Consider the following 57,671-nt stretch of genomic DNA (forward strand, 5'->3'; position numbering starts at 1 on the left):
CGCCGCACCACAGCGTCAGCGCGCGCTGGCTGGACGCGGGCGACCCGCAGCAGCGCGCCGAGCTGTTTGCCGGCGTGCCGCTGCCCGGCGAGGGCGACGCCGCCCCCTTTGCCTGGGCGCACCGCGCGCTGTGCCGCCAGGGTCTGCGCCTGCGCATCGACGGCGCCCCCGGTGCCCCTTCGGGCGAGACGGTTTGGCTGCAGCTGCGCCACCAGCCGCGCGCCGCAGTCGAAGCGCCGCTGCTCGTGGTGGACGTGGCAGAAGGCGTGCGCTGCATGCTGATCGAGACGCACGAACGCGTGCCGGCGCAATGCGGGCAGAGGCTGGCGCAGAACCTGCACATCCACCTGCGCCTGGCGCCCGGCGCCACGTTGCAGCACCTGCGCGTGGCCACCCCGGGCGCGGACGATCAGGTCGCCCACCTCGTGCATGCGCAGCTGGGCCGGGGCGCGCACTACCACCAGGCGCTGGTCGCCTCAGGCAGCCAGTACCACCTGCAGCGCACGGCACTGCAGCTGCAGGGTACGCAGGCCAGCGCACGCACGGCCGGTGTGCTGTTTGCCGGCGGTGCAGCGCTCGAGCAGCAGGTCCAGACATCGCACAGCGCCGCCCACACCGCCAGCGCCGTCGAGGCCCTGGTGTTGGCCAGCGGCAAGGCCCACGCCGTCGCCAATGCCCACACCTGCATCGCACCGGGCGCGGACGGGGCCGACGCGCGCCAGCGTTTGAGCGGCATCCCGCTGGCAGGCCAGCCGCGGCTGGTGCTGCGCCCGCACCTCGAAATCCACCACGACAAGGTGCAGGCTGCGCACGGCGCCACCTGGGGCGCACTGCCCGAGGACGCCTTGTTCTATGCCCGCCAGCGCGGCCTGGACGAAGCCAGCGCGCGCGCGCTGATCATCGAAGGCATGGCCACCGCACTGCTGGAGCGCTGCTTTGATGACGCCGAAACACTGGCCACGCTGCTGGCCGACGGCCTGCTGGCACGCACCATCGCGCGCCACCTGGCCGCAGCGCAGGAGCCGCACCATGGGTGAAATGCACTTCCTGCCGGACTTGGCCACCGCCCCCGACGCCCTGGCGAGCGGGGTGCGCAGCCAGTTTCCGGTGCTGGCGCAGCGCATCCACGGCGCGGCGCTGGCTTATCTCGACAACGCTGCCACGACGCAGGTGCCGCTGCCGGTGCTGGCCGCCATGCGCAATTTCGAGGTGCACGACCGCGCCAACATCCACCGCGGCGTGCACGCGCTGAGCCAGCGCGCCACCGACGCCTTCGAGCAGGCGCGCAGCGCGCTCAAGCGCTTCGTCGGCGCGGGCGCCGGGCACGAGCTGGTCTTCACGTCGGGCACGACCGAGGCGCTGAACCTGGTGGCGCACGGGCTGTCGGCTGCAGCTGCGGGCAGCGCTTTTCTGCAGCCCGGCGACGAGATCATTGTCAGCGGCTTGGAACACCACGCCAACCTCGTGCCCTGGCAGCAGGCGGTGCGGCGCAGCGGCGCGGCCCTGCGCGTGCTGTTGCCCGACGCGCAGGGCCGGCTGCACCCCGAAGACCTGGTCCGGCTGTTGACGCCGCGCACCCGGGTGTTCGCGCTCACGGCCTGCGCCAACGCCACCGGCGAGCGGCCGCCGTTCGAGGCGCTGCTCGCGCTGGCCGCGCAGGCGGGCGCGCTCACCGTGCTCGACGCGGCGCAGGCGATGGCGCACGCCGTGCCCAATCTGTCGGCGCTGGCTTGCGACTTCATGGCCTTTTCGGGCCACAAGATGCACGGCCCCATGGGCACGGGCGCCCTGGTCGGCCGCCTGGCAGCGCTGGAGCGCCTGGCACCGCTGCGCTACGGCGGCGACATGGTCGACTGGGTGAGCTACACCGATGCCGGTTTTGCCGCACTGCCCAGCCGGCTCGAGGGCGGCACGCCCCATGTCGCGGGCGCCGTGGGCATGGCGGCCGCGGCCGCCTTCATCGACGCGGTTGGCCGCAGCGGCATCGACGCGCATGTGGCGGCGCTGCGCGCCCACGCGGCAGCGGGCCTGGCCGCAATTGACGACATCACGGTGCTGTCACCGTGGGCGGCCGAATCGGCCATCGTCTCCTTCGTGGCACGCGGCGTGCACCCGCACGACATCGGCACGCTGCTCGACGAACAAGGCATCGCGGTGCGCACCGGCCACCACTGCGCCCAGCCGCTGCTCGACCACCTGGGCCTGGGCCCGACGACGCGCGCGTCGTTCGCGCTCTACAACACGCACGATGAGGTCGAGCGCCTGGTCGCGGGCGTTGCGCGCGCGCTGGAGGTGCTGCAATGACCAACGCCGAAACCGACCTGTACCAGGACGTCGTGCTGGACCACAAGCGCGCGCCGCGCAACTTCGGCCACCTCGCCGCCCCTACCCACCGGGCGCGCGGCACGAACCCGCAGTGCGGCGACGACCTCAGCGTTGAACTGGACATTCAGGCGGGCCAGGTGCACGACATCCGCTTCAGCGGCCAGGGCTGCGCCATCTGTATTGCGTCCGCGTCGATGATGGGCGAGGCCGTCAAAGGCCGCGACGTGGAGGCCGCGCGGCAGCTGCAGCAGCATTTCCGTGCCGTGCTCACCGGCCAGACCGAGCCCGAGGAAACCCAGCTGGGCAAGCTCGTCAGCCTGGCGGGCGTGCGCCGCTACCCCAGCCGCATCAAGTGCGCTTTGCTGGGCTGGCATGCGCTCATGCACGCGCTCGCGGAGGCTCCGCAGGTCGCGACCACCGAACTGCCCCATCCCAGGAGCGACCATGATGAAACGACACCGTGAAGACGTGCAGATCCGCCGGCCGGTGCGCGTGGAGCGCGTCCCCGACGGCTCGCCGATGGAGCTGCCTGCCGGCGCCTTGGCGCAGGTCACGCAGGCCCTGGGTTCGTCCTTCACGCTGCTGGTCGATGGGCAGCTGGTGCGGCTCAAGGGGGCCGACGCCGACGCCATCGGAAAACCGCCCCCCGAGATCGCGCCGGTGCCCGACACGGTCGGCCCCGACGAGGTGAGCAGTCTGGTCTGGCAGGCCCTCAAGACCTGTTACGACCCCGAAATTCCCGTGGATATCGTCGAGCTGGGCCTGGTCTACCGGTGCGACTTTGAACCGATGGAAGACGGCCAGGTGCGCGTGCTGATCGACCTGACCCTGACAGCGCCGGGCTGCGGCATGGGCGAAACCATGGCCGACGAGGTCTGCGACAAGGTGCTGGCGGTGCCCCACGTCGGCGAGATCACGGTCCGCCTGGTGTTTGACCCGCCCTGGGACCGCTCCCGGATGTCGGAAGCGGCGCTGCTGTCGCTCGGCCTGTAGCGGCATAGTCCCGCAGCGCGACGCACGGCCTTCAGCCGTCCTTGCCGTCCAGCCGGCTGGCGGTCAGCCAGGGGGTGAAGAGGACCAGATAGATCGCGAACGCGCTCGACCAGGCCAGCGCCGCGCCCACCAGGGCGGCGGCATACCACTGCGGCGCAGCCAGCGGCACCAGCACGCGCAGCACGGCGGCAGCCATCACCAGCGCATAGGCCAGCACTTCCGCCCGGGACGCCTGCAACGGCCGGCCGGTGTGGCCGCGCGCCGTGCGCGTGACCATGCCGATGATGAGCCCACCCGTGGCCCCCACGGCGAGCGCATGCACGCCCGCCGACATGCTGACCGCCCCGATCTGGGCGCATGCCAGCATCGCAAAACCCACGGGAATCCACGCATACGACGCGTGCAGGATCCACAGGATCGGGCGGCTTAGCGCAGCCCGCGGGTGCCACTGCCACAGGCGTGCGCCGTGCAGCACTGCCGCCAGCGCAAAGGCCGCCAGCGTGGCCGGCCCGGGTGGCGCCAGCACCCACAGCGCGAGCGCCAAGCCCGTGACCGCCAGCGTTGCGCCTTCAATTGCACGGTGCACCGTGATCTTGAGCCCCGGGTTCACGCCCATGGTGAAGGCCGGCACCACGCGCCCGGCGATCACGCACTCGATCATCACGATCAGCGCGAGGCCCGCGTACAGCGCGCGCACCGGCGGCAGGTCCACGGCGCCGAGGACCGCCAAATGGAACAGCGCATTGGCCACCGACAGCAGCAGCAGAATCCCGACCAAAGGCAGGTTGCGGCGGTTGTGCGCGCGCAGCAGGATCTCCAGAAGAACAGCGGCGACCACGGGCAGCAGCGCGGCGTCGAGCATTGCGTACACCGCATAGGGCGCGGCCACTGCCGCCACCCTGGCGGCCAGCCAGAGCAATGCCAAGCCGGCCAGGGCCGCGCCGCGCGGCGTGGCCAACCCGGTCCAAGCCTTCACGGCCGTCAACAAGAAGCCAACGATCACCGCCGTGGCGAACCCGAACAGCATTTCATGGGCATGCCACAGCAGCGGCGCCACGGGCAAGTTGAGCTGGATGCCGCCGAGTAGCGCGGCCACCCAGACCGGCACCGCCACACAGGCCAGCAGCGCCGCACACAGGTAAAAAGGCCGGAACCCCAGGCGCAGCAAAGGCCATCCCCGAAGCGGGCTGTGGGGCGTTGCCTTGGCGGCAGCGGGGACGAGGGGCGGTAGGCTGGTTTTCATGGTTTGCAGCGTGCTGGGGGACCGTGGCACTTCATAAGATTCATTTTGAATGAATATTAATGCCAAGCATCCGCCAACGCAACTTGCCATCTTCTCGATCACCTGTGCCTTGGCGCGGCTGCAGCGAATGCACTGGCGTGCGCCCGCAGCTAAAGAATGAGATCTATCTATTTTTTGATAGCAGCCAGCGCTTTACCCACAAGCGCTTGCGGGCGATTTGACCTGAAATCGAGGCATTGAGCGTCCAGATCGAGTCGCACCGGCCACAAACGAAAAAACCTGCCAGCACGCTTGCTGGCAGGTTTTTGGAGCGGTGGCGCGGGCACGCCAGACCGGCGTGCTGCGGCCGCGTTCAGACCTGGGCGTTTTTGTAGTTGGCGATGCCGTCCAGGATTTCCTTGTGCGCGGCGTCAATGCCTTCCCAGCCCAGCACCTTGACCCACTTGCCTTCTTCGAGGTCCTTGTAGTGCTCGAAGAAGTGGCTCAGGGCCTTCAGGCGCGCGGGGTTCACGTCCTCGATGTTCTTCCAGGCCGAGTACATGCCCAGCACCTTGTTGGTGGGCACGGCCAGCACCTTGCCGTCGATGCCGGCCTCGTCTTCCATCTTCAGGATGCCGAGCGCGCGGCAGGGCACGACGACGCCCGGCACCAGCGGGTACGGGGTGATGACCAGCACGTCGACCGGGTCACCGTCGCCGCTGAGCGTTCGCGGGACGTAGCCGTAGTTCGACGGGTAGTACATGGCCGTGGTCATGAAGCGGTCGACGAAGATGGCGCCCGACTCCTTGTCCACTTCGTACTTGATGGGATCGGAATCCATGGGGATTTCAACGACCACGTTGAAGGATTCAGGGATGTTGTTGCCGGGGGTGACGTTGTTGAGGGACATGGTTGTCGGTCGTGTTGTTGAGGGATACCAGGGATCCCCGTCGGGATTAACCCTCATTTTACCGGCTCGCCCCTTTCAGCCCGCTTGCAGGCGCGCTATTCAAGGTAAATTGGTCCGGTTGGCCAATCGACCCAGGTGGCGGTCGAGGAAGCAACGCAGCGGAGACACGACCGGTGCGTTGTGCCTCTACCGTGCGAGACAAGAACACCTGGAGACAACGAATGGCTGCATCCACAGCGCTGACTTCCCCCCTCCTCCTGGCCCTGGCGTGCGGGCTGATTGCCGTGGCCTATGGCATCTGGGCCCGCAGCTGGATCCTCGCCAAGGACCCCGGCAACGCGCGCATGCAAGAGATCGCGGGCGCCATCCAGGCCGGCGCGGCCGCCTACCTGGCGCGCCAGTACAAGACCATCGCCATCGTCGGCGTCGTGCTGGCCATCCTGATCGGCCTTTTCCTTGATGCCAAGACGGCCGTGGGCTTCGCGATCGGCGCCGTGCTCTCGGGCGCCTGCGGCTTCATCGGCATGAATGTCTCGGTGCGCGCCAACGTGCGCACCGCGCAGGCCGCCACGCAAGGCATCGGGCCGGCGCTCGACGTGGCCTTCCGCGGCGGCGCCATCACCGGCATGCTGGTGGTGGGCCTCGGGCTGCTCGGCGTCACCGGCTTCTACTGGTTCCTGGTCGGCAGCAACCCGGTAGCCGACAAGACGCTGGCCAACCTGCTCAACCCGCTGATCGGCTTTGCCTTCGGATCGTCGCTGATTTCGATCTTCGCGCGGCTGGGCGGCGGCATCTTCACCAAGGGCGCCGACGTCGGCGCCGACCTCGTGGGCAAGGTCGAGGCCGGCATCCCCGAAGACGACCCGCGCAACCCCGCCGTGATCGCCGACAACGTCGGAGACAACGTGGGCGACTGCGCCGGCATGGCGGCCGACCTGTTCGAGACCTACGCCGTCACGCTGATCGCCACGATGGTGCTGGGTGCGCTGATGGTGACCGCCGCCCCGGTCAACGCCGTGCTGTACCCGCTAGCGCTGGGCGCCGTGTCCATCGTCGCATCAATCATCGGCTGCTTCTTCGTCAAGGCCTCACCGGGCATGAAGAACGTGATGCCGGCGCTCTACCGGGGCCTGGCCGTGGCCGGCGTGCTCTCGCTGATCGCGTTCTGGTTCGTCACGGCCTGGATCATTCCCGACAACGCGATCGCCGCCAGCGGCAGCCAGATCAAGCTGTTCGGCGCCTGCGCCACGGGCCTGGTGCTGACGGCCGCGCTGGTCTGGATCACCGAGTTCTATACCGGCACGCAGTATTCGCCGGTGCAGCACATCGCGCAGGCCTCGACCACCGGCCACGGCACCAACATCATCGCGGGACTGGGCGTGTCGATGCGCTCCACGGCCTGGCCGGTGATCTGCGTCTGCATCGCCATCCTCGTGTCGTACCAGCTCGCGGGCCTGTATGGCATCGCCGTCGCCGCCACCGCCATGCTCAGCATGGCCGGCATCGTGGTGGCGCTCGACGCCTACGGCCCCATCACCGACAACGCGGGCGGCATCGCCGAAATGGCCGACATGCCCCCCGAGGTGCGCGCCGTGACCGACCCGCTCGACGCCGTGGGCAACACCACCAAGGCCGTCACCAAGGGCTACGCCATCGGCTCGGCGGGCCTCGCGGCGCTGGTGCTGTTCGCCGACTACACGCACAAGCTCGAGAGCTATGGCCAGGCGATCAGCTTCAACCTGAGCGACCCGATGGTCATCGTCGGCCTGTTCATCGGCGGCCTGATCCCCTACCTGTTCGGCGCCATGGCCATGGAGGCCGTGGGCCGCGCGGCCGGCGCCGTGGTGGTCGAGGTGCGGCGCCAGTTCCGAGACATTGCCGGCATCATGGAAGGCACGGGCAAGCCCGAATACGGCCGCGCGGTCGACATGCTGACCAGCGCCGCCATCAAGGAAATGGTCATCCCCAGCCTGCTGCCCGTGGTGGTGCCGATCGCCGTCGGCCTGCTGCTGGGCCCGAAGGCGCTGGGCGGCCTCTTGATGGGCACCATCGTTACCGGCCTCTTCGTCGCCATCAGCATGTGCACGGGCGGCGGCGCCTGGGACAACGCGAAGAAATACATCGAAGACGGCCACCACGGCGGCAAGGGCAGCGAGGCGCACAAGGCCGCCGTCACGGGCGACACCGTGGGCGACCCCTACAAGGACACGGCCGGCCCGGCGGTGAACCCGCTGATCAAGATCATCAACATCGTGGCGCTGCTGATCGTGCCGCTGGTGGTCAAGTTCCACGGCACTTGAAAACTCAGCCCTGTCACTCCAGAGCCCGCTCCGGCGGGCTTTTTTGCGGCCGCAGCAGCGCTTGCTCGTGCACCCCGATGTCTGGGAGCGCCCTTGCGCACAAGCCAGTTCAGACCGCTCTCTTGCATCCGGTCGTGAAAATCCGGTTCGGTAGCTTTCCGTTCATGGCGCCCGAATGCAGTTCACACCCGGATTCGGCAGCTTCGTCGCATCGCGCAGGACATCGACAAAGGCATTGCATAAATTCGATCCAACTTGAACGCACTCTGCACCACTTGGAGAGGTCATTTTCTGTGATTACCCCTGTCATCATGCTCGCTCTTATGCTCGGCCCCTGGCTCGGGGCTGTTGCGCTCCATGCTGCTTTCGGCCGCAGTGTCGATGTTCGCAATGCTGCAGCCATGGGCTTGGGCCTTCTATTTGTCTTCACAGGAGTCGGACACTTTGTGCAGGCACAGCCCATGGTGCAGATGCTGCCGCCCTGGGTTCCCGAGAGACTGCTGCTTGTCCATGCATCCGGCATTCTGGAATTCGCTATCGCGCTGGGTTTTTTCGTTCCGAAGCTCAGGCGCGTGAGCGGTCTCGCGGCGGCGGCAGTGCTGGTCGTGTTCTTTCCGTTGAACATTTATGCCGCGCTGCACCACATTCCGATGGGGGGACACGCTTGGGGGCCGGTCTATCTGCTTATCCGTGCGCCGCTGCAGGCACTTATTCTGGGCTGGGTATATTGGTTCACCATCAGAATGGCGCTTCACAGCGGTTTGCCCCGCCGCTCCACGCCGTCGCTGCCCGCCGCTCCGCTTCATCGTTCAAAGCCCCGTCTCAAAAGTGCGCCATGAGCGCTTGCGACAGGGTGATCAGTAGGCTGTATATGGGGCGGTTTTTGTGTCGGTTGGCAGCTCGGTACGCAGGAGCATCGCCAGCCATCATCTTCAAGCTTGGGGGTATCCCCGTTGCGAGGAAACATGGATAAGTTGATAGGCAGTTGCAAATGTGGCCACGTTAAATTCAATGTGGCGGGCCGAGCCGTGCAAGTCGTCGCGTGCCACTGCGGCCTTTGCCGGTCCATGACCGGCGCCGCGTATTCGTCGTACGTTGTCGTGCGGGAACAGCAGTTCTCCGTAACCCAAGGCTCGGAGTCTCTGACAGCCTATGCGGTAACAGAACGAACCCGTCGCCACTTCTGCAAAAACTGCGGAACGCCGCTCTTCAATACGAATCCGGAGACTTACAAGGGACTCACGATGCTCTACCTCGGAACCGTCGTGGGCCACGAGCACCTTGCGCCGAGAATCCACATTTTTTGCGAGAACAAGCTGCCTTCGGTTCATCTCGAACAGTCAAGCCAGTGCTTCCCTGGCGCCCCGACCAGCGCCTGACCCTTGCTTCGAGCCACACGCTGCGACTCGAGGCCAACGCCTGTCTTGGCGTCGCATGTCGAGCGACCGGCCGCGAAAGCGGCAAGCAGCCGCTCGTGGCCGCGAGTGTGAAGCCCTGCAGGGCCCCGGGAGCCTACATGCGGAGACGGTCACGGGGAGATGCGCGGCGTTTGCTCGTCCGCGCACCGGGCGGCCCGCGCGATGTCTCGCAGCCACAGCCTGCGGGCCGACAGTCTGCGCCAGACGCCCGCCGCAGCGCATGGCCCGCCGAGGTGCGGTGTCACCCGCGCCGCCTCAAGCCTTCACTTCGACCACCTGTGCGAAGCCGCCGAAGATCATGCGTTTGCCGTCGAAGGGCATGGGCGGATTGCCGGGCGTGGACGGATCCATGCGCGGGTCCTCCATCATCTTCTTCATGCCTGCGTCACGCGTGGCCTTGTCCGGCCATTCGACCCACGAAAACGCCACCGTCTCGTCTGCCGTGGCCTGGACTGCGCGGCGGAAGTCGGTGACTTTGCCGTCGGGGACGTCGTCGCCCCAGCCTTCGATCACGCGGACGGCGCCGAGCTCGATGAACATCGCGTCGAAATGGCGCGCGTGCTCGATGAACTTCTGCTTGTTTGCGGTAGGAACTGCGATCACGAAACCATCGATGTATGACATGTGTTCACTCCTGTTAAGTGGACCGGTCGGTGCGCCGCCGGAGGGCCGCTCGTATCCCGTCGACGAACAACGACAAGCCGAATCGACACAGCGCGCCTGGCACGAGGGCATGCGTCCTGTGGCGGCGCTGGGGCAGCGCCGCCGCAGAATGCCGGCCGGGCGAGCCGCCGCGGCGCCCTCAGCGTAGACGGCTTGGCCTCGCATGTCACGCTGGAGCAAGCCGAGCACTGCCTTTCCCCATGCCCGAGCCGACCATGAAAGACGGCGGGCTGTACGGTCGGCGCACGGCAAACAGAACGATCGGTGCGCCGAGGTGCATGCTTCCTGGCGCATCGACGCGATGGGAGACCACCACGGAACCAACAACCACGATGGTGTCGCGCAAGCCGTGAAACAAGGGTTAGATCGTCGGCCAAAAGGCACCGTTCAAGGTGAAGGACATCTGGGCACGCCGGGTCCGGCCTCCAGATAAAGAACCGCATGCGCGAGCGCGCTCTGTTCAACCTCGGCATCAAGAGCGATGACGCACTCAAGATCTCGGAGCAAACTGAAACCTGAGAGAGCCGACGGCGGTCGTCCCTTGCGAGGTCCGCCGCTCGCAATGGCAGTTTCCCGGAAGCAAGATCAGTGTGAGGTTCCGGCCAGGAGCGGCCGGTGCTCAAAGGGAAAAGCAGTCGCTCAACGCTGGAGTTAAGCGGCGGCGTAGCCGTCCGCCTTGAACGAATTGTTAGGCCGCATCGCCCGAGATCTAGCCGTGGCGATGGAAGGCCGCTTGGACGAAGCGTAGCCCAGCAACAACCTGGTCTATACGTGCTTCCGATAACGAGCCAATGTACGAGCCCAGCCGCGCTTTGTAGATGCAGGATACTTGAGAGGCGATTACGACACTTTGCCGTTCCAAGTCGCCCTCACTAGGTTCTAGCAGCACATTGCCAGGCTCTGACGCTTTATGGAGGTTTGAACTCAGGGCGCAGACAATGACGGTGCTGATACGAGAGTGATTAAAGACGTCCTCTTGCACGACCACATGCGGATGTGGCGACCCCGGAAACGAGCCTCTCGTCTCGTCGGCGGCGATCCAGAATATGTCGCCGCGTCTGACGACGCGGAGAGGAGACTGAATCTGAAGTGCGACTTCTCTGTCCATGTGGCCTAACGTCATGTAGACCGCATACATCCGCAGGCCATATCTGGACATTGCGGTCTAAGTTGTTCGGAGAAAATTTTGGAAAGGGGCGTGCCGCAACGCCTAGCGGGCGACAGGCTGTACAAAACAACAGTACTAAATTCAGTCATGAAACCCGCTACCCCTCCTGTGTTGCGCGCCACACGGCTGCTGGATCAGATCCGTGAGCGGATTCGTTACAAACACTATAGCCTGCGCACCGAGCAAGCCTATGTGCAGTGGCACGGGTATGCGTTTGATGGAGGGCACGCGCCTGCGCATCAAAGATGTGGATTTTGATCGCAGCGTGATCGTGGTGCGGCAGGCCAAGGGGGGCAAAGACCGCGTCGTCATGCTGCCGCGTAGCTTGGCAGCCGACTTGCGGCAGCAAGCTCTTGCAGCACGGGCACAGTGGGAGCATGACCGACAAGCCCAGCGCGGTGGAGTGGAGGTGCCACATGCACTGGAAGTGAAATATCCAGGAGTGGGCCAGCGTTGGGGCTGGTTCTGGGTTTTTCCAGCCCCTGCGCTTTCGATTGACCCACGCACAGGAGTTGAACGCCGGCACCATGTGTATGAGGAGCATTTGCAGCGGGCGATGAAGAAAGCCGTAGCGCAGATCGGTATCTGCAAGCCGGTTTCCGTGCATACGTTGCGCCACAGTTTTGCCACGCACCTGCTGCAGGCAGGCACCGATATTCGTACCGTGCAAGAGTTGCTGGGGCACTCGGATGTGAGTACCACCATGATTTACACCCATGTCTTGAAGCTTGCCGTCGGTGGCACCACGAGCCCGTTGGATGCCATGGCCTCGAACTTGTCATCTCCGTGAATGGCCGCTTCAGGGCACTGACCGAGAAGGCTGCTCCGGGTCGAGACCGTCAGTTCGAAGCTTCGAGCAGCAGACATTCGACCTCCAATTGGCGGTGTGAGCCGTTGGCCCCGGGGCCGGTCACTGCGGCCGGCGGTCGGTCGGATGAGTCAATGACAGCTCCGTGCCGCGCCGTGGACAAATTCGGCACGCGAACGATGACACACGATGGATGGCCGTCATCACGCTCTGAAATATGTGAGACAGCAGTGGGTCGTCCCGCGACCGCCACAGCTTGGGGCAGGCATCTGCTCTGCCGTTGAAGCTTTTCAAGCGACCCCGTTACACGGAACGAGTGCAAAACTTGTGCGGATTTGTGGCCCGTTGGATGAGGTCGTGCTGGCGTCCTGTATACCTGCATCGCTTTGCTCCGCTGACCAGCTGGATAGCGCGGCGCACACAATGCCGTGCCATGAGCCGCCAACCCGTAACTGCATGTGATCGATCGCATTGCCATGCGAATGACATCGCGATAGTTTCTCGGTTGCCCTCCAATTCATCAGCGATCCCTTAAGAATTCCGCGATAGCGGGGGCGGCTCAATCGAAGGAGAAAATCATGGTCACTCCCGTCAGCGTTGAGAAGCTCGAAGTCAAATCGCATGGCACGCCGGACGAGCTTCGCACACCCAACAAAACCCGCGTCGAGGTGGTAAAGCTGCAGGGCTACACGATCGGGCGGTTCAACTTCGAACCCGGGTGGCGTTGGTCAGAATGCATCAAGCCCGTGGTGAAGACAGAGTATTGCCAACTCTCGCATGTGGGGCATGTCGTTTCGGGAAAGCTCACCGTTCGAATGCAGGACGGTTCCGAGAAAACGCTCAGCGCAGGAGAGTCCTACGCCATCCCGCCTGGCCACGATGCCTGGGTCGAAGGCAACGCCCCCTTTGTCGGCCTGGAGGTGCTCAGTGCCGATGTCTACGCAAAGCCTTCCCCGTAGCGCTGGCGTGTGTGTGGGACGTGTCTGGCTGCATGGCGGCCAAAACGCGCTGTCGGCCCCTGACCCATCCCGGTGCGCGAGGCTCGCGTCGGGATTGTTCGCACAGCCCGCCGATCAGCTGTTGATCTGCGCCCACAGCTTGTCCAGCCGCTTGACGCTCACCGGCTGCGGCGTGCGCAGCTCCTGCGCGAAGAAGCTCACGCGCAGTTCTTCGAGCAGCCAGCGCAGCTCCTGCATGCGCGCGTCGACCTGGCCTTTGCGCTCGGCCACGAGGCGCCAGTAGCGCTGCTCCTGCGGGCGCAGCTCGGCCAGTTTGGTGGCGTCGCGCGCCGGGTCGGCGCGGACTTTGTCCAGGCGCAGCGTGATGGCCTTGAGGTAGCGCGCGAAGTGCGCCAGCTGCGGCCAGGGCGCGGCGGTCAGGAAGTTCTTCGGCACCAGGCGCTGCAGCTGCTGCAGAGCGTCTGCCGTGGCCTCGGGCGCGCCCTTGGTGTCCTTGATCTTGCGCGCGGCCGCGGCGTACTCGGTGAGGATCGTGCCCGCCAGGCGCGCCACCTCGTTGGCGATCAGCGTCAGGCGCCCCCGGCCCTCGTCGACGCGGCGCTTGAAATCGGCCTCGCTGGTGGGCAGCGGGTCGAGCAGGAAGGCGCGGTCCATCGCGACATCAAGGATCTGGCTGCGCAGCTCTTCCTGCGTGCCCAGCGGCATGTAGGCCACGGCCATTTTCTGCAGGTCGGGAATGTTCTTTTCGAGGTACTTGAGCGCGTCCTTGATCTGCAGCGCAAACAGGCGGCGCAGACCGGCGCGGTGCTTGGCAGCGGCGACCTCGGGCTCGTCAAAGACTTCGATCGTGACGGCATCGCCCGCGTCGATCAGCGCGGGAAAGCCGATCAGCGTCTGGCCGCCTTTGCCGATCTCCATGAGCTCGGGCAGTTCGCCGAAGGTCCAGGCGGTGTAGCGCTGGCCCGCCGGCATGGCGGGCGTGGCATTTGCTTCTTTTTTAGGATCTGCTTGCGCACGGATTTGCTTGCTTTCAGGTGCTTTTGCATCTGAAACCGCCTGGCTGCCAGCGCCAGCAGCTATCTTTAATGAAGCAAGCGCCTGAAAGGCCCCGCGCGCCTTCGCGCCCCACTCGGCCTTGAGCGCGCCGAGGTTGCGGCCCTGGCCAAGCTGGCGGCCGTGCTCGTCGACGACGCGGAAGTTCATGAACAGGTGCGCGGGCACCATGTCGAGCTTGAAGTCGGCGCGCTTGACGTCGAGCGAGGTCTCGTCGCGCACCTGCTTGAGCAGCGCATCGAGCAGGCCCACGCGGCCCATGCGCTCGGGCGTGCCCAGCAGCTGCGCCAGCCGCGCGGCCGATTCGGGCAGCGGCACGAAGCGGCTGCGCGGGCGCTGGTGCAGGCTCTTGAGCAGCGCCTGGATCTTGTCCTTGAGCATGCCGGGCACGAGCCACTCGCACTGCTCCTCGTGCACCTGGTTGAGCACGAACAGCGGCACCGTCACCGTGAGGCCGTCGCGCGCGTCGCCGGGCGCATGCAGGTAGCTGGCCGCGCAATCCACGCCACCGAGCCGCACGGTGCGCGGAAAGGCGCTGGTGGTGATGCCGGCCGCCTCGTGGCGCATCAGTTCGTCGCGCGTGAGCTTGAGCAATTCGGGGCGTGCCTTGGCCTCGGCGCGGTACCAGTGCTCGAAGCCGCGCCCGTTGGTCACGTCCTGCGGCAGCTGCTGGTCGTAGAAGGCGTAGATCAGCTCCTCGTCCACCAGCACGTCCTGGCGGCGCGACTTGTGCTCGAGCGCCTCGACGTGGGCAATCAGCTTTTCGTTGGCGGCGAGAAACGGCAGGCGCTTGTGTGCTTCGGGCAGCAGATCGCCGGCCACCAGCGCCTGGCGGATGAACATCTCGCGCGCGGCCTGCGGATCGACCTTGTCGAAGCCCACGCGCCGGCCGCTGTAGACCACCAGGCCGTACAGCGTGGCGCGCTCGAAGGCGACGACCTCGGCGGCCTTCTTCTCCCAGTGCGGGTCGAGCAACTGCTTCTTGAGCAGGTGCGCGCCCACCTCTTCGAGCCAAGCCGGCTCGATGGCGGCGATGCCGCGGCCAAACAGGCGCGTGGTTTCGACTAGCTCGGCGCAGACGATCCAGCGCCCCGGCTTCTTGCGCAGGTGCGCGCCCGGGTGGCGGTGGAACTTGATGCCGCGTGCGCCCAGGTACACGTCCTCTTCCTCGGGCTTGAAGCCGATGTTGCCGAGCAGCCCGGCCAGCATCGACAGGTGCAGCTGCTCATAGCTTGCCGGCTGCGCGTTGGCCTCCCAGCCGTGCTCGGCCACCACCGTGAGCAGCTGGCTGTGCACGTCGCGCCACTCGCGCACGCGGCGCACGTTGATGAAGTTCTGGCGCAGCAGCTGCTCGTACTGGCGGTTGCTGAGCTTGTGCGTGGGCGCGGCGCCGCCCTGCGCCAGCACGGGCGCCGGCGCAGGTGCGGGGGCCGGCGCGACCAGGCGCTGCGATACCGGCAAAAACGCCTGCGATGCACTGCCCTTGCGCCGTGCCTGCGCCTGTTGCTGCTGCACGCGCGCCGACGCGAGCGTGGGCATGGTGCCGCCGCGCGCCTCCTGCAGCCATTTCCACAGCGTGAGGTAACCGCTGAACTCGCTCTTGTCGTCGTCGAACTTGGCGTGCTGCTGGTCGGCCTGCTGTTGCGCGTCCATGGGGCGGTCGCGCACGTCCTGCAGGCTCAGCGCGCTGGCAATGACCAGCACCTCGCTGAGCGCCCCGCGCGCGCGCGCCTCCAGAATCATGCGGCCCACGCGCGGGTCAAGTGGCAGCTTGGACAGCTCGCGCCCCATGGGCGTGAGTTCGTTCCTGTCGTCCACCGCGCCGAGTTCATTGAGCAGCTGGTAGCCGTCGGCAATCGCACGGCTCGATGGCGCGTCGATGAACGGGAAGTCTTCGACCACGCCGAGGTGCAGCGACTTCATGCGCAGGATCACGCCGGCGAGCGACGAGCGCAGGATTTCGGGGTCGGTGAAGCGCGGGCGGCCGGCAAAGTCGGTCTCTTCGTACAGCCGGAGGCAGATGCCGTTGGCCACGCGGCCGCAGCGCCCGGCGCGCTGGTTGGCCGCCGCCTGGCTGATCGGCTCGACCAGCAGCTGCTCAACTTTGCTGCGCAGGCTGTAGCGCTTGACGCGCGCCGTGCCGGCGTCGATCACGTAGCGGATGCCCGGCACCGTGAGCGAAGTCTCGGCCACATTGGTCGCCAGGATGATGCGCCGGCCTGTGTGGCCGTCAAAGATGCGGTCCTGCTCGGCCTGCGACAGGCGGGCAAACAGCGGCAGCACCTCTGCGTTGCGCGTCAGCGGCTGGTGCGCCAGGTGCTTGCGCAGGTGGTCGGCGGCCTCGCGGATCTCGCGCTCGCCGGGCAGGAAGACCAGGATGTCGCCGCCCGCATTGCCCTGCCAGAGCTCGTCGACGCCGTCGGCAATGGCGTCGTTCAAACCATAGTCGCGGCTTTCCTCGAACGGGCGCCAGCGCTGCTCGACCGGAAAGGTGCGACCCGAGACCTGGATGACCGGTGCCGGCCCCTTGCTGCTGGCAAAGTGCTTGGCAAAGCGGTCGGCGTCGATGGTGGCCGAGGTCACCACGATCTTCAGATCGGGCCGGCGCGGCAGGATCTGGCGCAGGTAGCCGAGCAGGAAGTCGATGTTCAGGCTACGCTCGTGCGCCTCGTCGATGATGATCGTGTCGTAGGCCTTGAGCAGCGGATCGGTCTGCGTCTCGGCCAGCAGGATGCCGTCGGTCATAAGCTTGACCGACGCGTCGCGCGAGAGCCGGTCCTGGAAGCGCACCTTGTAGCCGACCACGTCGCCGAGCGGGGTGTTGAGCTCCTCGGCAATGCGCTTGGCCACCGAGCTCGCGGCGATGCGGCGCGGCTGGGTGTGGCCGATCAGCTGGCCCTTTTCGCCCGGCCTGGCATTGCACTTGCCGCGCCCCAGGGCGAGCGCGATCTTGGGCAGCTGCGTGGTCTTGCCCGAGCCGGTCTCGCCGCAGACGATGATGACCTGGTGCTTTTGCAGCGCCTCCATGATCTCGTCGCGCCGCGCAGACACGGGCAAGGATTCGGGAAACGTGATTTTCAGCGGGGAGACGGGTGCGGGAGCAGACAAGGTGGCGACTTCGTAGAGAATCGCGAATTATCCCAGCCTCTGCTGGTTTTCACTGACCCTGCCCCACGCCCCACCCGCGCATGTCCACCGTTTTCAACTTCACCTTCGTGCCCTGGTTCCGGTCGGTTGCGCCCTACATCCACAAGTTCCGCCACCAGACCTTTGTGGTCGGGCTCACGGGCGAGGCCATTGCGGCCGGCAAGCTGCACAGCATCGCGCAGGACCTGGCCATGATCCAGGCCATGGGCGTGAAGATCGTGCTGGTGCACGGCTTTCGCCCGCAGGTCAACGAGCAGCTGCAGGCCAAGGGCCACGCCGCGCACTACTCGCACGGCATGCGCATCACCGACTCGGTGGCGCTCGACTGCGCGCAGGAGGCCGCCGGCCAGCTGCGCTACGAGATCGAGGCTGCGTTCAGCCAGGGCCTGCCGAACACGCCGATGGCGGGATCGACGGTGCGCATGATCTCGGGCAATTTCATCACCGCGCGGCCCGTCGGCATCGTTGACGGCGTGGATTTCAAGCACTCGGGCGTGGTGCGCAAGGTCGACGTGGCGAGCATCACGCATTCGCTCGACTTTGGCGCCATGGTGCTGATCTCGCCGTTTGGCTTCTCGCCCACGGGCGAAGCCTTCAACCTGGCCATGGAAGAGGTCGCGACCAGCGTGGCCATTGCGCTCAAGGCCGACAAGCTGATCTTCCTGTCCGAGGTGGCGGGCATTCGCCAGCACCCCGGGCAGCCCAACGGCGAGGACAACCCCATCGACACCGAACTGCCCCTGGCCCAGGCGCGGGAGCTGCTGGCGCGCATGCCCGCCAGCCAGCGCCCGACCGACACGGGGTTTTATCTGCAGCACTGCGTCAAGGCCTGCCAGGGCGGCGTGGAGCGCAGCCACATCATCCCGTTTGCCGTGGACGGTGCGCTGCTGCTCGAAATCTATGTGCACGACGGCATCGGCACCATGGTGGTCGATGAAAAGCTCGAAGAGCTGCGCGAGGCCACGGTCGACGATGTCGGCGGCATCCTGCAGCTGATCGAGCCCTTCGAGCGCGACGGCACGCTCGTCAAGCGCGACCGCACCGAGATCGAGCGCGACGTCGCCAGCTACACCATCATCGAGCACGACGGCGTGATCTTCGGCTGCGCTGCGCTCTACCCCTACCCCGAAGCGCGCACGGCCGAAATGGCCGCCGTCACGGTGTCGCCGCAAAGCCAGGGCACGGGCGACGGCGAAAAACTGCTCAAGCGCATCGAGCAGCGCGCGCGCAACCTGGGGCTCGACAGCATCTTCGTGCTCACCACGCGCACCATGCACTGGTTCATCAAGCGCGGCTTCGTGCAGGTCGACCCCGACTGGCTGCCCGAGGCGCGCAAGCGCAAGTACAACTGGGACCGGCGCAGCCAGGTGCTGGTGAAGAAGCTGTAGCACGCGCGGCGCGGCAAGCTGGGCTGGGCATGAAATAGGCCTCCAGCCCTTTGCCATCAAGCGCTGGCAGCTATAAAAAAGAGTCTCCCCGCCCGGGCGCCATCGCGTCCGGCGATGCCGCGCGCGCTTCTTTTCCGATTCGGGGACCGCTGCGTCCGGCTCCGACCGGCGCCGTGGCAGCGCCACCGATGGCCGTCCAGTGCCTCAGTGAAAACCACTACCAAACTGCATTGACCAGCCAAATCACAAGTGTCTACACTTAGTGCGGCACTAGTAATTCACGAAGATAAACCGGCCTGCGGCACGGCTTTTCGAAGCCGCTTGCGGCGGGACGGCACGCACCGAGGCAATGCCCCGGTTTCGCTTTTGTAAACGGCCCTTCCATGGCCACCAGACCCTCGGAGATTTCGCATGACCATCCAACGCATCCAGACCAACAACCGCATGAGCCAAGCCGTCGTGGCCAACGGCTTCATCTTCCTCGCCGGCCAGGTCGCTACCGACACCGCTTTGGACGTGGCCGGCCAGACGCGCCAGATCCTCGACAAGATCGACGCCCTGCTGGCCGAGACCGGCAGCGACAAGACCAAGATCGTCCAGGCCACCATCTGGCTGGCCGACCACAAGACCTTCGCCGACATGAACACCCTGTGGGACGCCTGGGTGCCCGCCGGCCATGCGCCGGCCCGCGCCTGCGTGGAATCGGCACTGGCCTTCCCGCCCTACACCGTTGAAATCGGTGTGGTCGCCGTCGCCTGACGCCCGCAACGTCAAGGACACCGATATGCACACCGTGGTCTTGGGCGCCGGCGTTGCGGGCGTCACCACCGCCTGGTACCTGGCAGCGCAGGGGCGCCAGGTCACCGTGATCGACCGCCAGTCGCTCGCCGCCGCCGAAACCAGCTATGCCAACGCCGGCATGGTGGCGCCCGGCCACTCGTACACTTGGGCGTCTCCCCGTGCGCCCGGCGTGCTGTGGCGCTCGCTGCGCGACAGCAGCCAAGCCCTGCGCCTGAAGCTCAACCCCGATCCGCACATGTGGGTCTGGCTGTGGAAGTTTCTGCAGAACTGCACGGCCGAGCGCTCGCGCATCAACACCGGCCGCAAGCTCGTGCTCTGCCGCTATTCACAGCAGCAGTTGCAGGCACTCACCGCCGCGCAAGACCTGCAGTACGAGCGCATCAGCCGTGGCGCCCTCTACATGTACCGCGACGAGGCCTCGTTTGCCCGTGGCCGCGCCAACATGCAGATCCTGGCCGACGGCGGCATGCAGCTCGATGCGCTCGACACCAACTCGGTGATCGCGCACGAACCGGCGCTGGCCGGCGCACGCCAGCACATTGCCGGCGCCATCTACTGCCCCAGCGACGAGAGCGGCGACGCGCGCATGTTCACGCGCCACCTGGCCCAGCGCTGCCGCGAGGCGGGCGTGAAGTTCCTGATGGACACCTCGATCGACGGCATCGACAGCGCCGGCGGGCGCATCGAGGCGGTGCGCACCAGCGCCGGCCGCATCACCGCGGACGACTATGTGCTTTCACTGGGCAGCTACTCGCCCATCGTCGCGCGGCCGCTGGGCTACAGCTTGCCGATCTACCCGGTCAAGGGCTACTCGGTGACCTTTCCGGCCGGCGAGGGCTACGAACCGCCCACGCTCGCGGGCGTGGACGAGAACAACCTCGTGGCCTGGGCGCGCTTCGGCGACCGGCTGCGCTTCACCGCCACGGCGGAGTTCAGCGGCTACGACACGCGGCACACGCCGAAAGACTTCGAGCCCATGCTGCGCGCGGCGCGCCAGCTGTTCCCCAACGGCGCCGACTACGCCCAGCCCGAGTTCTGGGCCGGCCTGCGCCCGATGACGCCCGAGAACACGCCCATCCTGGGCAAGAGCCGCCACGCCAACCTGTACTTCAACACCGGCCACGGCCACATGGGCTGGACCATGGCCTGCGGCACGGCGCAGATCGTGGCCGACCTCATGAACGGGCGCCAGCCCGCGATCGACATCACCGGAATGACACTCGCATGAACGACCTCGCCTCCCCCCCCAGCACCTTCACCGTGCTGCCCTTCACCATGGACGCGGGCGTGATGGCGCGCGCCGCCATCGGCCTGGTGGTGCTGGCCACCGACCAGACCCTGGAGCACGAGTGGCGCCAGATCATGGACCTGCCCGGTGTGGCCTTCTTTGAAGCCCGCCTGCACAACTCGCCCGACATCACACCCGCCAACCTGGCGGCGATGGAGAAAGACATCACGGCCGCCGTGCAGCTCATCGTGCCCGACGTACCGCTGCAGGTCGTGGCCTTCGGCTGCACCTCAGGCTCCATCGTGATCGGCGAGGAGCAGGTAGCGCAGCGCATCCGCCAGGCCCGCCCCGGCGTGGCCTGCACCACGCCCATCACCGGTGCCGTGGCCGGCCTGCGCCAACTGGGGGCGCAGCGCATCGCGCTGATCACGCCCTATGTGCAGAGCGTGAACGCGCTGTTTGAACAGCACCTCGTCGCCAAGGGCTTCGATGTGACGCGCATCTCCTCGTTCAACCACAGCAACGACAACGAGGTCGCCCGCATCGACGCGGCATCGCTGCGCGCGGCCATCCTCGCCACCGGCGCCCACGACGACGTCGACTCGGTGTTCGTGTCGTGCACCAGCCTGCGCATGGCGGAGCTGACGCGCGACGTCGAACAGGCGCTCGGCAAGCCCGTGGTCGCCAGCAACACCGCCATGGCCTGGCACGCGCTGCGCCTGGCCGGCGTGCGCGATGCCCTGCCCCAGTTTGGAAGACTGTTCGAGGTCTGACGCCTGACGCGCGTTCGGACACCCTCTGAATCCCGATCCCGTTCCCCTACCCGCCTTTACCCAGGAGTGCATCATGAGTTTTCGCAAGGTCCCCGGTTTCCAACCCCTTCGCGCCACCGCCGCGGCCTGCCTGCTCACGCTGGCAGGCGCTGTGCCGGCCTTCGCGCAGGACGCCATCAACATCGGCGCGGTGCTGTCCCTCACCGGCGCCAACGCGACCGTGGGTGAGGACGTGCGCCGCGGCGTGATGCTGGGCGTGGAGCATGTCAACGCCAAGGGCGGCGTGCTGGGCAAGAAGTTCAACGTGATCGTCGAGGACTCGGGTGGCAACCCCACCACGGCGCTGAATGCCGCGCGCAAGCTGGCCACCGTGGACAAGGTGCCGGTCGTCATGGGCGAATACTCGTCGGGTATCACGCTGCCCATGGCGCAGTACCTGGTCAAGGAGGGCGTAACCCACCTGAACATCGCCAGCAGCAGCACCAAGGTGCGCGCGCTCGGCGCCACCTCGTTCAGCCTGGTGGGGCTGGAGAACTTCGGCAACAAGTTCTCGGCCGAAGACACCTACGCCCTCGGCTATCGGCGCGTGGCCATGATCGCGCCCAACAACGCCTATGGCCAAGGCGTGTTGGAGGGCTACAAAGCGGACTTTGAAAAGCTCGGAGGCAAGATCGTGACCGAGGTGCTGTACACGGCCGGCCAGTCCACCTACCGGCGCGAGCTGCAGCAGATGGCGCGCAGCACCCCCGACGCCTATGTCTACACCGCCTATGGGCAGGAGTCGGCCGTGATCAACCGCGAAGCCGAGGAGCTGGGCCTGCGCAAGACGCCGTGGTACGCCATCCTCATGAGCATGAGCCTGTCCGACACGCCGCCGGCCATCGCCAACGGCCAGCTCGGCATGGAGCTGGGCTCGGTGCAGGGCCCCGCCGGCAAGGCCTATGCCGACGCTTTCGCTGCCAAGTACAAGGAAGGTTTCAAAACCTCGTACACCGGCTACGGCTACGACGCGGTGCTGATGACCGCTGCCGCCATTGAAAAGGCCAAGGCGACCACGGCACCCGCCATTCAGGTGGCGCTCAAGGACCTGGGCACGGCCGGCTTTCCCGGCGTGACCGGCACCATCCGCTTCGACCAGGACCGCCAGCGCGTGGACCCGCCGTACGACAAGCTGAAGTTCGAGAGCGGCAAGCTCGCCCCCCGCTGAACCTGAACCCGCGCCGGGCCGGCCGGTGGACATGGCCGGCCCGCGCGGATTAGCCCGAGACCCCCGAGATGCTTCAATTCCTGGTTGACACCGTGCTGCGTGCCTCCGATCTGGCGCTGATTGCGCTGGGCCTGAGCATGCTGTACAGCCTGGTGAAATTTCCGAACGTCGCCCATGTGCAGTACGCCATGTTCGGCGCCTACGCCACCTATGCGCTGCACAGCACCGGCGTTCCGCTGGTGGGCGCGCTGCTGATTGCCAGCACCCTGAGCGGGCTGCTCACGCTCGTGCTGCACGTGCTGGTGTTCCGCCGCCTGCTGCGCGGTGGGCCGGCCATTGCCATGATCGGCTCGCTGGCCATCGCCATGCTGGTGATCGCCAGCATGCAGGGGCTGGCCGGATCGTTTCCGCGCATGTTCAACCTGCCGCGCGTCGAGCCGCTGGTGCTGGGCGGGGCGCGCATCGCCCACACGCAGCTGTACCTGATCGGCACCACGGCCGTGCTGCTGGCGCTGTTCGTGCTGCTGCTGTTCTACACGCGCCTGGGCCGCGCCATGCGGGCGCTGGCCAGCAACGGCATGCTGGCCAATGCCTCGGGGCTCAACGCCGAGCACATCACCTACTTCGTCAGCTTCACCGCCGGCGCCATTGCCGGGCTGGGCGGCAGCATGCTGGCGCTGTCCACCGGCGCGCACATCAACCTGGGCAACGACCTGCTGCTGCCGGTGTTCGCTGCAGCCATCCTGGGCGGCCTGGGCAACCCGCTGGGCGCCGTGGTCGGCGCACTGCTGATTGCCATCACGGAAACCGCGGTGACCAACATCAACTTCGGCATGTTCTTCGGCCGCGAGCTGGTGTTCATGCCCGTCGCCTACATCAGCGCCGCCTCGTTCCTGATCCTGCTGCTGGCATTGCTGTTCAAGCCTTACGGGCTGTTCGACCGGGAGGTCCGCCGTGTTTGATTTCGCCATCTCTTCGCTGACCATCGCCGGCATCTACGCGCTGATGGCCCTGGGCCTGAACCTTCAGGCAGGCTATGCCGGGCTGCTGAACTTCGGCCACATCGCCTTTGCCGGCCTGGGCGCCTACGCGGCAGGCATCGGCTTCGGGCTGGGCTGGTCGCCCCTGGCCAGCCTGGGCCTGGGCGTGGGCCTGGCCATGACGCTGGGCTGGTTCATGGCCGGCCTGGGCCGCAAGCTGGCCTCCGACTACTGGGGCATCGCCACCCTGGCGATTGCCGAGATCCTGCGCACCATCGCCACCAACGAGGGCTGGCTCACCGGCGGCGCCAACGGCATCAGCGCCATCCCGGCCTTGTTCGATGGCGTGCCGCGGCCCTGGAACGGCGTGGCCTTCCTGGCGCTGGTTCTGGCCATCGTCGCGGCCGGCGCCCTGCTCTGCACCCGCCTGGGCAACGGCCGCTTTGGCCGCGCCCTGCGGTTGATGCGCGAGGAGCCGCAGCTGGCCACCTGCATGGGCTACGACCTGCGCTCGCTCAAGACGCGCGCCATCATGAGCGGAGCCGCCGTGACGGCGCTGGGCGGTTTTCTCTACGCCCACTACATGAGCTTTGCCGGGCCCGACTACATGCTCGCGTCCGAGACCTTCCTGCTGTGGACCATGCTCATGATCGGCGGCCTGGGCAGCACGCTCGGGGTGCTGGTCGGCGTGGTGATGGTGCAGGCAGCGCACGTGTTGGTGCCCTTCGCCAAGGACTGGATGGGCTTTGACTCCGACATCGCCGGCGCCCTGCGCCTGGGCCTGATCGGCGCCATCCTGCTTCTGTGCCTGCTGTGGCGCAGCGAGGGCCTGTTCCCTGAAAAGTTGCGGAGGATTCCATGAACACTGCCCTGCTCCAGGTCGACAACGTCGCCAAGTCTTTTGGCGGCAACCATGTGCTGCAAGACCTGAACCTGTCGGTGGCGCCCGGCGAGATCGTGGGCCTGCTGGGCCCCAACGGCTCGGGCAAGAGCACCCTGCTCAACCTCATCACCGGCTTTGCCGCGGCCAACCGCGGCCAGATCCTGCTCAAGGGCCGCCGCATCGAGCAGTTGCCCGCGCACCGCATCGTGGCGGCCGGCATTGGCCGCACCTTCCAGCTGCCGTCGATGCCGAAAAAGATGTCGGTGATGGAAGTGGCCATGGCCGCCGCCACCGAACACCACGGCGTGTGGGACACGCTGCTCGGCCTGAGCGCCGCCCGGCGCGTGGAGCAGGCCGCCCATGCCAAGGCCACGGCCCTGCTCGAGCAGCTGCTGCTGACCCACGTGCGCGACCTGCCGGCCTCGGCCCTCTCGGGCGGGCAGAAGAAGCTGCTGGGCATCGTCTGCGCGCTGATGGGCGACCCGCGCCTGCTGATGCTGGACGAGCCCACGGCGGGCGTGCACCCCAACCTGCGCCGCGACATCGTCCAGGCGCTGCAAAAGCTCAACGCCCAGGGCATGACGCTGGTGATCGTCGAGCACGACATGCATTTCATCCGCGAGGTGTGCACGCGCTGCATCGTGCTCGACCGCGGGCGCATCGTGGCCAGTTGCCGGCCCGACGAGCTGGCGTCCAACGAACATGTGGTGCAGGCCTACCTGGGCCGCACCGACAAAGAACCCTGCGCAGAGGCTGCCTGATGATCAAGATCGACAACATCATCGCGGGCTACACCGCGGAAGTGGACATCCTCAAGGGCATCTCGCTGCAAGTGGCGCGCTCCGAAATCGTCACCCTGCTCGGCCCCAACGGCTGCGGCAAGTCGACGCTGCTCAAGGCGATTGCCGGCGTGCTGCTGCCGCGCAGCGGCAGCGTGGTGCTGGGCGGGCAGGACCGCACGCGCATGCCCGTGCACCGCAAGATCCGCCACTGCAGTCTGGGCTTTGTGCCGCAGACCGAGAACATTTTCAGCAACCTCACGGTGCGCGAGAACATGCAGGTCGGCGGCCACTACCTGGCCAAGGCCGACTGCGTGCAGCGCATGGAGCAGCTGTGCGAGCTGTACCCGGTGCTGCGCCGCAAGTTCACGGCCCCGGCCGCGTCGCTGTCGGGCGGCGAGCGCCAGATCCTGGCGCTGGCGCGCGCCCTCATGCCCAGCCCCCAGGTGCTGCTGCTCGACGAGCCCTCGGCGGGCCTGTCGCCCAAGGTGCTGCAGGAGGTGTTCGACGCCATCGTCGAGGTGCGCGCCAAGGAGAGTGTCACCATCCTCATGGTCGAGCAAAACGCCATGGAGGCCATGCGCATGTCCGACCGTGCGTACATCCTCTCCATGGGCACGGTGGCGCTGACCGGCAACACACGCGACCTGATGCACGACCCCCAGGTGCGCGAGCTGTACCTGGGCGGCAGAGCAGCCTGATTCAGCCCGCGCCGAAGGGGTAAGGCGCCAACGCAATCAAGCGAACAAACGCCTCCCGATCGAACGCCTTCCCCTCCCCCATTCCCCGCGCCCTGCGCCAACACCCCAAGCCAGACCCGGCAAGGGGCGCATTTCCCTGCCTTGACCTCCCCGCAACCCAAGGAACTGCCATGCCCCACCCACGCCAATTTGTCCGCCACACCCTGTGCGCCAGTGCCGTAGCCGTCATCGGCCTGCTGGCCACCACAGCCCACGCCCAGGTCAAATTCGGTGCCGTGCTCTCGCTCACCGGCGCCAGTGCCAGCGTGGGTGAAGACCAGCGCCGCGGAATGCTGATTGCCATTGACGACATCAATGCCAGCGGCGGCGTGCTGGGCCAGCCGGTGCAGCTGATCATTGAAGACACCGGCGGCCGCGCAGTCAGCGCGCTCGAAGCCGCCAAGAAGCTGGTCAACGTCGACAAGGTCGCCGCCGTGTTTGGCGAATATTCATCGAGCCTCACCATCCCCGTCGGGCAGTACGTCGTCAAGGAGGGCCTGCCCTTCATCAACCACGGCAGCTCCAGCCCGGCCGTGCGCAGCATTGGCGATGGCGGCTTCAGCGTGATCGGCCTGGACACCGCATCGGCCCAGTTCGCCGCCAAGGACCTGTGGGACCAGGGCGCGCGAAAGGTCGCCTTCATCGCACCCAACAACGCCTATGGCCAGGGCATTGCGCCCGAGTTCCAGAAAAACTTTGAGGCGCTGGGCGGCCAGGTGGTGTCGCTGGTGCTGTACACCGCAGGCCAATCCACCTACCGGCGCGAACTCCAGCAGATGGAGCGGGCCAAGCCCGACGCCTACGTATACAGCGCCTACGGCCAGGAAGCCGCCGTCATCAACCGCGAGGCCTTCGACCTGGGCCTGAACAAACCCCAGCCCTGGTACGCCATCTACCACACCATGTGCACCACCGACAGCGCGCCCGCCCATGTCGAAGGCCAGCGCGGCATGGACGTGAACGCCGTCGGCCCGCAGGGCAAGGGCTTCCAGACCGCGTATGAAACCCGCTACGGCCACGGCTTCAAGTCGTCGTACACCGGCTACGCCTACGACGGCGTGCGCATGGTGGCCGCTGCCGTCCAGCGGGCCGGCAATACGCAGCCCGATGCGGTGAAGCAGGCGCTGCGTGCGGTGGGGCAGAACTACGAGGGTGCGACCGGCGCCATCCAGTTTGCGGCCGATGGTCAGCGTGGGGTGCAGCCGTATATGAAGACGAAATACAGCGGGAAGATTGTGCCGCGCTGATTGTTAGATTTTCAGCATTAAAAGAGCTTCTAACGCTTTATGGACGGGCGTTAGTAGCTTCTCTTTTTATAGCAATTGAGATTCAGGGATTGATTGGAAATTAAGCCTAGTTTGGGTTCCGGCCCCCAAATGGAATCTCAGTCGGCCATTCGAAAGTCCGCCAAATTTTCGCGGCATTGGGGGGCCTAAGCAGCAACGCCGTAATCAGCCATCCTGCTTCTCACAGAGTGCATGTCAGTGCAGAAAATCGGGGATGTTTTCGCCTATCGCAATCTGCAAGCTACCTCGGCAAGCGGAGGCGACTCGACTAACCCACGGAGGACCGGCGATGGGTCAAATATGAGCGACTTCCCTTGGCACGACCCGAATATCAGTTAGCCCCTAAGTTTGTGTCAATTTGTAGTATGGTCGCTACCAAACTTGATACAAGGAACGCGTGTGAAGTCTTTCAATCACGGTTTGGACGAGCTTCAGAAGGTGCTTGAACTTGGGAGGCAACAGTGGCTACTTGGCGCAGGGTCAAGTGTGGAGTCAGGCATCCCGCTTATGTATCCACTGACGAAACGAGTTAAAGCCTGCCTTTCAGGGGATGACCTAGTCTTGTTCGACTCAATCATGACGGATTTGCCTGATGAGTCGCACGTTGAGCACACGCTCAGCCATCTGGGCGATCTAATGGCTTTGGCCATTCGGTCTAAAGGAAAGACCGCTAAAGTCGGCACGGCTGACGTTGCATTGCACCAGATGGAAAAAACGTACCGCGCGATCGTGGAATGCATCGCAACCACTGTTAGGTATGGATATCGAGCAGCCAGTACGACGAAACCAGAAGAAATAGGACGCAGCGATGTCCCTATCGTGGATGTAGATGCTCACCTGAATTTCGTAAGACAGATCTTCAAGGGGCGGGCCAATCTGGAACCGAGATCTCAAATAGGCTTCATCACCACAAACTACGACACGCTTTTGGAGGACGCGCTGGCGATGGATCGGCGGGTGGCGCTTGATGGGTTCTTGGGGGGAGCCATTGCCTATTGGAATGGTGACAGCATTGACCCAGCTACGGCCACGAACAATAAATCGCACAAAGTGCTTAAGTTACACGGCTCAGTCGATTGGTTTCGCCATCCGCAGATGGGGCTATTGCGTGTTAGGTACGGCGTGAAGTACCTGTCAGATTTGGCGAGTACGCTTATTTATCCTCAAGCAACGAAGTACCTGGAGACTCAAAAGGACCCATTCGCAAAAATCTTTGACTGCTTCCGGCGCGTGCTTCTCTCATCGGGGAACCACCTACTTGGAATTGTTGGTTATAGCTTCGGCGATAACCACATCAACGCAGAAATTGAATTCGCGCTTGAGGATAGAAACAACAAAACCGTTGTGATTGCCTTCTCTCGAGAAGTTACGGACGGACCAGGAACGAGCGTCTGCAATACGTTGAAGACCTGGCTTGCGAATGCTAACTATGGGTCACGCGTTTACGTTGCTACAGATAAGGCTCTCTACAACGGACCGCATCGCCTCGCGCCGCCGCCGGGGACTCCCGATCTGACTTGGTGGACCTTCGAAGGTATGACCAAGTTCTTGGAAACTGGAGTTCCAGCATGACCGTATTTCAAGAAAACCCAGATCTGCTCATTGGCCAAGTCGTTGAAGTGAGCGGTACAGCAATTCGTGTCGAACTTGATCGCCGCCTTTCGGAGTTGTCCCGCGTGGTGGATGGGCGGGTTTGCCCCATCGGACAACTTGCGAGCATCGTAAAGATTCATTACGGACGCAGAGTTCTTTTTGCCTATGTTCGCATGCTGCGCATGCGCTCAGAACTAGCCGCGGAGCTTGGGCATCGGCCGATTGCCCCCGGTGATGACTCTCGAATTCTCGAGGCGGACTTGTTTGCCGAAGGAAGTTGGAATCCGGCCGAGTCGCGTTTGCTGTTTTCTCGCGGGGTCGAAACCTATCCTCTTCCACTTCAGGGCGTCTATCTGACGACACCACCAGAGTTAGAGATGGTTTTCTCGGCTGCTGAACATGCAGCTGAGGCCTTAACGGTGTCGCCACTAATTCAGTTCGGCGAATATGTCGGCGGAAACGGTGCCGCTTGCAGAGCCAACGTGGACAAGCTTTTCGGGCAGCATTGCGCCGTTTTGGGCTCCACAGGCTCTGGAAAATCTGGCACTGTCGCTGCCATTCTCAGATCGGTGCTCGAGCACACTGCCAAGAACGGCACTGCGCTGAGGCCTCGGATTGTCCTCATCGATCCGCACGGCGAGTACTCCGCTGCGTTCCGCGAACAAGCAACAGTGCTACGTGCATATGACGCAGCTGCGAACGAAGACCAACCCGAGGCAGTCGAGCAATTGCGGCTTCCGTTCTGGCTAATGACTGGCGATGAGCTTCGAGGGCTAATCATCGGGAAGACCGAAGCTGAGGCGACCTCACAGAACAACATAGTCTATAAGGCGTTGAAGCACGCTCGGATGGTGAGCGCTGGCATCGTTCAGCCTCTTCCACCCAATGCAGTTGGTGATTTTGCGTCTTCCCTTTGCGACGGCAAGACCGATGCAGATGTTTCTGGGTTTGATCGAGACAAGCCCCACCGCTTTAGTCTCAATGAGTTCGTAAAGCACATCGATGAAGTTCAAGGCCGTAAGGCAGGAAAGACGGAGAGCGCATCAGCAACTGACAGAAAGTCATTGGATTCGATTCTGGATAAGCTGAATGTCTTAAGAACTGATCCGCGTCTGAAGTTTTTGATGCGAGAAGATGCCGACGACACACTAGACAAGGCCATTCTCCAACTAACAGGCTCCGGAGCGAACGGAAGTACGCTGAAGCTTGTCGACGTTTCTGGTGCTCCCAATGAGGTTGCGGGAACGCTCACTGCGATGATTTGCAGGATGCTGTTTAGCTACAAGATGTGGCAGACCAAGGCTCAGCGACGTAGTGATCCGCTTCTTCTTGTTTGCGAGGAAGCGCATCGATACGTGCCAGATCGAGGTGAGGCGCAATACAGGGAAGCTCAAGAAGCTGTACGGCGAATTGCGAAAGAAGGACGCAAGTACGGCCTGGGGCTAATGCTCGTCTCGCAGCGACCGTCGGATGTCGAAAGCACGGTTCTATCGCAATGCAACTCCTGGATCATTTTGCGGTTGACAAATGGCAGAGACCAAGAACACGTAGGAAGATTTTTGCCTGACTCCTTGGCGGGCATCACAAAGATACTCTCGTCGCTATCCCGCAGAGAGGCAATCTTTGTCGGCGAGGCTGCTGCCTTGCCGGCTCGCATACGAATTCGAGCCCTCACAAAGGAGCAGCTTCCAGACTCTCACGACATAAGCTTTGTGGAAGGTTGGACGGAACCCCCACTCGGCGAACATGACATTACGGGAATCACCGACCGTTGGGTGGGGTAAGTGCGGCAGTGACATTCAAGCGGACAAAGACATGCAAAAAAATGCCGCTACCGCCCGCCCAAAAATCGACGTTAGCTATTTAACTGATAGCATCGATCGCTTTATATTGGAAACCAATATAGCCTAGCCCCAAGCTGCAAGTGCCTCGCTAACCACCTTCTCCGCCCCCTCCCCCACCCCACACAACGGCAGCCGCAGCGTCGCCTCGCACTGCCCTTGCAACGCAGCCGCCAGCTTGGCGGGCCCCGGGCTGCTCTCGGTGAACAGGGCGCGGGTGAGAGGAAGCAGCTTCACAAACCGCTCACGCGCGGCCAGCCACTGGCCTGCCTGCATCTCGCGGCACACGGCGGCCACTTCGGCGGGGACGATGTTGGCCACTACCGAGATCACGCCGTGGCCGCCGAGCGCCAGATAAGGCAGCGTGGTGAAGTCGTCGCCGCTGTAGCGCATGAAGTTATCCGGCACGGCTTCGAGCACCGCGGCGGCGCGGGCCATGTCGCCGGTGGCGTCTTTCAGGCCGGCAATGTGGGGGTGCCGTGCCAGCGTGGCCACGGTGTCTACCGCCATATCGACCACTGTGCGGCCGGGCACGTTGTAGAGCACCAGGGGCAGCGCGGTGGCTTCCGCCTGGGCCGTGAAGTGCGCCACCATGCCGCGCTGCGTGGGCTTGTTGTAGTACGGCACCACGCTGAGCAGCGAGTGCGCGCCGGCCTGGGCGGCAAAGCGGGCCAGGCTGACGGCTTCGGCCGTGGAGTTCGCGCCGACGCCGGCCATGATGTGGATGCGGCCTGCGGCGTATTCCACGGCGGTGGCGATCAGGTCGTGGTGTTCGTGGTGCGACAGCGTGGACGATTCGCCCGTGGTGCCGGCCACCACCAGGCCCACCGTGCCCTGGGCGATGTGCCAGTCCACCATGCGGCGCAGCGCGGGTTTGTCAATGCTCTGGTCAGCCTTGAACGGAGTGAGCAGGGCCACCAGGCTGCCGCGGGGCAAGGCGGCGTGGGGGTTGGAGGATGCGGCGGGGCTGGATGTAGACATGGGACGGCTTGATAGGCTGGAATTTAGAGAAACGCCGCCCCCGCGCGCACCGCGCACGCGAGGGTGGTTCACGCAAGGGCTGGCGGGTTACGCGTCGACCGCCACGCGCTGGGCGGCCGGTGACTGCAGCTGCTGTTGCAGGCGCTCGACGTTCTTTTCGTAGGCGCGCAGATTGGCTTCCTTGACCGGGCCAAAGCCGCGCACCTGCATCGGCGCGGCGGCCAGCGCCAGCGCCACGTCGCGCTGGTCGGCGCGCAGCTGCGCCACCAGGTCGCGCATCTGCTGTTCGTAGCGGGCAACCAGGGCGCGCTCGGCCTTGCGCTCATCGCTGTAGCCGAACACGTCCAGGGCCGTGCCGCGCAGGAACTTCAGGCGCGCTAGCAGGCCAAAGGCGGTCATCATCCAGCCGCCCCATTCGCTCTTGGCCGGGCGGCCTGTGCGCTGGTCGATGCGGCTGAGCACGGGCGGTGCCAGGTGAAAAGTCAGCTTGGACTGGTCTTCAAACTGCGCGGCCAGCTGCTCGCGGAACTCGGGCGCGGCGTGCAGGCGGGCCACTTCGTACTCGTCCTTGTAGGCCATGACTTTGTAGAACGACTGGGCCACAGCCTTGGCTATATCGTCCTGGCCGGGCCACAGGCGCGCTTCGGCGGCGCGCACTTCGTCCACCAGCGCACGGTAGCGTGTGGCGTAGGCGCTGTTCTGATAGGCCTCCAGCAGGCTGCTGCGGCGCGCGACCAGCGTGTCGAGCGATTGCTCGGCCAGCGGCTGGGGCGCTGCCACCAGGCCGGCGTGCTGCAGCACGGCCTGCGGGTCGACCGCATGGCGGCGGCCCCAGCGGAAGGCGGCCAGGTTCATCGGCACGGCGGCGCCGTTGAGCTCGATCGCCCGCTCGATGGCCTGCGCGCTGACCGGCACAAAACCGCGCTGGTAGGCCGCGCCCAGCATGAAGAGGTTGGTGCCAATGGCGTCGCCGCACAGCGCCAGCGCCAGGCGGCCGGCGTCGATCACTTCCACCTGCTCCCTGCCCACGGCGCGCACCACGGCCTGCTCCAGCGGGTTGGTGGGGAACTGCAGGTCCGGGTTCTGCACGAACGCGCCGGGCATGACTTCCTGGCTGTTGAGCAGCACGCGCGTGGCGCCCTTGCGCGCCATGGTGAGCGTGTTGCCCGATGCGGCCACGACCAGGTCGCAGCCCATGATGGCATCCGCCCCGCCCGGCGCCACGCGCACGGCGGCAATGGCCGCGGTGTTGATGCCAAAGCGCAGGTGCGTCCACACCGAGCCGCCCTTTTGCGCCAGGCCCGCCATGTCGAGCACGCCCGAGCCCTTGCCTTCCAGGTGCGCGGCCATGCCCAGCAGCGCGCCGATGGTCACCACGCCCGTGCCGCCCACGCCGGTGATGACCATGCTGTAGACGCCGTGGCGCAGGTCGGGCAGGGTGGGTTCCGGCAGCGTGGGTTCGCTCTGGCCGCCCTTGTCGCCCTTGCCACCGGCACCCTTGCGCAGCTTGGCACCGTTCACCGTGACAAAGCTCGGGCAGAAGCCCTTGACGCAAGAAAAGTCCTTGTTGCAGGCTGACTGGTCGATGGCGCGCTTGCGTCCCAGGTCTGTCTCCAGCGGCACGACGGCCACGCAGTTGGACTGCACGCCGCAGTCGCCGCAGCCCTCGCACACGGCGGGGTTGATGACGACGCGCTTGTCCGGATCGGGGAAGGTGCCGCGCTTGCGGCGGCGGCGCTTTTCTGCGGCGCAGGTCTGGTCGTACACCAGCACGGTGGTGCCCTCCAGCTCGCGCAGCAAGCGCTGCACGGCGTCGAGCTCGTCGCGGTGGTGCACCGTCACGCCGGGGGCCCAGCCGGTCACGCCGTCGTATTTGCCGGGCTCGTCGGTCACCACGGCGATGCGCACCACACCCTCGGCATGCACCTGCTGGGTGATGCGCACCGGGTCCAGCGGGCCGTCGTGGCGCTGGCCGCCGGTCATGGCCACGGCGTCGTTGTAGAGCAGCTTGAAGGTGATGTTGGTCTTGGCCGCCACCGCCGCGCGGATGGCCAGCAGGCCCGAGTGGAAGTAGGTGCCGTCGCCCATGTTCTGGAACATGTGGGCACGCTTGGAAAACGGTGCCTCGCCCACCCAGGCCATGCCCTCGGCGCCCATCTGGGTGTAGCCGAGGGTGTCGCGCCCCATGGTCTGCGCCATCCATGAGCAGCCGATGCCGGCATAGGCGCGGCTGCCGTCGGGAATGCGCGTGGACGTGCTGTGCGGGCAGCCGGCGCAGAAGTAGAAGCTGCGCGCCATCACATCCACCGCGCCGAGCACGGGCTTGCGCCGGGCCAAGGCATGCACAGTGTCGAGCAGCGCCGGCTCGGTGGCCGCCAGCCGGTGGCCGACGACCTGGGCGATCTGCGCCGCGTCCAGCGCCATCTCGACGCGGAACAGCTTGGCGCCCTGCTCGTCCTTCTTGCCGATGACGCGCGGCGCGTCGGCCGCGCCGTACAGGATTTCCTTGAGCTGCGCTTCGAGCAGCGCGCGCTTTTCCTCGATGACGATCACCAGGTCCAGCCCGCGCGCGAACTCGCCGATGCCCTGGGGCTCCAGTGGCCACACCATGCCCACCTTGTAGACCACCAGGCCCAGCTGCTGCGCGCGTGCCTCGTCAATGCCCAGATCGGCCAGCGCCTGGCGCAGGTCCAGCCAGCTCTTGCCCGAAGTGACGATGCCGATGCGGGCACCCTCGCGCTGGCCAAAGGCCACGCGGTCGATGCCGTTGGCACGCGCGAAGGCACGGGCCGCGTCGAGCTTGTGGTTGACCAGGCGAAATTCCTGCGCGTGCGGCGTGTCGGGCAGGCGGATGTTGAGGCCGTCCGGCGGCAGGCCGTCCGATTCGGGCAGCGCGATGGCCAGCCCTGCGTCGTCAACTTCCACCGAGCCCGAGGCGTCGGCCGTGTCCTTGATGCACTTCATGCCCACCCAGGCCCCGCTGTAGCGCGACAGCGCCCAGCCCAGCAGACCGTATTCGACCAGCTCGGACACGCCGGCCGGCGACAGCACAGGCATTTGCGCGTCGACCAGGGCGAACTCGCTCTGGTGGCAGGTGGTGGACGATTCGCAGGTGTGGTCGTCGCCCATCAGCACCAGCACGCCGCCGTGCTGGGAGCTGCCGGCCAGGTTGCCGTGGCGGAAGGCGTCGCCGCTGCGGTCCACGCCAGGCCCTTTGCCGTACCAGATCGAGAACACGCCATCGAAGCGGCCGTCGCCACCGATCTCGGCCATCTGCGTGCCCCAGACAGCGGTGGCGGCCAGGTCTTCATTCACGCCGGGCACGAACACCACGTCGTGCGCGTCGAGGTGCTTGCGCGCCTTCGCCAGCTGGTCGTCGTAGGTGCCCAGGGGCGAACCGCGGTAGCCGGTGATGTAGCCGGCGGTGTTGAGCCCGGCCGCGCGGTCGCGGCGCTTTTGCATCATCGGCAGGCGCACCAGGGCCTGCACGCCGGTCAGGTACACCGTGCCTTCGGACGCGGTGTACTTGTCGTCCAGTCCTACGGACCGCAGGCTGGTGCCAATGCTCATATCGCTCATACCGTGTCTCCTTGGATTCTTCGTGACGTTGCGAGGGGATCAGGGCTGGGGCACGCCGGCCTGGGACGCAGGAAGGCATCCAGAAGCCGTTGGCATCCGCGTCTCAGCCTCGGCGGAGTACTTTTCCCGCGTAAAATGCAACCCATCCACAAAGTGTAGACAGTTATGACGACATGCGTCAACAACATTGAACAGACACTGTGGTAATGTTGTGCAGCCGTGGTTTGGGCTTATGGAGCAACGGTGCCGACACCTAAAATGCGCCACGGATAACCGCACCAAGCTCCCACACCCACGCTGCCTCCTGCTCCACCCTGCCCCGCCCGCCAGGCTCTGCGGGCGATGGCGAACCTGCCAGACTGTCCCTCACTACCAACTGCACCGATGGCCACCAAAAGCACCAAAAAACCAGCGCATGTGCCACAGACCCGGGATGAAAGCAGTGTGGAGCGGCTGTATTTCGAATTGCGCGAGCGCGCCATGCGCTATGACTTCCGCCCCGGCGCGCGGATCAACGAACAGGCCCTGGGACGCGAATTCGGCGTCAGCCGGCCGCCGCTGCGCGAAGCCCTGAACCGCCTCGTGGCCGAGGGCTTTCTCGACTTCGTCATGAACAAGGGCTTCTTTCGCAAGTCCATCAGCGTGGAGGAGTTGTTCAACCTCTACCAGGTGCGCATTGCGCTGGAGCGGCGCGCGGTGTACCTGGCGGTCGAACATGCGAGCGATGCGGAAATCGAAGGCCTGCGCGACTACTGGAACAGCGTCATGGCCAATGCTGCGGCGATGTCCATCGGTGACCTGCTGCTGGCAGACGAGGAGTTCCACCGCCGGCTGGCCGCGCTGTCGCACAACCGCGAGCTGAGCCAGTTCCTGGAGCAGGTGACGCGGCGCATCCACGTGGCCCGCCACATCGACCTGGAGCAGTCCGACTGGAACAGCAGCGCCTTCGACGCCCACGCCCAGCTGGTTGTTCTGCTGGGCAAACGCCAACTGCAGCCAGCGCTGGAAGCGCTCACCGAGCACATCGACATGAGCCTCAAGCGCGCAGTGCAAATCACCAAAGAAATGGTGGCCAAGTTCTTCCTGCAGGACCAGACCTGGTCATCGTCTCAGCCGCCGCAGGACCGGTGATTTCCGAAAAAAGGAACAGCCTGGCAGCACCATTTCCCGGGAGTGCGCACAGGCAAAGCGGCTGGCCTGCTGCAGATATTTTCGCCCTTGATCCGCTGAGCACCGACAGCCCTTGTGTGTGCATCCGCAGCGCAGGCCGACGCTATCATCGACCGCTTCCATGCCAGCTTTTCTCACCGCCGCCCTCTACCAATTTGTCGACCTGCCCGACTGCGCGCAGCTGCAGGCGCCCCTGCAGGCCTGCTGCGATGCCCACAGCGTGCGCGGCCTGCTGCTGCTCGCGCCCGAGGGCATCAACGGCACCATCGCCGGCCCGCCGGACGGCGTGCGCGCGGTGCTGGCCTGGCTGCGCAGCGACCCACGCCTGGCGGGCCTGCCGCACAAGGAAGCCTTTGGCGAGCGCCAGCCGTTCTACCGCATGCGCGTGCGCCTCAAGCGCGAGATCGTCACGCTCGGCGTGCCCGGCCTGAACCCGGCGCGCCATGCCGGCACCTATGTCAAGCCCGAGGACTGGAATGCGCTGATCGACGACCCCGAGGTGGTGGTGGTGGACACGCGCAACGACTACGAGGTAGGCATCGGCAGCTTTGCGCGCGCCCTGAACCCGCACACGCGCAGCTTTGCCGAGTTTCCGGCCTGGGTGGCGGCGCAATCGCAACCGGGCGGCGCGCTCGCCGGTAAGCCGCGCGTGGCCATGTTCTGCACCGGCGGCATCCGCTGCGAGAAGTCGACGGCCTACCTGAAGTCGCAGGGCTTTGGCGAGGTCTACCACCTCGAAGGCGGCATCCTCAAATACCTTGAAACCGTGCCCGAGGCCGACAGCCGCTGGCACGGCGACTGCTTTGTGTTCGACGAGCGCGTGTCGGTGGGCCACGGCCTGGCGCCGGGCCACCACCAGCTGTGCCGCGCCTGCCGCATGCCGCTGGGGGCGGCGGAACTGGCATCGCCCCACTATGCGGCCGGCGTGAGCTGCCCATATTGCCACGGCACCCGCACCCCCGAGCAAGAGCGGGCGCTTGCCGAGCGCGAGCGCCAGGTGCAGCTGGCCACCGAGCGCGGCCAGGCCCATGTGGGCGCGCGCCTTCCGGCCCCGGTGCGTGCGCACGAACCCGGCCCCACCGGCGCACCAAAGGCGCCATGAGCGCCCTGCCCGTCCTGTATTCGTTTCGCCGCTGCCCGTATGCGATGCGTGCGCGGCTGGCCCTGGCCGTGTCGGGCCAGGCGTGCGAGCTGCGCGAGGTGGTGTTGCGCGACAAGCCCCGGGGCCTGCTGCAGGCCTCGCCCCAGGGCACGGTGCCCGTGCTCGTGCTGCCCGACGGCCAGGTGCTCGAGCACAGCCTGGACATCATGCTGTGGGCGCTGCAGGCCCACGACCCGCTGCACTGGCTGAACCCCAGTGTTGGCACGCTGGAGGCCATGCTGGCGCAGATCGCGGACTGCGACGGCCCGTTCAAGCAAGCGCTGGACCGCTGCAAATACCCGCAACGCTACCCTGGCGCGGATGTGGCCGCGGCGCGTGCGCAGGCCTGCGCCTGGCTGGCGGCGCTCGACGCACAGCTGGCGGGTACGGGCCATTTGTTCGGTGGCCACACGGCGCTGGCCGATGCGGCGATCTTCCCTTTCGTGCGCCAGTTTGCCGGCATCGATGCTGCGTGGTGGTCTGCCCAAGCCTGGCCGCACCTGCAACGCTGGCTGGAGCGCTGGGTGGCATCGCCCCTGTTCTCTCAGACCATGGACAAATACGGCGCCTGGAAGGACGGCACGCCGGGCGTGCGCTTTCCCCCCAGCGGCGCAGCCTGACGGGCAGCGCCGCCGCGCCACCCGCTGCGCTGGCGCCTCACCGCGCGGTGCGCAGCCCGCGCACGAGCAGCGTGCCCAGGGCCGCGCCAAGCACCACGAAGCAGACAAAAGACCAGTTCGCGATCGAGCCGCCGAGGAAGGTCCAGTCGATCGCGGCGCAGTCGCCCGAGCCCCTGAAGATCATCGGGATGGCGCGGCTGATGGGGTAGTTCTCGATCATTCCGTAGAAGTCGCGCCCGCACATGGCGACCTCGGGCGGAAACCACTGCAGCCAGCTCTGGCGGGCCGCCGTAAAGGCCCCAAAGCCGCAGGCCAATAGCGCCATCGCCGCCCATGGAATCCACCAGCCTTTTTGGCCTCTAACGCTTGCCAGTCCTGCGAAGATAGCTACTAAAACAAGAGCGTATCGCTGCACGATGCACATCGGACAAGGCTCCAGGCCCACGCTGTGCTGCAGGTACAGGCCAAATGCCAGCATGGCCACGCACACCGCGCTGACCAGGGCCAGCACGCGGCGCGGGGCCGTATTCCACCAGTTCAATACCATCTTTTTCCTTCATCGCCGCCCAGGCTCCGACGAAGGATGCGTCAGATGCCGGCGGCCTGGTCCAAAAACACCCGGGTGCGCCGGGGGGTCACCACCACGGTGTCGCCCTCCTTGAGGCCCATGTCCCGAAATTGCTGCGCCGAGATGTGCGCTTCAACCAAGGGGGCAGCGGCCGCATTGTCCGCTGATTGGGGGGAGGCCGCGGCCTTTAGTTCCGCACCCGCGTCGTCGAGCGGCACCAGCTCCAGCCGTGCCGTCGGTCCCACGGCAATGGCGCGCTCCAGGCGCGCGACCATGCTGTGCGCGGGCGACGCGCTGCCGGGCACATGGCGCGCCACGTCCAGGTCGTGCGGACGCACATAGGCCGAGGCGGGCGCGTCCTGGGCATCGCTGTGCTCGGGCACGTCGATCTGCATGCCGTGCACATGCAGCGCACCCTCGTGGGCACGGCCATGGAACAGGTTCACGTCGCCGAGGAACCCATACACGAACGGGCTGGCCGGGTGGTCCCAGACCTGCTGGGGCGAGCCCACCTGCTCGACCGCGCCGCTGTTCATCAGCACCACGCGGTCGGCCACTTCGAGGGCTTCTTCCTGGTCGTGCGTGACGAAGATGCTGGTCACATGCAGCTCGTCGTGCAGGCGGCGCAGCCAGCGGCGCAGCTCCTTGCGCACCTTGGCATCGAGCGCGCCAAAGGGTTCGTCGAGCAGCAGCACCTGCGGCTCCACGGCCAGCGCGCGCGCCAGGGCGATGCGCTGGCGCTGCCCGCCCGAGAGCTGCGCGGGGTGGCGGTCGGCCAGCCAGTCCAACTGCACCAGGCTGAGCAGATCGTGCACTTTTTTCTTGATCTGCGCCTCGCTCGGGCGCACGCTGCGCGGCTTCATGCGCAGGCCGAAGGCCACGTTCTCGAACACCGTCATGTGGCGGAACAGCGCATAGTGCTGGAACACGAAGCCGACGTTGCGCTCGCGCACATGCACGTCGGTGGTGTCGGCGCCGGCAAAGTGGATGCTGCCGGTGTCGGGCGTCTCCAGCCCGGCAATGATGCGCAGCAGCGTGGTCTTGCCGCAGCCCGAAGGGCCCAGCAGCGCGAGCAGCTCGCCCGAGGCGATGTCCAAGCTCACGTCGCGCAGCGCGTGGAAGTTGCCGAATTGTTTGCTGACGTTGCGGATTTCTATGCTCATGGGTGTCTTTCAGACGGCGCTGCCGCGCGCGGCCGGGGACCGCACGGCGCCAGGCCGCTCGGGCGGCAGTTCGGCCAGCACCTTGCGCTCGTGCTCGGCGCGCCACTCGGCAACCGACTTGATGACCAGGGTGACCAGCGCCAGCAGCGCCAGCAGCGAAGCCGCCGCAAACGCCGCCACCGACTGGTATTCGTTGTAGAGGATTTCGACGTGCAGCGGGATCGTGTTGGTCTGCCCGCGGATGTGTCCCGACACCACCGACACCGCGCCAAACTCGCCCATGGCGCGCGCGTTGCACAGGATCACGCCGTACAGCAGACCCCACTTGATGTTGGGCAGGGTCACGTACCAGAAGGTCTGCCAGCCGCTTGCACCCAGCACCGTGGCGGCCTGCTCCTCGTCGTTGCCCTGGGCCTGCATCAGCGGGATGAGTTCGCGCGCGATGAACGGAAAGGTCACGAACACCGTGGCCAGAACGATGCCCGGCACGGCGAAGATGATCTTGATGTCGTGCGCCGCCAGCCACGGCCCGATCCAGCCGTTGGCGCCGAACATCAGCACATAGACCAGGCCCGCCACCACGGGCGAGACCGAGAACGGCAGGTCGACCAGCGTGGTCAGGAAGGCCTTGCCCTTGAACTCGTACTTGGCGATGCACCAGGCCGCGGCCACGCCAAACACCAGGTTCAGCGGCACGGCAATCGCGGCGGTAATGAGGGTCAGGCGGATGGCCGACCAGGCGTCGGGCTCCTTCAGGGCGCTGAAGTAAGCGTCCCAGCCCTTGCGCAAGGCTTCGGTGAACACCGCCGCCAGCGGCAACACCAGGAACAAGAGCACAAAGGCCAGCGCGATGCCGATCAGCAGGTTGCGCACCCAGGGCGCTTCGGTGGTGCTGATGCGGTCGCGCCGCACGCGTGCAGTCGCGCCCGCGCTCATGCCGGCGCTCCCGCGTTGCGCCGCTGCCAGGCCTGCAGCGCGTTGATGACGAGCAGCAGCACGAACGAGATCAGCAGCATCACCACCGCCACTGCCGTGGCACCCGCGTAGTCGTATTGCTCGAGCTTGCCGATGATGATCAGGGGGGTGATTTCAGAAATCATGGGCATGTTGCCGGCGATGAAGATGACCGATCCGTACTCGCCCACGGCGCGTGCGAACGCCATGGCAAAGCCGGTCAGCAGGGCCGGCGTGATGGCTGGCAGGATGACCTTGGTAAAAATCTGCCAGCGGTTGGCGCCCAGCGAGCTGGCCGCCTCTTCAAGCTCCTTCTCGGTGTCCTGCAGCACGGGCTGTACGGTGCGCACCACGAAAGGCAGCCCGATGAAGATCAGCGCGATCACGATGCCCGCGGGCTTGAACGCCAGCTGGATGCCCAGGGGTTCGAGGTACTGCCCCACCCAGCCGTTGCCCGCCAGCAGCGCCGTCAGCGAAATGCCGGCCACGGCCGTGGGCAGGGCAAACGGCAGGTCGACCAGCGCATCGACGATCTTCTTGCCCGGAAAGCTGTAGCGCACCAGCACCCAGGCGATCAGCAAGCCGAACACCAGGTTGACCAGCGCCGCGATCAGCGAGGCGCCAAAGGTCAGGCGGTACGAGGCGAGCACGCGCGGCGCGCTGATGGCCTCCCAGAACTGTGGCCAGGTGAGCGTGAAGGTCTTGAACACCAGCGCCGACAGCGGGATCAGCACGATGATGCTCAGGTAGAACAGCGTGTAGCCCAACGTGAGGCCAAAGCCGGGCAGCACCCGCTTGGGTGCGCGCCGGCGGTTGCCCGAAGGCGCGCGGGCAGCGCCTTGCGGGACTGCGGAGGTGGCTGCGCTCATGCTTTACTTGGCACCCGGGGTGTAGAGCTTGTCGAACTGGCCGCCGTCGTTGAAGTGCACTTTCTGCGCTTCACCGAGCGAGCCGAAGTACTTGGCCACGGTGAACTGCTTGATGGGCTTGAACAGGTCGGAGTGCTTTTTCAGCACCGCCTCCGAACGCGGCCGGATGGCGTGCTTGGCGGCGATTTCCTGGCCTTCTTCCGAATAGAGGTAGTCGAGATAGGCCTTGGCCTGATCGGCCGTGCCCTTCTTGGCCACGGTGCGCTCGACCACGGCGACGGGGTTCTCGGCCGTGACGCTGACCGACGGGTACACCGCCTCCACCTTGCCGACGCCGAACTCGCGGTTGATCGACACCACCTCGGACTCGAACGTGATCAGCACATCGCCGATGTTGCGCTGCAGGAACGTTGCCGTGGCATCGCGCCCGCCCTTGGCCAGCACCGGTACGTTCTTGTAGAGCTTGCCCACGAACTCGGCCGCCTGCGCGTCGGTGCCACCCTTTTCGCGCACCGCGCCCCAGGCAGCTAGGTAGGCATAGCGGCCATTGCCGCCGGTCTTGGGGTTGACGACGATGACCTGCACGCCGGGCTTGACCAGATCGTCCCAGTCCTTGATCTTCTTCGGGTTGCCATTGCGCACCAGAAACAGCATGGTCGAGGTGGTGGGCGAAGCATCGTAGGGAAACTTCTTGGCCCAATCCTTGGCCACCACGCCATTCCCGGCAAGGAACTCAATGTCGGTGGTGGTGTTGAAAGTCACCACGTCGGCCGCCAGCCCGTCGTTCACGGCGCGCGCCTGGGCGCTGGAGCCGCCATGCGCCTGGTCGATCTTGATGTCCTTGCCTGTGGTCTTCTTGTAGTGGGCCACGAAAGCGGCGTTGTAGTCCTTGTAGAACTCGCGCGCCACGTCGTACGACACGTTGAGCAGCGTCGTGGTCTGGGCCGACGCCACCGCACTGGCAGCCAGGGCCACCGTGGCCAGGAGAGACTTGATTTTCAGGGTTGTCATGGGAGAAAGCCGTCCAGTGAAGCCATAGATACAGGGGATTGTGGACAGCGCGGCTTAAAACTCAAAAGAATATATTTTTGTTAATTAATCTGTATTTTGAATATAGGGCACACCACGCGCATTGAGTCTCCTCTACCAGACCGGGTCGCCACGCGCCGGCGCGCCCGACATGGCATGCTGCGCGCAGAGGCGGCAGCCGGGTAATATCGGGCCAACACCTGCCACGTCCCAATGGCAGCCCTCGGTTTCCACTGGCTGATCGTCTCTATGACCCTGCTCTCGCACCTCGGCGCATCACCGCTTGCCCCAGCTCCCGAGTCGCCTCGGGCTCCGCATCGCCGCTGGCCGGTGCCAGCGGCATTGGCAGCCGCCCTGCTCGCCGCCTGCGCCAGCACGCCGCTGCCTCCGTGGCCTGCCACGCCGGCAGCGACCGTGGTGCAGGCTCCGCGCGCCCCCACGGCCCCTGGGCCAGCCGCAGAACAGCCCCGCCCGGGCGTCGTCACGGCGCCGGTTGTCACGACGCTGCCGCAGGCGTCTGTCGACACCGCCGCGCAAGAGAGCGCGCCCTATGGCCCTGCCGTCGCCGCCCGCTTCCCCGATCCCGGCATCCGCTACGACACGCCGGGCTTGGCACCGGAGCGGCGTGCCTTCACGACCAATGCAGAAATCGGACAGTGGCTGCAGCGCATCGCCTCGGGGTCCGCATCGACCGGAACGCGCACGGCACTGCTGGCACTGGGCCCCTCGCAGCGCGGTAACCCCATTCACGCGATGGTGTTGACGCACGCTGGCGGCACCAGCCCCGACCAGTTGAGCGCCAACCAGCGCCCCACCGTGCTGCTGATGGGCCAGCAGCACGGCGACGAACCCGCGGGAAGCGAAGCCTTGCTGGTGGTGGCCAAGGAACTGGCGCAGGGCCTGCTGGAGCCCCTGCTGGAGCGCATCAACGTCATCGTCGTGCCGCGCGCCAATCCCGACGGGGCCGAGGCAAGCACGCGCGCTACCGCCAACGGCATGGATATGGACCGCGACCACCTGCTTCTCAACACACCCGAGGCCCGCGCGCTGGCGGCGCTGGTGCGCGACTACCGCCCGATTCTGGTCATCGATGCGCACGAATTCACCGTGGCCGGGCCATATCTGGAAAAATTCCACGCGCTGCAGCGCTACGACGCCCTGCTGCAATATGCCGGCACGGCCAACCTGCCCGAATTCCTGGTCAAGGCCTCGAAGGAGTGGTACCACGCCCCCATGGTGACTGCCCTCCAGGCGCAAAACCTCAGCACCGAGTGGTATTTCACCACCTCCATGCGCCCCGACGACCTCACCCTGTCCATGGGGGGCACCCAGCCCGACACCGCGCGCAATGTCAATGGCCTGAAGAACGCCGTCAGCCTGCTGGTGGAGACCCGGGGCGTGGGGATCGGACGCGCGCACATCCAGCGCCGCGTGCACACCCAGATCACGGCCGTCACCAGTGCGCTGCGCAGCACCGCAGAGCGAGCGGCCAACCTGGAGCAGGTGCGCTCGTTTGTCGTGCGCGACACCAGCGCACAGGCCTGCCGCGATCAGATGGTGGTGGAAGCCGGACCCACCCGCGAGCAACGCGACATCACCATGCTGGACCCGGACACCGGGGCCGACCGCGTGCTGCGCGTGGACTGGAACTCATCGCTTGCCTTGCGCAACCTCAAGTCGCGCCCCCGCCCCTGCGGCTACTGGCTGTCTGCCGACGCCGACGCCGCCATCGAACGCCTGCGCTTGCTGGGTGTGCAGGTACTGCGCGTGGCCGAACCCGGTGGCCTGCTGGCCGACACGTACCGCGAAACCAGCAGCGCACGGGGTGTCCGCGAAGACGTGCGCGGCCCGATGACCGAGTCTGCCGACATTGTGCGCGCGCAAGTGGCCCTGGTGCGCAGTGCCATCGACGTGCCTGCGGGCAGCTATTACGTCCCGCTCAACCAGGCCATGGCCTATCTGGCTGTGGCAGCGCTGGAGCCCGATACACAGAACAGCTACTTCGCCAACCACGTGATCGAGCGCTTGGAACACAGCGCACGGGTCATGGCCACGCCTTCTCTGGTGTTTGAAGAAACCGATTGACGCCGCGCGTGTGCGCGCAATCTGCGCTGCAGCTTTTCCAACGCCTGCGCCGAATCTGGATGGCCTGGACGACAGGTTTCCCAGATCCCGGAGCTTGTGAAGGAGCCTCGTGCGAATACGCGCTGAGCAATCCAAATTCCATGGGCGGCGCAGGTATGATCGCTGCATTGCGATTTGGCAAAGACGCGACGCTTCAGCAAGATCAACCAAATCCATAGCATCAAACGCAATGTTTATGCATCTGCCCGTAGCTCAACTGGATAGAGCAATAGCCTTCTAAGCTATAGGTCGGGGGTTCGAGCCCCTCCGGGCAGGCCACAACCCATAGTCCTTCATACGCCCTACTGGGGATTGAGGATGTGGAGACGGTTTTTTGCACCTATGGCAAGTGCCATCCGAGAGAATCGCGAGAAACTGCTAGCCGTGTTGAGGGCCGTGGTGTGAATCGGTGCGATTTCGGTGCAAATTTCACAGGGCCACGCCAGACCACAAACGGCCAAGAAAAAACCCCAGACCAGAGGGATGCTCATGTCTGGGGTTATCTATAGTGGTGGAGCTGGCGGGAATTGAACCCGCGTCCGCAAGCCTTCTTCGGGCAGATCTACATGTTTAGCGGTCTGATTTGAGTCTCGCCTTCAACATCGCGCAGTCGCACGCTATGTTGAACGCCAGTACCCTTGAATCTCGTTCCATGCCAAGGTACCCGGCCTGGAACCAGCTGACGTAAATAACCTTGCAGCCGGGAGGCTTTACAGCCCCCTTGCCCAGCCCATCAGCGTGCTGTTGCAAGGCTCACCGGTTTTAGGCGGCGAGTGCGAAACGTTCGTCGTTTGCAGTTAGTTTTTTGAATGCAGATTTACGAGCGCCAATCAAGCTCGACATGCACCACGCCGATTCCGAACCCACGTCGAAACCAGGGCAGCCCCTACAGAACGTATTTTAGGCCATGCCCAGCAATTGCAAGAGCCCCAATGGAGAATTAATCTCTGCATCCGCACGCCACCGGCCCACTTCCACTTCAGCGCCGAGGTATCCATAGGTTGCAGCGACCGTGGCCATGCCGGCTGCTCGGCCTGCAAGAATGTCGCGTTCGTCGTCACCCACGTACAAGCAATCTGCAGCGGACAACCCCAACCGAGCTGCAGCCTCCCACAGCGGCGCGGGATGGGGCTTTGGGTGAGGTGTCGTGTCGCCACTCACCACCGTAGAAGCGGTCGCAAACAAAGGTATCTCCCGTGTCAGCGGCTCAGTGAACCGGGCCGCCTTGTTGGTGACAACACCCCATACGATATTGCGCGCCAAAATCTGCTGGATCAATTCAGGAACGCCACCGAATACATGGGTGTTCTGGGTCATGCGAGCTTCGTAGTTCGCAAAAAACTCTTCCCGCATGGCCACGAAATCTGGATGCTCCGGCGTCAACCCAAACGCTTCTCCGAGCATGCCGCGCGCTCCGGCGCCCGCCATCGGCCGGTACCGCTCCAAAGGCAGGGAGGGCATGCCACGATCGGTGCGCATCTTGTCGGCAGCGGCACCCAGGTCGGGCGCACTGTCTATCAAGGTGCCGTCCAAATCAAACAAGACAGCACGCACATTCGGGAACATGGCGGCCCCTCTTTCAGGCCGCACGGCGGGTTGCCAGCAGATAGTTCACGCTGGTGTCGGCACTGAGCCAGTAGCGGCGTGTGATCGGGTTGTATTCCAGCCCACGCGTATGGTGGATATCCAGCTGGGCAGAGCGGCAGTCGGCCGCCAATTCGCTCGGGCGTATGAATTTGCTGTACTCATGGGTGCCCCGCGGCAACATATTCAGGATGTACTCCGCACCCACGATGGCGAGCACAAAGGCCTTGGCGTTGCGGTTGATGGTCGAGAAGAACACCCAGCCACCCGGCTTGACCAACTGCGCGCAAGCCCGGACAACGGAGCCCGGGTCAGGCACGTGCTCGAGCATTTCCATGCAGGTGACGGCATCGAAACTGCCAGGCTGCTCAGCGGCCAGCGATTCCACGCTGACTTCACGATATTCCACGCCTTGGGTCTGCGCTTCCAGCGCATGCAGCTGGGCCACGCGCAAAGGCTTGGTCGCCAAATCGATGCCGAGTACACGCGCACCCTTGCGCGCCATGGAGTCGGCCAGAATGCCGCCGCCACACCCCACATCGAGCACGCGTTGGTTTTGCAATGGAGAAATGGAATTGATCCAGTCCAAACGCAAGGGATTGATTTGGTGCAAAGGTCTAAATTCACTTTCCGGATCCCACCAGCGGTGGGCCAAGTCTGAAAATTTGGCCAGCTCAGAGGGATCTGCATTGACGGTGTGGTTCATGGACTAGATTCTCTACCAGAGTCAGCGGACAGGGCACCCCATAAAAAAAGCCCCGCGAACGGGGCTTTTTTGGGGCAATCAGAAGATTACTTGGCAGCGCGGGTGCCAACTACTTCGATTTCCACGCGGCGGTTCTTGGCGCGGCCTTCCTTGGTCTTGTTGTCAGCAACAGGCTGCTTTTCGCCCTTGCCTTCGGTGTAGACGCGGTTCTTTTCGATACCCTTGGAAACCAGGTACGCCTTCACGGCTTCAGAACGGCGCACCGACAGCTTCTGGTTGTAGGCATCGGTACCGATAGAGTCGGTATGACCCACGGCAATGATGACTTCCAGGTTCACGTCCTTGACCTTGGACACCAGGTCGTCGAGCTTGGCTTTGCCTTCGGGCTTCAGAACCGACTTGTCGAAGTCGAAGAAGGCGTCTGCAGCGTAGGTGACCTTGGTCGCGACGGCGGGAGCCGGTGCGGGAGCAGGAGCCGGTGCAGGAGCGGGAGCAGGTGCAGCAGCAGGGGCTGGAGCAGCGGCAACAGGAACGACCAAAGCGCCATCACAACCAGGCGCTGCGGTAGCAGGCGTCCAGTTGGCATCGCGCCAGCACAGCTCGTTCGTGCCGTTCTTCCAGACCAGCTCGTTGGTGCCGTTCTTCCAGTTGTCGATGGTTTGTGCGCCAGCGGCGGTTGCGAGCGCTGCGGAGGCAAACAACATCGCCACTTTGTTCAATTTCTTCATGGTTCTCCTCTTGGGGAAAAAGCCGCAGCCGCGCTGCGAATAAGGACGTCATCGGTGACCATCACCAAAAACGTTGAAATGATTGTGCCATACGTAACAGTGGCGGCAGGAGCCCTTTAGCATCCCTTCCGTAGGACAAAAGCGTAATTGCCGGGATGTGTTGCGCAGGTGCGACAAGCGCTTGCGCCTAAAATGAACGTCCCTTGCAGCCTCCGCCACCGCTATGACCCAGTTCGCCAAAGAAACCCTGCCCATCAGCCTTGAAGAAGAGATGCGCCGCAGTTATCTCGATTACGCCATGAGCGTGATCGTGGGTCGGGCGCTGCCGGATGCGCGCGATGGCCTCAAGCCCGTGCACCGGCGCGTGCTGTTTGCCATGCACGAGCTCAACAACGACTGGAACCGGCCGTACAAGAAGTCGGCCCGTATCGTCGGCGATGTGATCGGTAAATACCATCCGCACGGCGACAGCGCGGTCTACGACACGATTGTGCGGATGGCGCAAGACTTCTCGTTGCGCCACATGCTGGTCGATGGCCAGGGCAACTTTGGCTCGGTGGACGGCGACAACGCGGCCGCCATGCGTTACACCGAAATCCGGCTGGCCAAGATCGCCCACGAGATGCTGGGAGATATTGACAAGGAAACCGTCGATTTCGGCCCCAACTACGACGGCAGCGAGAAGGAACCCCTGGTCCTGCCCAGCAAGCTGCCCAACCTGCTCGTCAATGGCTCTTCCGGCATTGCGGTGGGAATGGCTACCAATATTCCCCCGCACAACCTCAATGAGGTGGTCGATGCCTGCCTGCACCTGCTGGCCCACCCCGAGGCGGGCATCGACGAGCTGATGGAGATCATTCCGGCGCCCGACTTCCCCACAGCCGGCATCATCTATGGCATCAATGGCGTCAAGGATGGTTACCGCACCGGCCGTGGCCGCGTGATCATGCGCGCCAAATGCCACTTCGAGGACATCGACCGCGGCCAGCGCCAGGCCATCATCGTGGATGAGCTGCCCTACCAGGTCAACAAGAAGACGCTGCAGGAGCGCATGGCCGAACTCGTGCATGAAAAGAAGCTCGAAGGCATCAGCCACATCCAGGACGAGTCCGACAAGTCGGGCATGCGCCTGGTGATCGAGCTCAAGCGCGGCGAGGTGCCCGAGGTGGTGCTCAACAACCTGTACAAGCAGACCCAGCTGCAGGATACCTTCGGCATGAACATGGTGGCGCTGATCGATGGCCAGCCGCGCCTGTGCAACCTCAAGGACCTGGTCAGCGTCTTTCTGCAGCACCGCCGCGAAGTGGTCACGCGCCGCACCGTGTTCGAACTGCGCAAGGCACGCGACCGTGGCCACGTGCTCGAAGGCCTGGCTGTGGCGCTGGCCAACATCGATGATTTCATCGCCATCATCCGCAACGCGCCGACGCCGCCGGTCGCCAAGACCGAGCTCATGGCGCGCTCGTGGGACAGCAAGCTGGTGCGCGAAATGCTGACGCGCACCCGCACGGACGGCGGCACCATCAATGCCGACGACTACCGCCCCGAAGGGCTGGAGCGCGAATACGGCATGGGACAGGACGGCCTGTACCGCCTCTCCGACACCCAGGCGCAAGAGATCCTGCAGATGCGCCTGCAGCGCCTCACCGGCCTGGAGCAGGACAAGATCGTCGCGGAATACAAGGACGTGATGGCGGTCATCGAAGACCTGCTCGACATCCTGGCCACGCCCGAGCGCGTCTCGACCATCATTGGCGAAGAGCTCACCGCGATCAAGGCGGAGTTCGGCCAGAGCAAGCTCGGCGCGCGCCGCAGCCTGGTCGAATACAGCGCGCAAGACCTGTCCACCGAGGACCTGATCACGCCCACCGACATGGTGGTGACCTTGAGCCACACGGGCTACATCAAGAGCCAGCCTTTGAGCGAATACCGTGCGCAAAAGCGCGGCGGGCGCGGCAAGCAGGCCACGGCGACCAAGGAAGACGACTGGATCGACCAGCTCTTCATCGCCAACACACACGACTACATCCTGTGCTTCTCCAACCGCGGACGCCTGTACTGGCTCAAGGTCTGGGAAGTTCCTGCAGGGTCGCGCGGCTCCCGTGGTCGGCCGATCGTGAACATGTTCCCGCTGCAGGAAGGCGAGAAGATCAACGTCGTGCTGCCGCTCACCGGCGCCATGCGCAGCTTCCCGGCCGACCACTACGTCTTCATGGCGACCAGCATGGGCACCGTCAAGAAGACCGCGCTCGATGATTTCTCCAACCCGCGCAAGGGCGGCATCATTGCCGTGAACCTCGACGAGGGCGACTACCTGATCGGCGCCGCGCTGACCGACGGCCAGCACGACGTGATGCTGTTCTCCGACGGCGGCAAGGCCGTGCGCTTCGACGAGAACGACGTGCGGCCGCTGGGCCGCCAGGCACGCGGCGTGCGCGGCATGATGCTCGAAGAAGGACAGAGCGTGATCGCCATGCTGGTGGCCGAGGACGAAAGCCAGAGCGTGCTCACCGCCACCGAAAACGGCTTTGGCAAGCGCACCGGCATCACCGAGTACACGCGCCATGGCCGCGGCACCAAGGGCATGATCGCCATCCAGCAGTCCGAGCGCAACGGCAAGGTCGTGGCCGCCACGCTGGTGCATGCCGACGACGAGATCATGCTAATCACCGACCGTGGCGTGTTGGTGCGCACGCGCGTCAGCGAGATCCGCGAGCTCGGCCGTGCCACGCAGGGCGTGACCTTGATCGCACTGGACGAAGGCGCCAAGCTCAGCGGCCTGCAGCGCATCGTCGAGAACGACGCAGCCGAAGCGGCTGGAGCCGAGGACGACAGCCAGGACCTCGACGGCACCGCCAGCGACGCACCCGCCACGCCCGACGCCTGAACGCACGCGCGCCCTGCCACACCCAGGATGGGGCGGGTGCCTGCACTATTTATTTGATAGCCATCAGCGCTTACTGCATAAGCGTTTGAGCCACTTTTGACCACAAATACCATGCAACGCCCCTACAACTTCTCCGCCGGCCCGGCGGCCATCCCCGCCGAGGTCCTGGAGCAGGCCGCCGCCGAAATGCTCGACTGGCATGGCAGCGGCATGGGCGTGATGGAGATGAGCCACCGCGGCAAGGAATTCGTCTCCATCTGCGAGCAGGCCGAGGCCGACCTGCGCGAACTGCTGGCCGTGCCGGCAGAGTTCAGGATCCTGTTCATGCAGGGCGGCGGCCTGGCCGAAAACGCCATCGTGCCGCTGAACCTCTCGCGCGCGGCCACCGTGGACTTCGTCGTCACCGGCAGCTGGAGCCAGAAGTCGCAAAAGGAAGCGCGCAAGTACGCCGCCGAGGTGAACGTCATCGCCTCGGGCGAGGACAGCGGCTTCACCACCCTGCCCGACCCGGCCCGCTGGCAGCCCAGCCGCGGCGCCAGCTACCTGCACATCTGCAGCAACGAGACCATCCACGGCATCGAATTCCACGAACTGCCCGACCTCCGGGCGCTGGGCAGCGACGCGCCGCTGGTGATCGATTTCTCGTCGCAGGTGGCATCGCGCCCCGTCGACTGGTCGCGCGTCGGGCTGGCCTTTGGCGGCGCGCAAAAGAACATCGGGCCCGCCGGCCTGACCATCGTCGTGGTGCGCGAAGACCTGCTGGGCCACGCACTGGCGGCCTGCCCGAGCGCGTTCGACTACCGCATCGTGGCCGAGCACCACTCGATGTACAACACGCCGCCCACCTGGGGCATCTACGTGGCCGGCCTCACCTTCCAGTGGCTCAAGCGCCAGCGCGAGGGCGCTGCCAGCGGCGTGGCCGCGATGGAGCTGCGCAACAAGGCCAAGGCCCAGCTGCTCTACGACACCATCGACCGGTCGCAGTTCTATGTGAACAAGGTGGCACCCCACTGCCGCTCGCGCATGAACATTCCCTTTTTCCTGCAAGACGAAACCCGCAACGACGCCTTCCTGGCCGGCGCGCGCGCGCGCGGCCTGCTGCAGCTCAAGGGCCACAAGTCCGTGGGCGGCATGCGCGCCAGCCTCTACAACGCCATGCCGCTGGCCGGCGTGCAGGCGCTGGTGGAGTACATGAAAGCCTTCGAGCAGCAGCACGCCTGAGCCCCCGATGACGACACCCCAAGCCTCCCCCGACCTCGCCAGCCTGCGCGTGCAGATCGACAACATCGACCAGCAGCTGCTGGCCCTGCTGAACCAGCGCGCCCTGGTGGCCGAGCGCGTCGGCGAAGTCAAGAAGCGCGAAGGCACGCCCTTCTTCCGCCCCGACCGCGTGGCCCAGGTGATCCAGAAGATCGAGGACGCCAACCCCGGCCCGCTCAAGAGCGCCCATGTGTCGGCGATCTGGCGCGAGATCATGTCGGCCTGCCTGGCGCTCGAATCGCCCCAGCGCGTCGCCGTCCTGGGCCCCGAGGGCACGTTCTGCGAGCAGGCCGCCGTCGAATATTTCGGCGGCGCGGCCGACCTGATGTACTGCAGCAGCTTCGACGAGGTGTTCCACGCGACGGCAGCCGGCAGCGCGCAGTACGGCGTGGTCGGCGTGGAGAACTCGACCGAGGGCGTGGTCACGCGCTCGCTCGACATGTTCCTGCACACCCCCACCCATGTGGTCGGCGAGGTCAGCCTGCTGATCCGGCACAACCTGATGCGCCAGACCAACTCGCTCGACGGCATCGAGGCCGTGCTGGCGCACCCCCAGGCGCTGGCGCAATGCCAGGCCTGGCTGTCCAAGCACCTGCCGCACGCCGAGCGCCGCCCAGTGTCGAGCAATGCCGAAGGCGCCCGCCTGTCGGCCACCAACCCGGCCTGGGCGGCCCTGTCGAGCGAACGCGCGGCCCAGCAGTTCGGCCTGCACATCGTGGCCCACGCGATCCAGGACGACGCCTACAACCGAACCCGCTTTGCCATCATCTGCCTGCCGCACACGCTGCAGACGCCGCCGCCGTCGGGCCACGACTGCACCAGCCTCATCGTCTCGGTGCCCAACCACCCGGGCGCAGTGCACGACCTGCTGGTGCCGCTCAAGCGGCACGGCGTCTCGATGACGCGCTTCGAGTCGCGCCCGGCGCGCACCGGCCAGTGGGAATACTATTTCTACATCGACCTCGACGGCCACCCGAGCCAGCCCCATGTCAGCGCCGCGCTGGCCGAGCTGCGCAGCCTGTGCGCTTTCTACAAGGTGCTGGGCACGTACCCGGTCGCCCCCTGAGGACCGCCGCATGTTTGAACAATTGGGACTGATTGGCTGCGGCCTCATGGGCGGCTCGTTCGCCCTGGCCATGAAAAAGGCCGGCCTGGTGCAGCGCGTGGTCGGCTACAGCAAGTCGCCCTCCACCACCGACCGCGCGCGCCAGCTGGGCGTGATCGACGTGGAAGCCCCCTCGGCCCTGCTGGCCGTGGCCGGCGCCGACATCGTGCTGCTGGCCGTGCCGGTCGCGGCCACCGAAGCCACGCTCCGGGCCATCAAGCACCTGGTCACGCCGCAGATGCTGGTGATGGATGTGGGCTCGACCAAGGTCGACGTGGTGCAGGCGGCGCGCCGCGCGCTGCGCGACCAGGTAGGCTCGTTCGTGCCGGCCCATCCCATCACGGGACGCGAAGTCTCGGGGGTGGAGCACGCCGAAGCCACTCTCTACAGCGGCCGCCATGTGATCCTGACGCCCACCGAACGCACGCTCACCGCACAGCTGCACAAGGCGCAGGAGCTGTGGACGGCCCTGGGCTGCCGCGTCAGCAGCATGTCGCCCGAGTCGCACGACGCGGCTTTCGCGGCCGTCAGCCACCTGCCGCACTTGCTGGCGTTCGCGCTGGTCAACGGCATCATGGGCCAGCCGCAGGCGGACAGCTTTCTGTCGCTGGCCGGCCCGGGCTTTCGCGACTTCACCCGCATCGCCGCCAGCGATCCGAAGATGTGGCGCGACATCCTGCTGGCCAACCGCGAGGACATCCTTTCCCAGTCCAGCCTCTTCCAGCAGGCCTTGCAGCAGTTCGAGCAGGCGATGCGCGGCAACGACGCGCAAGCCGTCGAGGACATGGTCACCTTGGCGAGTGAAACCCGCGCCCACTGGCACATGGGCGCACAGCGCACCAGCGAGCCCCACTGAATGTTCAGCACCGCCTTTCTCGACATCCCCCCGCTGCAGACGGCGCACGGCAGCCTCCACCTGCCGGGCTCGAAGAGCATCTCCAACCGCGTGCTGCTGCTGGCTGCGCTCAGCCACGGCACCACCACGGTGCACGACCTGCTGGCCTCCGACGACACGCGCGTGATGCTCGATGCACTGCGCCAGCTCGGCTGCACCGTCGAGGAGGACGGCGCACCACTGCGCATCACCGGCCTGGGCGGGCGCACGCCCACCTCGCCCACTGAGCTCTTCCTGGGCAACGCCGGCACCGCCATGCGCCCGCTCGCGGCTGCGCTGGCACTACTGGGCGGCGAATACCGCCTCAGCGGCGTCGCGCGCATGCACGAGCGCCCGATCGGCGACCTCGTCGATGCACTGCGCCAGCTGGGTTGCCAGATCGAGTACCTGGGCAACGCAGGCTATCCGCCGCTGCGCATCGCCCAGGCCGCCAGTGTGCCCGCGCTGTCGCTGGCCGCGCCGATCCGCGTGCGCGGCGACGTCTCCAGCCAGTTCCTGACGGCGCTGCTGATGGCGCTGCCACTGGCCGCCACGCGGCAGGACGTAGTCATCGAGGTCGTGGGCGAGCTGATCTCGCGCCCCTACATCGCCATCACCCTGCATTTGCTGGCGCGCTTTGGCATTGCCGTGGCCAACGACAACTGGCAGCACTTCACCATCCCCGCCGGCAGCCGCTACCAGTCGCCCGGCAGCGTCCATGTCGAGTCCGACGCCTCGTCAGCTAGCTATTTCATAGCACTTGGCGCAATAGCAGAAAGCGCTGGAGGCCAAAACGGCATCAAAATCATGGGCGTGGGCCTGGATTCCATCCAGGGCGACATCCGCTTTGTCGACGCTGCGCGCGCCATGGGCGCCCAGATCAGCGGCGGCCCCCACTGGCTGCAGGTGGCGCGCGGCGCCTGGCCGCTCAAGGCCATCGAACTCGACTGCAACCACATCCCCGACGCCGCGATGACGCTGGCCGTGATGGCGCTGTACGCCGATGGCACCACCACGCTGCGCAACATCGCCAGCTGGCGCGTCAAGGAAACCGACCGCCTGGCGGCCATGGCCTGCGAGCTGCGCAAGCTCGGCGCCACCGTGGAGGAAGGCGCCGACTACCTGCGCATCACGCCCCCGACCACGCCCGCCGACTGGCGCGCCGCCAGCATCCGCACCTACGACGACCACCGCATCGCTATGTGCTTTTCGCTGGCGGCCTTCAATCCCGCGGGGCTGCCGGTGCGCATTGAAGATCCGCAGTGCGTCGCCAAGACCTTTCCGGACTATTTCGAGGCCTTGTTCTCCGTCGTGCACACACCGCCCGCCGCCATCCCGGTGATATGCATCGACGGCCCCACCGCGTCGGGCAAGGGCACCGTGGCCGAGACCCTGGCGCAGCAGCTGGGCTATGCCTTTCTCGACTCCGGCTCGCTCTACCGCATCGCTGCGCTGGCCGCCGTGCGGGCCGGGCTGCCGATAGACGCCGGCCATGAATCCGCCATTGCCGCTCTGGCGGGCGCACTCGATGTGCGCTTCGAGAACCACCGGGTCTGGTTGGCCGGCGACGACGTCACCGCGGCCATCCGCACCGAAGAGGCCGGCATGAATGCGTCGCGCGTCTCCGCCCTTCCCGCCGTGCGCCAGGCACTGGTCGGCCTGCAGCACAGCTTTCAGCGCCTGCCGGGCCTAGTCGCCGACGGGCGCGACATGGGCACCGTGATCTTTCCGCAGGCGCCGCTCAAGGTGTACCTCACCGCCAGCGCCGAATGCCGCGCCGAGCGCCGGCACAAACAATTGATTTCTAAAGGGATTTCCATTAAAATAGCCGACCTTCGCGCCGACTTGGAGGCGCGCGATGCACGGGACATGTCCCGCAGTGCCGCGCCCTTGAAGCAGGCGCAAGATGCTGTGCCACTGGACAGCTCCAGCCTGTCGGTCGAGCAGACCGTGCAGCTGGTCAGCCATCTGTGGCAGCAGCGACAGCCTTTCGCGCCTGGCGCGCAGGGCGATAAAGGGGCTTGACCGTCCCGCCGGCCCACACCGCTCCCGCCGCGCAGCAGCGCTCAGCAGTGTGGTTCTTATGACGTAACCGCGGCCACCGCCGCACAGCAAACCACCACTGGCAGCCTTTGAAACCGCGGCAATCGTGCCGCTGTAAAACCTGTCCGTGGCAAGGAAATACATGTCTGAATCTTTTGCCGCCCTTTTTGAAGAATCCTTGCAACGCACCGAAATGCGTCCGGGCGAGGTCATCACCGCCGAAGTCGTGCGCGTGGAGCACAACTTTGTCGTCGTGAACGCCGGCCTCAAGTCCGAGGCCTACGTGCCGTTGGAAGAGTTCAAGAACGACAAGGGCGAAGTCGAAGTCCAAGTGGGTGACTTTGTCTCCGTGGCCATCGGCTCCATCGAAAACGGCTATGGCGACACCATCCTGTCGCGCGACACGGCCAAGCGCCTGGCGTCGTGGATGAGCCTCGAAAAGGCCCTGGAATCCGGCGAATTCGTCACCGGCACCACCAGCGGCAAGGTCAAGGGCGGCCTGACGGTGCTGGTCAACGGCATCCGCGCCTTCCTGCCCGGCTCGCTGATCGATACGCGTCCGATCAAGGATCTGACGCCGTACGAAAACAAGACCATGGAATTCAAGGTCATCAAGCTCGATCGCAAGCGCAACAACGTGGTGCTGAGCCGCCGCGCTGTGGTCGAAGCCTCGATGGGCGAAGAGCGCGCCAAGTTGATGGAGACCCTCAAGGAAGGCTCCATTGTCCAGGGCGTGGTCAAGAACATCACCGAATACGGTGCATTCGTGGACCTGGGCGGCATCGATGGCTTGTTGCACATCACCGACATGGCATGGCGCCGTGTGCGCCACCCGAGCGAAGTGGTCACGGCTGGCCAGGAAATCATGGCCAAGATCCTCAAGTTCGACACTGAGAAGAACCGTGTCTCGCTGGGCCTCAAGCAGATGGGCGACGACCCATGGATGGGCGTGTCGCGCCGCTACCCCCAAAGCACGCGCCTGTTCGGCAAGATCACGAACATCGCCGACTACGGCGCGTTCGTCGAACTCGAGCCCGGCATTGAAGGCCTGGTGCACGTGTCCGAAATGGACTGGACGAACAAGAACATCGCTCCGTCCAAGCTCGTCACCCTCGGCGACGAAGTCGAAGTTATGGTCCTCGAGATCGACGAAGACAAGCGCCGCATCAGCCTGGGCATGAAGCAGTGCAAGGCCAACCCCTGGCAAGAGTTCGCGCAGAACACCAAGCGCGGCGATCGCGTCAAGGGCCCGATCAAGTCGATCACCGACTTCGGCGTGTTCGTCGGTCTGGCTGCCGGCATCGACGGCCTGGTGCACCTGTCCGACCTGTCGTGGAACGAAACCGGCGAAGCCGCCGTGCGCAACTACAAGAAGGGCCAGGAAGTCGAAGCCCTGGTGCTGGCCGTGGACGTGGACCGCGAACGCATCTCGCTGGGTATCAAGCAACTTGACGGCGACCCGTTCACGACCTTCGTGACGGTGAACGACAAGGGCCAGATCGTGACCGGCAAGGTCAAGACCGTGGACGCCCGTGGCGCTGAAATCGACCTCGGCGAAGACATCGTGGGCTACCTGCGCGCTTCGGAAATCTCGCGCGACCGCGTCGAAGATGCCCGCAACGTGCTCAAGGAAGGCGACGAAGTCACGGCCGTGGTGGTCAACGTGGACCGCAAGACCCGCAACATCCAGCTGTCGATCAAGCAAAAGGACATGGCCGACGAGCAAGGCGCCATGGCCAGCCTGAGCCAGCAGTCGAGCCGCGAAAGCGCCGGCACGACCAGCCTGGGCGCCCTGCTGCGCGCCAAGCTGGACAATTCGGA

General features: G+C 65.4%; 46 protein-coding genes, 1 tRNA gene, 1 other RNA gene and 2 pseudogenes (1 of these 50 running past the window's edge). 33 read left to right on the forward strand and 17 right to left on the reverse strand.

The genetic code is table 11. The features are described from left to right. From B2J86_RS01940 to sufT, 4 genes are all read left to right on the forward strand, one after another. The coding region (locus B2J86_RS01940; RefSeq protein ID WP_173024603.1) for a SufD family Fe-S cluster assembly protein at positions 1-1,037 on the forward strand (1,037 nt) is incomplete at its 5' end. Position 1,038: 1 nt separating this feature from the next. After that, positions 1,039-2,304 carry an aminotransferase class V-fold PLP-dependent enzyme gene (locus tag B2J86_RS01945; protein ID WP_371736071.1) on the forward strand — a complete coding sequence of 422 codons (1,266 nt, stop codon included), beginning with the start codon at positions 1,039-1,041 and terminating at the stop codon, positions 2,302-2,304. Then, positions 2,301-2,789 (forward strand): Fe-S cluster assembly sulfur transfer protein SufU, encoded by a 489-nt coding sequence (gene sufU / locus B2J86_RS01950; protein WP_169170746.1) that lies wholly within the window; start codon positions 2,301-2,303, stop codon positions 2,787-2,789. Before B2J86_RS01945 ends, sufU begins: the two co-directional genes overlap by 4 nt. Further along, positions 2,773-3,318, forward strand: coding sequence for a putative Fe-S cluster assembly protein SufT (sufT, locus tag B2J86_RS01955; protein WP_169170749.1), 546 nt, complete (start codon positions 2,773-2,775; stop codon positions 3,316-3,318). The genes sufU and sufT overlap by 17 nt, the downstream gene beginning before the upstream one ends. 31 nt (positions 3,319-3,349) lie before the next feature. Here the strand turns inward: sufT and B2J86_RS01960 are convergent, their stop codons facing one another. Beyond that, the gene (locus B2J86_RS01960; RefSeq protein WP_169170748.1) at positions 3,350-4,561 is read right to left on the reverse strand and encodes an NnrS family protein; all 1,212 of its coding nucleotides are present in this window, start codon (positions 4,559-4,561) and stop codon (positions 3,350-3,352) included. 352 nt (positions 4,562-4,913) lie between these two features. Then, complete coding sequence (gene ppa / locus B2J86_RS01965) at positions 4,914-5,450, reverse strand: inorganic diphosphatase (protein ID WP_169170049.1); 537 nt, start codon at positions 5,448-5,450, stop codon at positions 4,914-4,916. 221 nt (positions 5,451-5,671) lie between these two features. On the opposite strand from ppa, the gene B2J86_RS01970 reads away from it, so the two are divergent. The 3 genes from B2J86_RS01970 (at position 5,672) to B2J86_RS18325 (ending at position 9,129) form a co-directional block, all read left to right on the forward strand. Beyond that, a complete protein-coding gene (locus B2J86_RS01970) occupies positions 5,672-7,750 on the forward strand; it encodes a sodium-translocating pyrophosphatase (RefSeq protein WP_169170048.1) in 2,079 nt (692 codons plus the stop codon). A 293-nt stretch (positions 7,751-8,043) separates the two neighbouring features. Next, positions 8,044-8,589: a hypothetical protein gene (locus B2J86_RS01975; protein ID WP_205763857.1), complete on the forward strand. Its 546-nt coding sequence runs from the start codon at positions 8,044-8,046 to the stop codon at positions 8,587-8,589. Between the two features lie 126 nt (positions 8,590-8,715). Continuing rightward, the gene (locus B2J86_RS18325) at positions 8,716-9,129 is read left to right on the forward strand and encodes a GFA family protein (RefSeq protein WP_169170047.1); all 414 of its coding nucleotides are present in this window, start codon (positions 8,716-8,718) and stop codon (positions 9,127-9,129) included. A gap of 294 nt (positions 9,130-9,423) precedes the next feature. Here B2J86_RS18325 and B2J86_RS01985 read toward each other — a convergent pair whose 3' ends face one another. Next, on the reverse strand, positions 9,424-9,792 hold the full coding sequence (locus B2J86_RS01985) for a DUF1428 domain-containing protein (RefSeq protein WP_169170046.1): 369 nt from the start codon (positions 9,790-9,792) through the stop codon (positions 9,424-9,426). 205 nt (positions 9,793-9,997) lie between these two features. Continuing rightward, a complete protein-coding gene (locus B2J86_RS01990; protein WP_169170027.1) occupies positions 9,998-10,177 on the reverse strand; it encodes a hypothetical protein in 180 nt (59 codons plus the stop codon). Positions 10,178-10,196: 19 nt separating this feature from the next. On the opposite strand from B2J86_RS01990, the pseudogene B2J86_RS18055 reads away from it, so the two are divergent. After that, positions 10,197-10,311: pseudogene (locus B2J86_RS18055) on the forward strand (integrase); the annotation flags it as partial. A gap of 229 nt (positions 10,312-10,540) precedes the next feature. Here B2J86_RS18055 and B2J86_RS01995 read toward each other — a convergent pair. Further along, a complete protein-coding gene (locus tag B2J86_RS01995) occupies positions 10,541-10,990 on the reverse strand; it encodes a type II toxin-antitoxin system PemK/MazF family toxin (RefSeq protein ID WP_371736024.1) in 450 nt (149 codons plus the stop codon). A gap of 208 nt (positions 10,991-11,198) precedes the next feature. Between B2J86_RS01995 and B2J86_RS02000 the strand changes: the two are divergent. Beyond that, positions 11,199-11,789 (forward strand): annotated as a pseudogene (locus tag B2J86_RS02000) (integron integrase); the annotation flags it as partial. A 596-nt stretch (positions 11,790-12,385) separates the two neighbouring features. Then, on the forward strand, positions 12,386-12,766 hold the full coding sequence (locus B2J86_RS02005; RefSeq protein WP_169170044.1) for a cupin domain-containing protein: 381 nt from the start codon (positions 12,386-12,388) through the stop codon (positions 12,764-12,766). A gap of 114 nt (positions 12,767-12,880) precedes the next feature. On the opposite strand, the gene hrpA is transcribed toward B2J86_RS02005, so the two are convergent. Next, positions 12,881-16,846, reverse strand: a complete 3,966-nt coding sequence (gene hrpA, locus B2J86_RS02010; RefSeq protein ID WP_240965051.1) for an ATP-dependent RNA helicase HrpA — start codon at positions 16,844-16,846, stop codon at positions 12,881-12,883. Between the two features lie 161 nt (positions 16,847-17,007). On the opposite strand from hrpA, the gene argA reads away from it, so the two are divergent. The 12 genes from argA (at position 17,008) to B2J86_RS02070 (ending at position 30,408) form a co-directional block, all read left to right on the forward strand. Continuing rightward, the gene (argA, locus tag B2J86_RS02015; RefSeq protein WP_173024605.1) at positions 17,008-18,354 is read left to right on the forward strand and encodes an amino-acid N-acetyltransferase; all 1,347 of its coding nucleotides are present in this window, start codon (positions 17,008-17,010) and stop codon (positions 18,352-18,354) included. A gap of 411 nt (positions 18,355-18,765) precedes the next feature. Further along, positions 18,766-19,113, forward strand: a complete 348-nt coding sequence (locus B2J86_RS02020) for a RidA family protein (RefSeq protein WP_169170042.1) — start codon at positions 18,766-18,768, stop codon at positions 19,111-19,113. Between the two features lie 25 nt (positions 19,114-19,138). Beyond that, complete coding sequence (locus B2J86_RS02025; RefSeq protein WP_173024606.1) at positions 19,139-20,383, forward strand: D-amino acid dehydrogenase; 1,245 nt, start codon at positions 19,139-19,141, stop codon at positions 20,381-20,383. Then, positions 20,380-21,156, forward strand: a complete 777-nt coding sequence (locus B2J86_RS02030) for an aspartate/glutamate racemase family protein (RefSeq protein ID WP_173024607.1) — start codon at positions 20,380-20,382, stop codon at positions 21,154-21,156. The genes B2J86_RS02025 and B2J86_RS02030 overlap by 4 nt, the downstream gene beginning before the upstream one ends. A 73-nt stretch (positions 21,157-21,229) precedes the next feature. Beyond that, the gene (locus B2J86_RS02035; protein WP_173024608.1) at positions 21,230-22,363 is read left to right on the forward strand and encodes an ABC transporter substrate-binding protein; all 1,134 of its coding nucleotides are present in this window, start codon (positions 21,230-21,232) and stop codon (positions 22,361-22,363) included. Positions 22,364-22,431: 68 nt separating this feature from the next. Further along, positions 22,432-23,325 carry a branched-chain amino acid ABC transporter permease gene (locus B2J86_RS02040; RefSeq protein ID WP_173024609.1) on the forward strand — a complete coding sequence of 298 codons (894 nt, stop codon included), beginning with the start codon at positions 22,432-22,434 and terminating at the stop codon, positions 23,323-23,325. Continuing rightward, complete coding sequence (locus B2J86_RS02045) at positions 23,318-24,205, forward strand: branched-chain amino acid ABC transporter permease (protein WP_173024610.1); 888 nt, start codon at positions 23,318-23,320, stop codon at positions 24,203-24,205. The genes B2J86_RS02040 and B2J86_RS02045 overlap by 8 nt, the downstream gene beginning before the upstream one ends. Beyond that, on the forward strand, positions 24,202-24,987 hold the full coding sequence (locus B2J86_RS02050; protein ID WP_173024611.1) for an ABC transporter ATP-binding protein: 786 nt from the start codon (positions 24,202-24,204) through the stop codon (positions 24,985-24,987). The genes B2J86_RS02045 and B2J86_RS02050 overlap by 4 nt, the downstream gene beginning before the upstream one ends. After that, positions 24,987-25,706, forward strand: coding sequence for an ABC transporter ATP-binding protein (locus B2J86_RS02055; protein WP_173024612.1), 720 nt, complete (start codon positions 24,987-24,989; stop codon positions 25,704-25,706). Before B2J86_RS02050 ends, B2J86_RS02055 begins: the two co-directional genes overlap by 1 nt. Before the next feature lie 170 nt (positions 25,707-25,876). Continuing rightward, positions 25,877-26,992: an ABC transporter substrate-binding protein gene (locus B2J86_RS02060; protein ID WP_173024613.1), complete on the forward strand. Its 1,116-nt coding sequence runs from the start codon at positions 25,877-25,879 to the stop codon at positions 26,990-26,992. A gap of 438 nt (positions 26,993-27,430) precedes the next feature. Then, positions 27,431-28,603, forward strand: a complete 1,173-nt coding sequence (locus B2J86_RS18060) for an SIR2 family protein (protein WP_173024614.1) — start codon at positions 27,431-27,433, stop codon at positions 28,601-28,603. Further along, positions 28,600-30,408 (forward strand): ATP-binding protein, encoded by a 1,809-nt coding sequence (locus B2J86_RS02070; protein WP_173024615.1) that lies wholly within the window; start codon positions 28,600-28,602, stop codon positions 30,406-30,408. Before B2J86_RS18060 ends, B2J86_RS02070 begins: the two co-directional genes overlap by 4 nt. 123 nt (positions 30,409-30,531) lie before the next feature. Here B2J86_RS02070 and dapA read toward each other — a convergent pair whose 3' ends face one another. Together dapA and B2J86_RS02080 are read right to left on the reverse strand one after the other, a co-directional pair. After that, positions 30,532-31,446, reverse strand: a complete 915-nt coding sequence (gene dapA, locus B2J86_RS02075; protein ID WP_173024616.1) for a 4-hydroxy-tetrahydrodipicolinate synthase — start codon at positions 31,444-31,446, stop codon at positions 30,532-30,534. Between the two features lie 87 nt (positions 31,447-31,533). Continuing rightward, on the reverse strand, positions 31,534-35,025 hold the full coding sequence (locus B2J86_RS02080) for an indolepyruvate ferredoxin oxidoreductase family protein (RefSeq protein ID WP_173024617.1): 3,492 nt from the start codon (positions 35,023-35,025) through the stop codon (positions 31,534-31,536). Between the two features lie 384 nt (positions 35,026-35,409). Here B2J86_RS02080 and B2J86_RS02085 point away from each other — a divergent pair, with 384 nt between their 5' ends. From B2J86_RS02085 to B2J86_RS02095, 3 genes are all read left to right on the forward strand, one after another. Further along, the gene (locus B2J86_RS02085; RefSeq protein ID WP_169633208.1) at positions 35,410-36,156 is read left to right on the forward strand and encodes a GntR family transcriptional regulator; all 747 of its coding nucleotides are present in this window, start codon (positions 35,410-35,412) and stop codon (positions 36,154-36,156) included. A gap of 160 nt (positions 36,157-36,316) precedes the next feature. Then, complete coding sequence (locus B2J86_RS02090) at positions 36,317-37,297, forward strand: rhodanese-related sulfurtransferase (RefSeq protein ID WP_173024618.1); 981 nt, start codon at positions 36,317-36,319, stop codon at positions 37,295-37,297. Beyond that, complete coding sequence (locus tag B2J86_RS02095; RefSeq protein WP_173024619.1) at positions 37,294-37,956, forward strand: glutathione S-transferase; 663 nt, start codon at positions 37,294-37,296, stop codon at positions 37,954-37,956. The genes B2J86_RS02090 and B2J86_RS02095 overlap by 4 nt, the downstream gene beginning before the upstream one ends. A gap of 37 nt (positions 37,957-37,993) precedes the next feature. Here the strand turns inward: B2J86_RS02095 and B2J86_RS02100 are convergent, their stop codons facing one another. From B2J86_RS02100 to B2J86_RS02120, 5 genes are read right to left on the reverse strand one after another with little or no spacing between them, the layout of a single operon-like run. Beyond that, on the reverse strand, positions 37,994-38,503 hold the full coding sequence (locus tag B2J86_RS02100) for a disulfide bond formation protein B (RefSeq protein WP_173024620.1): 510 nt from the start codon (positions 38,501-38,503) through the stop codon (positions 37,994-37,996). Positions 38,504-38,544: 41 nt separating this feature from the next. After that, positions 38,545-39,687: a sulfate/molybdate ABC transporter ATP-binding protein gene (locus tag B2J86_RS02105; RefSeq protein ID WP_173024621.1), complete on the reverse strand. Its 1,143-nt coding sequence runs from the start codon at positions 39,685-39,687 to the stop codon at positions 38,545-38,547. Between the two features lie 9 nt (positions 39,688-39,696). Next, positions 39,697-40,623 (reverse strand): sulfate ABC transporter permease subunit CysW, encoded by a 927-nt coding sequence (gene cysW, locus B2J86_RS02110; protein WP_173024622.1) that lies wholly within the window; start codon positions 40,621-40,623, stop codon positions 39,697-39,699. After that, positions 40,620-41,510 carry a sulfate ABC transporter permease subunit CysT gene (gene cysT / locus B2J86_RS02115; protein WP_173024623.1) on the reverse strand — a complete coding sequence of 297 codons (891 nt, stop codon included), beginning with the start codon at positions 41,508-41,510 and terminating at the stop codon, positions 40,620-40,622. The genes cysW and cysT overlap by 4 nt, the downstream gene beginning before the upstream one ends. Before the next feature lie 3 nt (positions 41,511-41,513). Further along, entirely contained in the window at positions 41,514-42,521 is a 1,008-nt protein-coding gene (locus tag B2J86_RS02120; RefSeq protein WP_173024624.1) for a sulfate ABC transporter substrate-binding protein, read from the reverse strand. Positions 42,522-42,788: 267 nt separating this feature from the next. Here B2J86_RS02120 and B2J86_RS02125 point away from each other — a divergent pair, with 267 nt between their 5' ends. Then, complete coding sequence (locus tag B2J86_RS02125) at positions 42,789-44,624, forward strand: M14 family metallopeptidase (protein ID WP_173024699.1); 1,836 nt, start codon at positions 42,789-42,791, stop codon at positions 44,622-44,624. A 241-nt stretch (positions 44,625-44,865) separates the two neighbouring features. Then, positions 44,866-44,942, forward strand: a tRNA-Arg gene (locus B2J86_RS02130). Positions 44,943-45,172: 230 nt separating this feature from the next. Here the strand turns inward: B2J86_RS02130 and ssrA are convergent. From ssrA to ompA, 4 genes are all read right to left on the reverse strand, one after another. Then, positions 45,173-45,550: a transfer-messenger RNA gene (gene ssrA / locus B2J86_RS02135) on the reverse strand. 13 nt (positions 45,551-45,563) lie between these two features. Further along, positions 45,564-46,229: an HAD-IA family hydrolase gene (locus tag B2J86_RS02140; protein ID WP_173024625.1), complete on the reverse strand. Its 666-nt coding sequence runs from the start codon at positions 46,227-46,229 to the stop codon at positions 45,564-45,566. A 13-nt stretch (positions 46,230-46,242) separates the two neighbouring features. Continuing rightward, positions 46,243-46,953 (reverse strand): bifunctional 2-polyprenyl-6-hydroxyphenol methylase/3-demethylubiquinol 3-O-methyltransferase UbiG, encoded by a 711-nt coding sequence (gene ubiG, locus B2J86_RS02145; RefSeq protein ID WP_169168332.1) that lies wholly within the window; start codon positions 46,951-46,953, stop codon positions 46,243-46,245. An 86-nt stretch (positions 46,954-47,039) separates the two neighbouring features. Beyond that, positions 47,040-47,681: an outer membrane protein OmpA gene (gene ompA, locus B2J86_RS02150; RefSeq protein ID WP_169168333.1), complete on the reverse strand. Its 642-nt coding sequence runs from the start codon at positions 47,679-47,681 to the stop codon at positions 47,040-47,042. A gap of 223 nt (positions 47,682-47,904) precedes the next feature. Here ompA and gyrA point away from each other — a divergent pair, with 223 nt between their 5' ends. The 6 genes from gyrA to rpsA form a co-directional block, all read left to right on the forward strand. Further along, a complete protein-coding gene (gene gyrA / locus B2J86_RS02155; RefSeq protein WP_169633200.1) occupies positions 47,905-50,568 on the forward strand; it encodes a DNA gyrase subunit A in 2,664 nt (887 codons plus the stop codon). Between the two features lie 111 nt (positions 50,569-50,679). Next, the gene (gene serC / locus B2J86_RS02160; RefSeq protein WP_173024626.1) at positions 50,680-51,789 is read left to right on the forward strand and encodes a 3-phosphoserine/phosphohydroxythreonine transaminase; all 1,110 of its coding nucleotides are present in this window, start codon (positions 50,680-50,682) and stop codon (positions 51,787-51,789) included. Positions 51,790-51,796: 7 nt separating this feature from the next. Beyond that, positions 51,797-52,894 carry a prephenate dehydratase gene (pheA, locus tag B2J86_RS02165; protein WP_169168336.1) on the forward strand — a complete coding sequence of 366 codons (1,098 nt, stop codon included), beginning with the start codon at positions 51,797-51,799 and terminating at the stop codon, positions 52,892-52,894. Positions 52,895-52,904: 10 nt separating this feature from the next. Then, the gene (locus B2J86_RS02170) at positions 52,905-53,789 is read left to right on the forward strand and encodes a prephenate dehydrogenase/arogenate dehydrogenase family protein (protein WP_173024627.1); all 885 of its coding nucleotides are present in this window, start codon (positions 52,905-52,907) and stop codon (positions 53,787-53,789) included. Then, entirely contained in the window at positions 53,790-55,832 is a 2,043-nt protein-coding gene (locus B2J86_RS02175; RefSeq protein ID WP_173024628.1) for a bifunctional 3-phosphoshikimate 1-carboxyvinyltransferase/cytidylate kinase, read from the forward strand. 160 nt (positions 55,833-55,992) lie between these two features. Continuing rightward, on the forward strand, positions 55,993-57,671 hold the 5' portion of the coding sequence (gene rpsA / locus B2J86_RS02180; protein ID WP_169168339.1) for a 30S ribosomal protein S1. Its footprint extends 7 nt past the window's final position; 1,679 of the gene's 1,686 nt are visible here — the first part of the coding sequence; its start codon is at positions 55,993-55,995; its stop codon lies beyond the right edge, outside the window.

The organism is Acidovorax sp. SRB_14 (assembly GCF_012932145.1).
Lineage (GTDB): Bacteria > Pseudomonadota > Gammaproteobacteria > Burkholderiales > Burkholderiaceae_C > Simplicispira.

What these genes read in the sequence shown, in the direction of transcription:
- B2J86_RS01945 (WP_371736071.1), top strand. Translation starts at nt 1,039, where the DNA reads ATGCACTTCCTGCCGGACTTGGCCACCGCCCCCGACGCCCTGGCGAGC.
- sufU (WP_169170746.1), top strand. Translation starts at nt 2,301, where the DNA reads ATGACCAACGCCGAAACCGACCTGTACCAGGACGTCGTGCTGGACCAC.
- sufT (WP_169170749.1), top strand. Translation starts at nt 2,773, where the DNA reads ATGAAACGACACCGTGAAGACGTGCAGATCCGCCGGCCGGTGCGCGTG.
- B2J86_RS01960 (WP_169170748.1), bottom strand. Translation starts at nt 4,561, where the DNA reads ATGAAAACCAGCCTACCGCCCCTCGTCCCCGCTGCCGCCAAGGCAACG.
- ppa (WP_169170049.1), bottom strand. Translation starts at nt 5,450, where the DNA reads ATGTCCCTCAACAACGTCACCCCCGGCAACAACATCCCTGAATCCTTC.
- B2J86_RS01970 (WP_169170048.1), top strand. Translation starts at nt 5,672, where the DNA reads ATGGCTGCATCCACAGCGCTGACTTCCCCCCTCCTCCTGGCCCTGGCG.
- B2J86_RS18325 (WP_169170047.1), top strand. Translation starts at nt 8,716, where the DNA reads ATGGATAAGTTGATAGGCAGTTGCAAATGTGGCCACGTTAAATTCAAT.
- B2J86_RS01985 (WP_169170046.1), bottom strand. Translation starts at nt 9,792, where the DNA reads ATGTCATACATCGATGGTTTCGTGATCGCAGTTCCTACCGCAAACAAG.
- B2J86_RS01995 (WP_371736024.1), bottom strand. Translation starts at nt 10,990, where the DNA reads ATGTCCAGATATGGCCTGCGGATGTATGCGGTCTACATGACGTTAGGC.
- B2J86_RS02005 (WP_169170044.1), top strand. Translation starts at nt 12,386, where the DNA reads ATGGTCACTCCCGTCAGCGTTGAGAAGCTCGAAGTCAAATCGCATGGC.
- hrpA (WP_240965051.1), bottom strand. Translation starts at nt 16,846, where the DNA reads ATGGAGGCGCTGCAAAAGCACCAGGTCATCATCGTCTGCGGCGAGACC.
- argA (WP_173024605.1), top strand. Translation starts at nt 17,008, where the DNA reads ATGTCCACCGTTTTCAACTTCACCTTCGTGCCCTGGTTCCGGTCGGTT.
- B2J86_RS02020 (WP_169170042.1), top strand. Translation starts at nt 18,766, where the DNA reads ATGACCATCCAACGCATCCAGACCAACAACCGCATGAGCCAAGCCGTC.
- B2J86_RS02025 (WP_173024606.1), top strand. Translation starts at nt 19,139, where the DNA reads ATGCACACCGTGGTCTTGGGCGCCGGCGTTGCGGGCGTCACCACCGCC.
- B2J86_RS02030 (WP_173024607.1), top strand. Translation starts at nt 20,380, where the DNA reads ATGAACGACCTCGCCTCCCCCCCCAGCACCTTCACCGTGCTGCCCTTC.
- B2J86_RS02035 (WP_173024608.1), top strand. Translation starts at nt 21,230, where the DNA reads ATGAGTTTTCGCAAGGTCCCCGGTTTCCAACCCCTTCGCGCCACCGCC.
- B2J86_RS02040 (WP_173024609.1), top strand. Translation starts at nt 22,432, where the DNA reads ATGCTTCAATTCCTGGTTGACACCGTGCTGCGTGCCTCCGATCTGGCG.
- B2J86_RS02050 (WP_173024611.1), top strand. Translation starts at nt 24,202, where the DNA reads ATGAACACTGCCCTGCTCCAGGTCGACAACGTCGCCAAGTCTTTTGGC.
- B2J86_RS02055 (WP_173024612.1), top strand. Translation starts at nt 24,987, where the DNA reads ATGATCAAGATCGACAACATCATCGCGGGCTACACCGCGGAAGTGGAC.
- B2J86_RS02060 (WP_173024613.1), top strand. Translation starts at nt 25,877, where the DNA reads ATGCCCCACCCACGCCAATTTGTCCGCCACACCCTGTGCGCCAGTGCC.
- B2J86_RS02070 (WP_173024615.1), top strand. Translation starts at nt 28,600, where the DNA reads ATGACCGTATTTCAAGAAAACCCAGATCTGCTCATTGGCCAAGTCGTT.
- dapA (WP_173024616.1), bottom strand. Translation starts at nt 31,446, where the DNA reads ATGTCTACATCCAGCCCCGCCGCATCCTCCAACCCCCACGCCGCCTTG.
- B2J86_RS02080 (WP_173024617.1), bottom strand. Translation starts at nt 35,025, where the DNA reads ATGAGCGATATGAGCATTGGCACCAGCCTGCGGTCCGTAGGACTGGAC.
- B2J86_RS02085 (WP_169633208.1), top strand. Translation starts at nt 35,410, where the DNA reads ATGGCCACCAAAAGCACCAAAAAACCAGCGCATGTGCCACAGACCCGG.
- B2J86_RS02090 (WP_173024618.1), top strand. Translation starts at nt 36,317, where the DNA reads ATGCCAGCTTTTCTCACCGCCGCCCTCTACCAATTTGTCGACCTGCCC.
- B2J86_RS02095 (WP_173024619.1), top strand. Translation starts at nt 37,294, where the DNA reads ATGAGCGCCCTGCCCGTCCTGTATTCGTTTCGCCGCTGCCCGTATGCG.
- B2J86_RS02100 (WP_173024620.1), bottom strand. Translation starts at nt 38,503, where the DNA reads ATGGTATTGAACTGGTGGAATACGGCCCCGCGCCGCGTGCTGGCCCTG.
- B2J86_RS02105 (WP_173024621.1), bottom strand. Translation starts at nt 39,687, where the DNA reads ATGAGCATAGAAATCCGCAACGTCAGCAAACAATTCGGCAACTTCCAC.
- cysW (WP_173024622.1), bottom strand. Translation starts at nt 40,623, where the DNA reads ATGAGCGCGGGCGCGACTGCACGCGTGCGGCGCGACCGCATCAGCACC.
- cysT (WP_173024623.1), bottom strand. Translation starts at nt 41,510, where the DNA reads ATGAGCGCAGCCACCTCCGCAGTCCCGCAAGGCGCTGCCCGCGCGCCT.
- B2J86_RS02120 (WP_173024624.1), bottom strand. Translation starts at nt 42,521, where the DNA reads ATGACAACCCTGAAAATCAAGTCTCTCCTGGCCACGGTGGCCCTGGCT.
- B2J86_RS02125 (WP_173024699.1), top strand. Translation starts at nt 42,789, where the DNA reads ATGACCCTGCTCTCGCACCTCGGCGCATCACCGCTTGCCCCAGCTCCC.
- B2J86_RS02140 (WP_173024625.1), bottom strand. Translation starts at nt 46,229, where the DNA reads ATGTTCCCGAATGTGCGTGCTGTCTTGTTTGATTTGGACGGCACCTTG.
- ubiG (WP_169168332.1), bottom strand. Translation starts at nt 46,953, where the DNA reads ATGAACCACACCGTCAATGCAGATCCCTCTGAGCTGGCCAAATTTTCA.
- ompA (WP_169168333.1), bottom strand. Translation starts at nt 47,681, where the DNA reads ATGAAGAAATTGAACAAAGTGGCGATGTTGTTTGCCTCCGCAGCGCTC.
- gyrA (WP_169633200.1), top strand. Translation starts at nt 47,905, where the DNA reads ATGACCCAGTTCGCCAAAGAAACCCTGCCCATCAGCCTTGAAGAAGAG.
- serC (WP_173024626.1), top strand. Translation starts at nt 50,680, where the DNA reads ATGCAACGCCCCTACAACTTCTCCGCCGGCCCGGCGGCCATCCCCGCC.
- pheA (WP_169168336.1), top strand. Translation starts at nt 51,797, where the DNA reads ATGACGACACCCCAAGCCTCCCCCGACCTCGCCAGCCTGCGCGTGCAG.
- B2J86_RS02170 (WP_173024627.1), top strand. Translation starts at nt 52,905, where the DNA reads ATGTTTGAACAATTGGGACTGATTGGCTGCGGCCTCATGGGCGGCTCG.
- B2J86_RS02175 (WP_173024628.1), top strand. Translation starts at nt 53,790, where the DNA reads ATGTTCAGCACCGCCTTTCTCGACATCCCCCCGCTGCAGACGGCGCAC.